This window comes from Clostridium beijerinckii HUN142 (assembly GCF_000621745.1).
Taxonomy (GTDB): domain Bacteria; phylum Bacillota; class Clostridia; order Clostridiales; family Clostridiaceae; genus Clostridium; species Clostridium beijerinckii_A.
In genome coordinates this window covers 5,876-63,546 of the sequence record NZ_KK211337.1, presented here as the reverse complement: position 1 = coordinate 63,546, position 57,671 = coordinate 5,876, and the positions used below count along the sequence as shown (strand labels likewise).

General features: G+C 29.6%; 52 protein-coding genes, 1 pseudogene and 1 riboswitch (1 of these 54 cut by a window edge). Of the genes and pseudogenes, 2 read left to right on the top strand and 51 right to left on the bottom strand.

Translation table 11 applies throughout. The annotated features are described in order from the left end of the window. The 5 genes from T483_RS0123950 to T483_RS0123930 form a co-directional block, all read right to left on the bottom strand. Positions 1–1,288 carry the 5' portion of a UDP-glucose dehydrogenase family protein gene (locus tag T483_RS0123950; protein WP_026889096.1) on the bottom strand. Its footprint begins 62 nt before the window's first position, so only the first 1,288 of its 1,350 coding nucleotides appear in the window; its start codon is at positions 1,286–1,288; the stop codon falls past the left edge of the window. 10 nt (positions 1,289–1,298) lie between these two features. After that, a complete protein-coding gene (locus T483_RS0123945) occupies positions 1,299–1,970 on the bottom strand; it encodes a sugar transferase (RefSeq protein ID WP_026889095.1) in 672 nt (223 codons plus the stop codon). Positions 1,971–2,049: 79 nt separating this feature from the next. Then, positions 2,050–2,132: riboswitch (cyclic di-GMP riboswitch) on the bottom strand. A gap of 89 nt (positions 2,133–2,221) precedes the next feature. Beyond that, positions 2,222–2,986, bottom strand: coding sequence for a tyrosine-protein phosphatase (locus tag T483_RS0123940; protein ID WP_080697139.1), 765 nt, complete (start codon positions 2,984–2,986; stop codon positions 2,222–2,224). A 597-nt stretch (positions 2,987–3,583) separates the two neighbouring features. Beyond that, positions 3,584–4,300 carry a CpsD/CapB family tyrosine-protein kinase gene (locus T483_RS0123935; RefSeq protein ID WP_026889093.1) on the bottom strand — a complete coding sequence of 239 codons (717 nt, stop codon included), beginning with the start codon at positions 4,298–4,300 and terminating at the stop codon, positions 3,584–3,586. 11 nt (positions 4,301–4,311) lie between these two features. Beyond that, complete coding sequence (locus tag T483_RS0123930; protein ID WP_026889092.1) at positions 4,312–5,010, bottom strand: YveK family protein; 699 nt, start codon at positions 5,008–5,010, stop codon at positions 4,312–4,314. A gap of 539 nt (positions 5,011–5,549) precedes the next feature. Between T483_RS0123930 and T483_RS0123925 the strand changes: the two genes are divergently transcribed. Beyond that, complete coding sequence (locus tag T483_RS0123925; RefSeq protein ID WP_026889091.1) at positions 5,550–7,259, top strand: ABC transporter ATP-binding protein; 1,710 nt, start codon at positions 5,550–5,552, stop codon at positions 7,257–7,259. Positions 7,260–7,342: 83 nt separating this feature from the next. Here the strand turns inward: T483_RS0123925 and T483_RS0123920 are convergent, their stop codons facing one another. The 42 genes and pseudogenes from T483_RS0123920 to T483_RS0123715 form a co-directional block, all read right to left on the bottom strand. Further along, positions 7,343–9,283, bottom strand: coding sequence for a S8 family serine peptidase (locus T483_RS0123920; RefSeq protein WP_026889090.1), 1,941 nt, complete (start codon positions 9,281–9,283; stop codon positions 7,343–7,345). Positions 9,284–10,058: 775 nt separating this feature from the next. Next, positions 10,059–10,211 carry a hypothetical protein gene (locus tag T483_RS31320; protein WP_155268540.1) on the bottom strand — a complete coding sequence of 51 codons (153 nt, stop codon included), beginning with the start codon at positions 10,209–10,211 and terminating at the stop codon, positions 10,059–10,061. A gap of 84 nt (positions 10,212–10,295) precedes the next feature. Beyond that, complete coding sequence (locus T483_RS0123910; RefSeq protein ID WP_026889089.1) at positions 10,296–12,215, bottom strand: asparagine synthase-related protein; 1,920 nt, start codon at positions 12,213–12,215, stop codon at positions 10,296–10,298. A gap of 22 nt (positions 12,216–12,237) precedes the next feature. Continuing rightward, positions 12,238–13,146: a hypothetical protein gene (locus T483_RS0123905; RefSeq protein ID WP_026889088.1), complete on the bottom strand. Its 909-nt coding sequence runs from the start codon at positions 13,144–13,146 to the stop codon at positions 12,238–12,240. Between the two features lie 88 nt (positions 13,147–13,234). Continuing rightward, on the bottom strand, positions 13,235–13,765 hold the full coding sequence (locus tag T483_RS0123900) for a lasso peptide biosynthesis B2 protein (protein ID WP_051560551.1): 531 nt from the start codon (positions 13,763–13,765) through the stop codon (positions 13,235–13,237). Next, positions 13,740–14,012: a lasso peptide biosynthesis PqqD family chaperone gene (locus T483_RS0123895; RefSeq protein WP_026889086.1), complete on the bottom strand. Its 273-nt coding sequence runs from the start codon at positions 14,010–14,012 to the stop codon at positions 13,740–13,742. The genes T483_RS0123900 and T483_RS0123895 overlap by 26 nt, the downstream gene beginning before the upstream one ends. An 81-nt stretch (positions 14,013–14,093) precedes the next feature. After that, the gene (locus T483_RS0123890) at positions 14,094–15,311 is read right to left on the bottom strand and encodes a nucleotidyltransferase domain-containing protein (RefSeq protein ID WP_026889085.1); all 1,218 of its coding nucleotides are present in this window, start codon (positions 15,309–15,311) and stop codon (positions 14,094–14,096) included. A 176-nt stretch (positions 15,312–15,487) separates the two neighbouring features. Next, positions 15,488–16,357 (bottom strand): UTP--glucose-1-phosphate uridylyltransferase GalU, encoded by an 870-nt coding sequence (galU, locus tag T483_RS0123885; protein WP_026889084.1) that lies wholly within the window; start codon positions 16,355–16,357, stop codon positions 15,488–15,490. A gap of 107 nt (positions 16,358–16,464) precedes the next feature. Further along, entirely contained in the window at positions 16,465–17,565 is a 1,101-nt protein-coding gene (locus tag T483_RS0123880) for a glycoside hydrolase family 113 (RefSeq protein ID WP_026889083.1), read from the bottom strand. 119 nt (positions 17,566–17,684) lie between these two features. Next, positions 17,685–19,214: a lipopolysaccharide biosynthesis protein gene (locus tag T483_RS0123875; RefSeq protein ID WP_026889082.1), complete on the bottom strand. Its 1,530-nt coding sequence runs from the start codon at positions 19,212–19,214 to the stop codon at positions 17,685–17,687. 59 nt (positions 19,215–19,273) lie between these two features. Then, positions 19,274–19,429, bottom strand: a pseudogene (locus T483_RS32695) (DapH/DapD/GlmU-related protein); the annotation flags it as partial. Positions 19,430–19,800: 371 nt separating this feature from the next. Further along, the gene (locus T483_RS32545; protein ID WP_051560546.1) at positions 19,801–20,427 is read right to left on the bottom strand and encodes a serine O-acetyltransferase; all 627 of its coding nucleotides are present in this window, start codon (positions 20,425–20,427) and stop codon (positions 19,801–19,803) included. Positions 20,428–20,443: 16 nt separating this feature from the next. Continuing rightward, a complete protein-coding gene (locus T483_RS29785) occupies positions 20,444–21,466 on the bottom strand; it encodes a glycosyltransferase family 2 protein (protein WP_051560544.1) in 1,023 nt (340 codons plus the stop codon). 23 nt (positions 21,467–21,489) lie between these two features. Beyond that, the gene (locus T483_RS0123855) at positions 21,490–22,746 is read right to left on the bottom strand and encodes a hypothetical protein (RefSeq protein ID WP_155268539.1); all 1,257 of its coding nucleotides are present in this window, start codon (positions 22,744–22,746) and stop codon (positions 21,490–21,492) included. 11 nt (positions 22,747–22,757) lie between these two features. Next, positions 22,758–23,939, bottom strand: a complete 1,182-nt coding sequence (locus tag T483_RS0123850) for a glycosyltransferase family 4 protein (RefSeq protein WP_026889079.1) — start codon at positions 23,937–23,939, stop codon at positions 22,758–22,760. Positions 23,940–23,966: 27 nt separating this feature from the next. Next, positions 23,967–24,818 carry a glycosyltransferase family 2 protein gene (locus T483_RS29780; protein ID WP_023973425.1) on the bottom strand — a complete coding sequence of 284 codons (852 nt, stop codon included), beginning with the start codon at positions 24,816–24,818 and terminating at the stop codon, positions 23,967–23,969. A 31-nt stretch (positions 24,819–24,849) separates the two neighbouring features. After that, the gene (gene rfbB / locus T483_RS0123840; protein ID WP_026889078.1) at positions 24,850–25,899 is read right to left on the bottom strand and encodes a dTDP-glucose 4,6-dehydratase; all 1,050 of its coding nucleotides are present in this window, start codon (positions 25,897–25,899) and stop codon (positions 24,850–24,852) included. Next, a complete protein-coding gene (gene rfbD / locus T483_RS0123835; protein WP_026889077.1) occupies positions 25,899–26,807 on the bottom strand; it encodes a dTDP-4-dehydrorhamnose reductase in 909 nt (302 codons plus the stop codon). The genes rfbB and rfbD overlap by 1 nt, the downstream gene beginning before the upstream one ends. 82 nt (positions 26,808–26,889) lie before the next feature. Continuing rightward, positions 26,890–27,471, bottom strand: coding sequence for a dTDP-4-dehydrorhamnose 3,5-epimerase (gene rfbC, locus T483_RS0123830; RefSeq protein ID WP_026889076.1), 582 nt, complete (start codon positions 27,469–27,471; stop codon positions 26,890–26,892). Then, complete coding sequence (gene rfbA / locus T483_RS0123825) at positions 27,458–28,396, bottom strand: glucose-1-phosphate thymidylyltransferase RfbA (protein ID WP_026889075.1); 939 nt, start codon at positions 28,394–28,396, stop codon at positions 27,458–27,460. The genes rfbC and rfbA overlap by 14 nt, the downstream gene beginning before the upstream one ends. Before the next feature lie 12 nt (positions 28,397–28,408). Further along, on the bottom strand, positions 28,409–29,275 hold the full coding sequence (locus T483_RS0123820) for a glycosyltransferase family 2 protein (RefSeq protein WP_026889074.1): 867 nt from the start codon (positions 29,273–29,275) through the stop codon (positions 28,409–28,411). Positions 29,276–29,391: 116 nt separating this feature from the next. Further along, complete coding sequence (cps2T, locus tag T483_RS29775) at positions 29,392–30,600, bottom strand: beta 1-4 rhamnosyltransferase Cps2T (protein WP_051560542.1); 1,209 nt, start codon at positions 30,598–30,600, stop codon at positions 29,392–29,394. A gap of 17 nt (positions 30,601–30,617) precedes the next feature. Then, complete coding sequence (locus T483_RS0123810) at positions 30,618–31,967, bottom strand: UDP-glucose dehydrogenase family protein (RefSeq protein WP_026889073.1); 1,350 nt, start codon at positions 31,965–31,967, stop codon at positions 30,618–30,620. 18 nt (positions 31,968–31,985) lie between these two features. Next, positions 31,986–32,654, bottom strand: a complete 669-nt coding sequence (locus T483_RS0123805; RefSeq protein ID WP_026889072.1) for a sugar transferase — start codon at positions 32,652–32,654, stop codon at positions 31,986–31,988. A 294-nt stretch (positions 32,655–32,948) separates the two neighbouring features. After that, positions 32,949–35,426: a helix-turn-helix transcriptional regulator gene (locus T483_RS0123800; RefSeq protein ID WP_026889071.1), complete on the bottom strand. Its 2,478-nt coding sequence runs from the start codon at positions 35,424–35,426 to the stop codon at positions 32,949–32,951. Positions 35,427–35,981: 555 nt separating this feature from the next. Beyond that, positions 35,982–36,710, bottom strand: coding sequence for a CpsD/CapB family tyrosine-protein kinase (locus T483_RS0123795; protein ID WP_026889070.1), 729 nt, complete (start codon positions 36,708–36,710; stop codon positions 35,982–35,984). A gap of 15 nt (positions 36,711–36,725) precedes the next feature. Then, a complete protein-coding gene (locus tag T483_RS0123790; protein ID WP_236886726.1) occupies positions 36,726–37,412 on the bottom strand; it encodes a YveK family protein in 687 nt (228 codons plus the stop codon). A gap of 396 nt (positions 37,413–37,808) precedes the next feature. After that, positions 37,809–38,603, bottom strand: a complete 795-nt coding sequence (locus T483_RS0123785; RefSeq protein WP_026889068.1) for an ABC transporter ATP-binding protein — start codon at positions 38,601–38,603, stop codon at positions 37,809–37,811. Further along, positions 38,569–39,471, bottom strand: coding sequence for an ABC transporter permease (locus T483_RS0123780; RefSeq protein WP_026889067.1), 903 nt, complete (start codon positions 39,469–39,471; stop codon positions 38,569–38,571). Before T483_RS0123780 ends, T483_RS0123785 begins: the two co-directional genes overlap by 35 nt. Beyond that, complete coding sequence (locus T483_RS0123775) at positions 39,471–40,487, bottom strand: ABC transporter substrate-binding protein (RefSeq protein ID WP_026889066.1); 1,017 nt, start codon at positions 40,485–40,487, stop codon at positions 39,471–39,473. Before T483_RS0123775 ends, T483_RS0123780 begins: the two co-directional genes overlap by 1 nt. A 707-nt stretch (positions 40,488–41,194) precedes the next feature. After that, complete coding sequence (locus T483_RS0123770; RefSeq protein ID WP_026889065.1) at positions 41,195–41,608, bottom strand: HutP family protein; 414 nt, start codon at positions 41,606–41,608, stop codon at positions 41,195–41,197. Between the two features lie 207 nt (positions 41,609–41,815). Continuing rightward, complete coding sequence (locus T483_RS0123765) at positions 41,816–42,634, bottom strand: acetyl-CoA carboxylase carboxyltransferase subunit alpha (protein ID WP_026889064.1); 819 nt, start codon at positions 42,632–42,634, stop codon at positions 41,816–41,818. A 2-nt stretch (positions 42,635–42,636) separates the two neighbouring features. Then, the gene (gene accD, locus T483_RS0123760) at positions 42,637–43,500 is read right to left on the bottom strand and encodes an acetyl-CoA carboxylase, carboxyltransferase subunit beta (protein ID WP_026889063.1); all 864 of its coding nucleotides are present in this window, start codon (positions 43,498–43,500) and stop codon (positions 42,637–42,639) included. Further along, on the bottom strand, positions 43,493–44,845 hold the full coding sequence (locus tag T483_RS0123755; protein WP_026889062.1) for an acetyl-CoA carboxylase biotin carboxylase subunit: 1,353 nt from the start codon (positions 44,843–44,845) through the stop codon (positions 43,493–43,495). The genes accD and T483_RS0123755 overlap by 8 nt, the downstream gene beginning before the upstream one ends. Positions 44,846–44,859: 14 nt before the next feature. Further along, on the bottom strand, positions 44,860–45,288 hold the full coding sequence (fabZ, locus tag T483_RS0123750; protein WP_011968417.1) for a 3-hydroxyacyl-ACP dehydratase FabZ: 429 nt from the start codon (positions 45,286–45,288) through the stop codon (positions 44,860–44,862). A 3-nt stretch (positions 45,289–45,291) separates the two neighbouring features. Continuing rightward, a complete protein-coding gene (accB, locus tag T483_RS0123745; protein ID WP_026889061.1) occupies positions 45,292–45,798 on the bottom strand; it encodes an acetyl-CoA carboxylase biotin carboxyl carrier protein in 507 nt (168 codons plus the stop codon). Positions 45,799–45,934: 136 nt separating this feature from the next. Next, positions 45,935–47,170 carry a beta-ketoacyl-ACP synthase II gene (gene fabF / locus T483_RS0123740; RefSeq protein ID WP_026889060.1) on the bottom strand — a complete coding sequence of 412 codons (1,236 nt, stop codon included), beginning with the start codon at positions 47,168–47,170 and terminating at the stop codon, positions 45,935–45,937. Between the two features lie 17 nt (positions 47,171–47,187). Then, positions 47,188–47,928 (bottom strand): 3-oxoacyl-[acyl-carrier-protein] reductase, encoded by a 741-nt coding sequence (gene fabG / locus T483_RS0123735; protein ID WP_026889059.1) that lies wholly within the window; start codon positions 47,926–47,928, stop codon positions 47,188–47,190. 100 nt (positions 47,929–48,028) lie between these two features. Then, the gene (fabD, locus tag T483_RS0123730) at positions 48,029–48,973 is read right to left on the bottom strand and encodes an ACP S-malonyltransferase (protein ID WP_026889058.1); all 945 of its coding nucleotides are present in this window, start codon (positions 48,971–48,973) and stop codon (positions 48,029–48,031) included. Beyond that, complete coding sequence (gene fabK / locus T483_RS0123725) at positions 48,966–49,907, bottom strand: enoyl-[acyl-carrier-protein] reductase FabK (protein WP_026889057.1); 942 nt, start codon at positions 49,905–49,907, stop codon at positions 48,966–48,968. Before fabK ends, fabD begins: the two co-directional genes overlap by 8 nt. A 354-nt stretch (positions 49,908–50,261) precedes the next feature. Next, positions 50,262–51,233, bottom strand: coding sequence for a beta-ketoacyl-ACP synthase III (locus T483_RS0123720; RefSeq protein ID WP_026889056.1), 972 nt, complete (start codon positions 51,231–51,233; stop codon positions 50,262–50,264). 14 nt (positions 51,234–51,247) lie between these two features. Then, complete coding sequence (locus T483_RS0123715) at positions 51,248–51,697, bottom strand: MarR family winged helix-turn-helix transcriptional regulator (protein ID WP_026889055.1); 450 nt, start codon at positions 51,695–51,697, stop codon at positions 51,248–51,250. A 652-nt stretch (positions 51,698–52,349) separates the two neighbouring features. Here T483_RS0123715 and T483_RS0123710 point away from each other — a divergent pair. After that, a complete protein-coding gene (locus T483_RS0123710) occupies positions 52,350–52,961 on the top strand; it encodes a hypothetical protein (RefSeq protein WP_026889054.1) in 612 nt (203 codons plus the stop codon). Between the two features lie 266 nt (positions 52,962–53,227). Here T483_RS0123710 and T483_RS0123705 read toward each other — a convergent pair whose 3' ends face one another. The 4 genes from T483_RS0123705 to T483_RS31790 form a co-directional block, all read right to left on the bottom strand. Then, positions 53,228–53,761 (bottom strand): hypothetical protein, encoded by a 534-nt coding sequence (locus T483_RS0123705; RefSeq protein WP_026889053.1) that lies wholly within the window; start codon positions 53,759–53,761, stop codon positions 53,228–53,230. 325 nt (positions 53,762–54,086) lie between these two features. After that, complete coding sequence (locus T483_RS0123700; protein ID WP_026889052.1) at positions 54,087–55,022, bottom strand: tetratricopeptide repeat protein; 936 nt, start codon at positions 55,020–55,022, stop codon at positions 54,087–54,089. A 363-nt stretch (positions 55,023–55,385) separates the two neighbouring features. Then, positions 55,386–55,535, bottom strand: a complete 150-nt coding sequence (locus T483_RS30700; RefSeq protein ID WP_242841925.1) for a nucleotidyltransferase domain-containing protein — start codon at positions 55,533–55,535, stop codon at positions 55,386–55,388. A gap of 309 nt (positions 55,536–55,844) precedes the next feature. Beyond that, positions 55,845–57,671 (bottom strand): Ig-like domain-containing protein (locus T483_RS31790; RefSeq protein ID WP_026889051.1); only part of this gene is annotated, 1,827 nt, incomplete at its 5' end.

The window sequence follows — 57,671 nt, the reverse complement described above, 5'->3', positions numbered from 1 at the left end:
TTCCAACAGAATGGTATTCTACTCCAAATTTCTCTACCTCATTTATTGCATAACAATTTCTCCCATCAAACACAACAGGAGTCTTCATTAACTCTACATATACATTTAAATCTACTTCTTTTATTTCATCCCATTCTGTAAATATAAATGCAACATCTGCATCTTTTAATGTTTCTTCTGGTGTATTTACGTATTCTATTTGATTTGGATAAACTTTCTTAAAATTATCAATTCCTACTGGGTCATAGGCCACTATTTCTGCGCCTTCATCTAATAATCTTCTAACATTAGGAATTGATGGAGCTTCTCTTAAATCATCAGTTCCCGGTTTAAATGTCAAGCCTAAGACTGCTACTTTTAATCCTTTTAGAGAACCAAATCTTTGTTTTGCCGCTCTAAATAATTTATATTTCTGATTCTGGTTCACTTCAATTGTAGCTTTTATTGTTTTTAGTTCGTATCCATTGTCATTGGCTAACCAATGAAGTGCCTTTGTATCTTTAGGAAAACATGAGCCACCATATCCTATTCCTGCTTTTAAGAATTTATCTCCTATTCTTGGATCAAAACTCATTCCTTTAGCTACATCTTCTACATCCGCTCCAACTATTTCACAGAAGTTAGCTATTTCGTTCATAAAAGAAATCTTAAGTGCCAGAAAATCATTTGAAGCATACTTTATCATTTCTGCACTTCTTCTATTTGTCACTACTATTGGCTGATTATATCTTTCATAAACTTCTCTTAAAATATTTTCTGCTTTTTTTGATTCAACACCAATTACTATTCTTTTAGCATGTAACGTATCTACAACTGCTGTCCCTTGAGCTAAAAATTCTGGGTTTGATGCCACTTCCACATGAACACTATTCTTCGCATTTTCTTTTAAAAACACCTCAACCTTATCATTAGTACCTATTGGCACTGTTGATTTAACTACTACTAAGCAATCTTTTTCTACATTATCTGCTATTTGCTTGCAAACGTTAAACACATAATCTAAGTTAGCTGAACCATCTTCTCTTTCTGGAGTACCGACTCCTATAAATACTAAATCAGCATCCTTATATGCATTGATGTAATCTGTTGTGAAATCTAATCTTCCTTCATCATGGTTTCTTTTTAAAAGTTCATCTAATCCTGGCTCATATATAGGTGAAATTCCTTGTTTCATCTTTTCAACCTTTGTCTCATCAATATCTACACAAGTCACACTGTGCCCAACTTCCGAAAGACATGCTCCTGTAACCAATCCTACATATCCTGTCCCTGCTACTACTATTTTCATATTACTTCCCCTATCTTGCATGTTCATCACCAAAAAACACCCCAAATGTTTTTAAAACTAACTTTATGTCAACTAGAGTATTTCTCTCTCTAACATACTTAACATCTAATCTCATCCAGTCTTCAAATCCAATATCGCTTCTTCCAGACACCTGCCAATAACAAGTAAGACCCGGCTTAACAGTTAATCTTTCCATCATCCAGCCCTCAAATTTCACTACTTCTTTGGGCAGTGATGGCCTCGGCCCAACTAAACTCATTTCACCCTTTAAAACATTAACTAATTGAGGCAGTTCATCTATACTTGTTTTTCTTATGAATCTCCCTACCTTAGTTACCCTTGGATCTTCTTTCATTTTAAACATTGGTCCAGTCATTTCATTTTTAGCTCTTAGCTTGTCCTTTAGTTCTTCTGCATTGACCACCATAGATCTAAATTTATACATCCTGAATTTTTTGCCATTTCTTCCGACTCTCTCTTGTGAAAAGATAGAGTTTCCTTCAGATTCTAATCTGATTAAAATGGCCACAACTAAAAATATTGGGCTTAAAATTATAAGTCCAATAGATGAACAAACCACATCCATAGTTCTCTTTAAAAAACAATATCCTATTCTGACGTCTTCTGTTTCTAGTTGTTCTTTAAACAAAACTTCCTCACTGTTAAATTCTAACTGCTGCATACTACTCCCCCCTAAAACTCATTATCACCAAACGAACAATTTTTCCCCTTATTATTCACAAAAAGCAACCAACCTTAACACAAATTAAAGCCGGTTGCACTAATAACTCACCATATATAAAGTGCCCAGATAAACATATGGATCAGCGTTTCTCTGTCTCAGATTATACCACATAATTAATAATTTGTTAATATATATTCGACAATCCATACTATGAAATTTATTCCATTCTTAGACATGAAATAATGGTTTTATCTCTTTAAAAACCAAAATATCGATTTTTTTTCTTTAATTTTCTCTCCTAGAAACTTCGCTTCTCCATTATTCAGGATTTTTTCAGAGCTTTCTTTAAATATATTCTTAATGGTGCTTTTATTTATTAAATCCAAAGCCGTACTAAGACCAGTATTTCTTCTATTAATATTATGAGCATCTGAACCTATAAAGTTATATATACCATTATCTAGAAGTATATTAGCTGTCTTTTGAATCTTTTCTCCGAATCTCCCATCTATACTCCCTGCATTTACCTGAAACAAATAACCTTCATTAATAAACTTATTAATATTTTTAGGATCTTCTATAATAGGAATGTACCTTTCTGGATGCGCAATTACTGGAACTATATTTCTTACTTGAAGCTCATAAAGTGTATCAAATATACTTTCATCAAACTTTCTCATCGGAAATTCAACAAGCATATATCTAGAATCATTTAGAGTTCCAATATTTCCTTGCATATAGTATTCTATTATCTTTTCAGTATAATAGACTTCCTGACCACTATATATCTTTATATCTATGTTCTCTTTTCCTAAAATATTATTAATTTCTTTCACATAATTCTTAACTTCATCAATTGTAGCTTCTCCATACTCAAGTAAATAATGAGGAGTAGCTACAATTTCTTTAACGCCATCTTTTTCCGCATTTCTAAGCATTTCCAAAGTCATTTCCATATCCTTAGATCCATCATCAATCCCAGGTATTATATGCGAATGAATATCTACTATCATAACTATCCCTCTCCTCTAAAATAAAAAAATCAATCATCAAAAAAAGACATCTATTAACACTCAATTCCAAATCATATAACAACTATTCGCTCCCAGTAGATATCTATATTCTAAGCTCGCTCATATCGGAAGTATTCCAATAGAGATAAAATCACTATTCTTCACTTAATTCTAGATTATATACAATTTATTCACAAGATATCTAACTTCCCAAACTATACCTATTAATGAAATATACTCTATACCAGAAATAAAGATCTTGCTTTTGTGGAAGCGTTACATTAGAGGCTAAACTGTAATTATATATCCAATTTAAACCTCTGACTTATTAGATAAACAAATCTGCTAGAACTTTAAATTCATGTCTTTACTAGAAATTATAAATATATTTGTGGAGAAAATATTTGAAAATGAGCTGTTAAAGGTTCTTAGCTGTAGGTTGTTCCATTTTAGCTTGTCACACTAAAAGTGGGAACATGCTAAATTGGATACAACCTGCTGCTTAGAACCTTCAGCGATATTTTCATAGTTTTTCGGAATCAAAATATTTATAATTTCGGTAAGTTATGACATAAATCTAAGTTCAAATTTGGATATCTACTTACCTTCTTCACTGCTTCCGTAATAGTAGTAGTATTTACCTCTAGTATTTTCTACTGCATGAAGTACAGTCCCTAATATATTAGCTCCAACTTTAGTTAATAAATTCTTTGCCTCAATTACTGATTCTCTACTTGTTCTTTGTGCTCTTACAACAAGTATGGTTCCATCTGCTTTTGTAGAAAGTATTTGAGCATCTGTAACTGCTTGAAGTGGTGCACTATCTAAAATTACTATATCGTATTTTTCTCCTAACTTTTGTATTAAATTAGTCATAGCAGTTGAAGATAACATTTCTGATGGATTAGGTGGAATCTTACCAGATGTTAATATATCAAGGTTTTCGTTACGATTTTGTATCACCTTATATAAATCTTCTTTTCCTATAAGAACTTCTGACAAACCGCTTAAGTTTGATAGTTTAAAATTCTTATGAACTGAAGGCTTTCTCAGATCACAATCAACTATTATAACTCTCTTTTCATTTTGAGCAAAAGATAATGCAAGATTCCCTGACACGGTAGACTTTCCTTCTGCTGCTTCCGCACTAGTAATTACAATAGTTTTAATTGTTTTATCAAAGGATGAATACTGAATGTTTGTCCTTAATGTTCTATACGCTTCTGATACTATTGATTTTGGCTTTTTCTCAACTACAAAACCTTTATATTCTTGATTTTCTACTGCTTTATGTAATCTCTTTGCTGAAAACATCTTTTATCCCCCTATTCCAAATCATCAGGAATTGCACCGATAACAGGAACTCCTAATATTTGTTCTAATTGTTCTTTGCTCTTAAATGTATTATCTAAAAATTCTAATAAAAATGCTAACCCAACGCTTATCATAAGTCCAAGTAAAAATGCAATAGCAATATTTAATTTCTTATTAGGGCTAGCTGGATTTTCAGGCAATTCTGCTGGCTCTACTATTTTTACATTACCATTTGGTATAAGATCTGTAGATGTTTTTATAAACTGGTTTGTTACAGAATCTAATACTTCTTTACTTAAATTTCTATCCTTGCTTATGTATTTTATTTCTAAAATCTGAGTATTTGCTGCTGGTGTAACAGTTAAGTCTTCAAGAACATCTTTAGAAATCAAATGAAATCCTTCAGCATCAATAGCTTTTTCAACTAGAGCATTAGTTTTTATAACTTCTGCATAAGTTTTTAATAATTGCTGATACATCTGAATATCACTATTATTATAATTTTGATCCTTACTATCTGTCTTTTCTTTACCTATAAATACCTTTGTGCTTGCTTCATACTTTGGTGCAATCACAAAAAAACTAATAATTCCGGCTGTTAATGTTGCAAGTAAAGTTATTGAAAGTATCATCTTCCATCTTTTTAATAATATATTTATTATTTCTTCAATCCTAATGGACTCTTCAATTCTTATGTTTTCTTCGTTCATTTGTCAAACTCCCTATAATTTCTATTTTTAAATGCATGTCCTAAAAGTTTTTTCTAAGTTTTAATCATTATTTTAAATAATAATCAGCAAATGTTTAATCTAAAATTACACACATCATTAATTTCATTAATCTTCTCAACAAAATCTTCCCCCTAAATAGTTAATTAAATTTAATAACATCACTATTTAACATTATATCATAATTTTTTCTTATATTATACTTAGTATTTAAATTAGACAAAATAAAACAAAATATGTAACTAATTTACTTTATTATAACGGTCTAACTATCAATATTCGCATTTTAGTAAAAATTATCAACTACAATTTCAATCACCACTTTAAATATAGAATATTTCACTTGAATGAGATTATCTATATGCCCTTTTACTGTTTACATATTTTACTATATATGATAAAATTATTAAATACCCCTTTACTCTTGCTTATAAAATATTTATTTGTATTATCCTAAATTCTAAATAACTTACCTGTAAAAAAGGAGGGACAAGTTGTTATTCTATAGCAACTAATATTTAATGAAAAAGATTTTTAGAAACATTTGCTGGATCTATGATAAATGTAAATCTTCATTTTTATGGATTTCACTTATAATCTTAATTGGCTCTATTCTTTCAGTCCTTACTGTAGGTAGATCATTAGTAGTAAAATCCCTAATTGACTCTTCAACTCAAAACATTAAAGCCGAAACTGTAAAATGGGTAATAATTCTTGGGATATTACTATTATCTAATATAATTTTAAATTCTATTAATACAATTGTATCTTCCTATGTCTGTGAAAGTGTAAGAAATAAGCTGCAAGGCAAACTATATAATCACATAATTTATAGTAAATGGATGGAACATAATAAATATCATAGCGTTGAATTGCTTACCCGCATAACTAATGATGTTAATACTATAACAAGCACGATCACAAGTACTATTCCTTCAATTATTTCCCTACTAGTAATGCTATTCTCGTCATTCATTGCTCTCCTATCAATATCCCCAATAATGTCTGTAATTTCTATTGGTATATTCCCCATCTTAATATTACTAAGTAAAGTATACGGTAAGAAACTAAGCTACTTCTATACAGAAATTCAAAAAAAGGAAACTCTTTATAATCGCTTTTTGCAAGAAAGCTTTAATAATATCCTCATCGTAAAAAGTTTTTGCTTGGAAAACAATAGATCTAAGGATTTAGCTAAGATTCAATCTGAAAAATTAAATCTTTCAATAAAGAAAAGCTATTTTTCAGCCATATCTAATGGCTTTTTAGCATTGAGCTCTATGTTAGGATATTTTGTTGTTTTTATTTGGGGAACAGTTAGCCTTTCAATTAGTGGTGTATCAGCTTTTGGAGACTTAACCGCTATGCTTCAGTTATTTTCAAATATACAAATTCCTATCTATGGTTTATCTAGTTCTTTTCCTCAACTTGTATCAGCATTATCAGCAGCAGACAGATTGATTGAGCTAGAAAATATGACTTTAGAAATTCCTAATAACGAAGCAATAAAGAATGATATACATATAACTCCTTATATTGAGAATGACTATACTAAATCTACTGCTTATTTAAATACTAAAATTTATTTTGAAAATGTAGACTTTGGTTATGTTTCGACTTCTACTATTTTAGAAAACATCTCCGTTTCAATAAACTATGGTGAAACAATTGCTCTTATAGGCCCTTCTGGCGAAGGTAAAACTACATTAATAAGGCTTTTATTATGTTTGATTTACCCAAGCAAAGGAAATATATATATTAATGAAGAAATTTTAAATACAAATCATAGAAATTTGATTTCTTATGTTCCTCAAGGGAATACTTTATTCTCTGGTAGTATTTTAGAAAATTTAAAATTTGGTAATCCTGAGGCAACTAAAAATCAGATTCTCGAAGCATTAAATATGTCTTCTTCATTAGATTTCGTTAATTCATTACCAAACAAATTGAATACCCTTATAGGAGAAAGAGGAATTGGATTATCAGAAGGACAAGCGCAGCGTTTAGCTATTGCTAGAGCATTTTTAAGAAAAAGACCAATTCTTATCCTAGACGAAGCGACTTCCTCATTGGATTCAGAGACTGAATTAAACATATTAAATCAAGTTAAAAACCTAATTCCTAAACCTATATGTATAATAATTACTCATAGACCATCTGCACTTTCAATTTGCGATAAGATATATAAATTAGAAAATTCCACCCTTACTCTGTGCACTTCTTATCGATAGATTACAACTATTTATATAAATAAGGAATTAATTATAATTGTACCTCAATAAATTATAATCAATTCCTTATTTTAAATATCATATTATTGCAAAATATCAGCTTTTAATAATCCATAACCAGTATTATCGTTCTTTCCTCCATATAATGGTTCACATAATTTTGGAAGCAGTTCCCTAACCTTAACTGCATTATTTATTGCTGGGTTTTGTTGTTTTAATAATGCTAATAAGCCCATTACCTGCATTACAGCTACATCGCATAAAAATATTTTATTTGGATTTGTTCCTATTTCATATACATCATATTCATTCTTCGAATTTACGCAAGTAACTCCATAACCATAGGATACACAATCCACAAAACTTCCTGTAAATGGTGTCTTATTTTCATCTCCGCTAATGAACTTTTTATCAGGAGTTACATAATTTACTGTAATAGAGTAAATAGATTTATGCTGAGGACCTATAGCCCATCCCCCTCCATTAGTTACACAAATAATATTCGCATCATAACATTGTTTTAATAAACTATCAGCTACCGTGTCCTGAACACCATTATCAAAATTGATTATGTCAATTTTATTATCAATGCACCACTTAACTGCATTCTGACAATTTGTATATGATCTAGCTGAATAATCTACCGATTCCTTTATTACATACATCTCACATTCCGGTGCTACTCCAATCAATTTTCCTGATATCAAGCTTGTATATATAGTTCCGTACCCATTTGAATCTACAAAGTTACTTTTCTCCTTTGTAACATCAACATATTTACTAACATTAATCTTATCAGTTGATATACATCCATATCCTAGATAAGCAATTTTAATCCCTTTTCCTTTTATTCCTGAATTATGCATTTTATATACATTTAAATATTTTAAATTAAATAAATCCGTAGTAGGAATATCTGGTGGTGGATTATTATTATCAGTACTAACGACATTCACTTCACAAACTGTAGCTTTATTATTATAAATTGCTATCAAATTAGTAGTGCCAACCTTTCTACCTGTGACAATTCCTTGTTCACTTACTGTTGCTATGCTGCTATCTGTCACGAAAAACTTAACATATCCCATCTCATTTGGTAGAAAAACTATATTAGAATTTACTTGATTGGATTCTTGAACTTGTAATTTTAATTGTGGAAAATATATGTTTTTGGGTATATCTCCTAGTATTAATTCGTATTCTTTCTTGTAAGTGATAGGTAGTATAATTGCCTGAATTAATCCATATCCGTAGTATAAATCTTTACCTTTATCACCTAAATCTATGCAATTATCCTTTAAGATTTCATACATTTCTCTACACGTTACATCTTGGTTTTGTTGTCTTAACAAAGCTATGATCCCCGTAGCCATTGCTGATGAAAACGAGGTCCCAGATACAATTACACTCTCTCCATTTTTATCTAACGCTGCTACTTTTTCTCCATAACAACAGAAATCTATTCCAAAAGAATAAGAAGATGTTTCTGATATAACATTATTTTTATCTACATTAGAAATTGAAATTGTAGAATCATATCTTGCTGGAATTGGCAAATATGCATTAATTGATGTATTACCTGCAGCACATACTAAAATAATTCCTTTTTTCTTTGCTTCAAGGCATATAGCCTCTAATTCATCACTTTCATAACCAGGAAATCCAAACGACATATTGACAATATCCATATTATTATCAATACACCATCTCATACCTTCAACAACTTGATTTATTACTACCTCATTTGCAAGTGATAAGTCCACTTTTACTGAATATACATCGCTTTCTGTAGCCACTCCATAATCAACACTTGATATAATACTAGCAACAGAAGTGCCATGTCCATCATCATCATGATAATCATTATTTTTACCTATACAATTATATCCACCTTTTATAAATAACTTTCCATCAAAACTGTTTGCACCTGAATCTATTACTGCAATTTTAATTCCTTTTCCTTTAATATTTTTTTCTCTTATGGATGTTATATTTAATGCATTAAAAAAATCACTATTATCCATCTTAGCACACAACTCCTAATTTTTTTACATACAATACGGGATATTTAAGCATAGTATCATCTCTTATCATTAATATTTTTATTACATTATATTATACTTATCTACATATGCTACTGTAACTTTCTAATGAATGACAAAGGACTGTTGCATTCTACAACAGTCCTTCATTCTAATTTTTCATTAATAACCCATATAAATTATCTCTTAAGTTTTCTTTTTATCTTATGATTTTCCTTTTGGTTCTTGCCAATTACCATTGGAATCTTGCCATGGTGCTCCATCTGCAGCATCATAGCCGCCAGATCCTAACTTAGTATCTTTTACTGATAATTTGACAATATCAGGTTTACTCCATTTTAACTTTGTTTTATTAATTTTAGCCTTCCTCCTTAACTTCTAGATATTTAAACTTATAGATAAACAATTTAAGAATTAAACTTATTGGATGAACATATTTACAAAGTTGCTAAAACTTTAAGTTCATATCTTCACTAGAAATCATAAATATATTTGTTGAGAAAACATTTGAAAACGAGCTGTTAAAGGGTCTTATCTGTAGGTTGTTCCATTTTAGCTTGTCAAACTGAAAGTTGGAGCATGCTAAAGTAGATACAACCTGCTGATTAGAACCTTCAGCGATATTTTCATAGCTTTTCGGAATCAAAATATTTATGATTTCGGTAAGTTATCACATAAGTCTAGTTTTAAAGTTGGTTTATCTATATTATAATTAATGATTTATCTTTTGAGTCTTTGAGCTACGATATTTTTTATCTTATGATTTTCCATGTGGTTCTTGCCAATTACCATTTGAGTCCTGCCATGGTGCTCCATCTGGGGAACTAGAGTAATGCCCCCCTAATTGAGTATCTTTTACGGATAAATCCATAACCTCTGGTTCACTCCATTTTAATTTTGTCTCATTCATCTCAATACCTCCTAAATTTTATATATATTAAACTTAATGCCTATAAACTAATAATAATGGCATTAAATTTATAACAAATTAAATTCATGTGGCTTTATCATTTAAATATTTATATAATGCTAATGATGTTATAATCATTTTCATATCCATAGAGCGATTATGCGTTGAGTTATATTTTAAACATTTTAATTGTTTCTTTAACTTTTCAGTATCTAAGTACTTATTACTCTTCTTATCCTTAATAGCCGCTTCTAGTTCATTACATATATAATTATACCTAGGCTGCAATCTTTGAAGCCAATCCGCACTCTGTAATCCTTTAGTAAGAAAATTAAACCTTATTTTATCTGGCAATATTCCTTTCATCGCTCTCTTTATTAATATCCTTTCTTGACCATTTCTTACAAACTGCTCTGCAGGTAAACTTAAACAAAACTCAACTACCCTTTTGTCTTTAGTAGGATCCCTTTGCACTATTCCATGTGATAATGATAACTTACTTTCTATATTCCCAATTTGAGTTAACATTACCGGATCCAAAAAGTCCTGCCTGTATTCCTTAATATTTTTACACTTTAAATTTATTGACCCATATCTACTTTTTTCTATTCTGTTATCTATATCCCATTTATCAATTAAATCTAACTTTAATGGAGAGTGTTCGTATTTCTTTTTTATAGATGAAATTTTTCTTATATTCTTATACTCTCTAAAAGCTCTTATAATGCACTTCGAGGTAGTTAGTATAGATTGATTATATACTTTGCTACATTCATATATTTCCTTAATAACTTTATAGAAATGTTTGCTTTCAAGTAGTGTTTTTATATGAACTAAAAAATCTCCATATGAAATTGAAAAATTACCATACTGTCCCGTAAGCAGAACCTTGGAATTTCTTTTCTCTACTTTGTCCATTATTTCATCAACCCAAAATATATTCTGAAAAGTTTTATATGGTTGCTCCAATATACGAGTGAATCTCTTTATATCACTAACTGAATCCTTTTTTTCGCTTTTACAATAATTTATTTCTAAATTATCTATAACATCTTTTAGACTATCAACATATTCACTTTCATTTGCAAATCTATATTTAGAAGTATTATCCTTATATCCCTCCATAGGGATTGATGTGTATGATACTAATTTTTGTCCCTTATTTTTTAATTTTCTTCCCGCAATGCAAGCTACTGAAGTAGAATCCAATCCTCCACTAAGCATAATTGATATTTCTTTATCACTATCTAATCTACAATTTACAGCTTCAAAAAATATTTTTTTAAATTCACTTATATATTCATCATCTGACTTTAATTTTAAGACATTTTCATTTATTAATGGATTCCAATATTTATATTTAGTAATCTTATTATCCCTAATAACGATAGCCGTAGCAGGCATAACTTGATATATATTGCTATAAATAGTTTCTTCAGGTTCAAATTGATGCACAACACTTTTCATCGCTAAAAAATCACATATCCATCGTTCATTTAACTTCTTACCACTTTTCAATGGCTCAATAACGGTTGAAAAAGAAAATATCCCATTCTCATATGAATAATATAAACTGCGGCTCCCCATATGATCCTTTACACAAAACACTTTGTCCTCTTTCTCGTCATAAATAACAAAAGCAAAATCTCCAATTAAATACTTAGGACATTCTTCATTCCATTTTTCATAAGCTAATAAAATGATTTGCCCATCAGTTATACCGCTTTTCTTAATATCTAACAAAGCACATAATTCTTTTTTATTATATATGCATGCATCTGCAACAATTAACAAACCTTTAGCCTTATCCCAAAACGGCAGTACTTCATTTTTTGAGTCCTGTTCAATTTCTAATAATCCACATCCCATGAATATATTATTTTTATTTATAGTCCTTATGTTATCCAATTTATATATCTTAAGACTATCAATCATATTATTTTCACTAAATCTATGGATTGACTTTTCATCAGTATTTATTATTCCGCATATTGCTCCACTCATTCTACTCCCCCATGGTATAAGATTATAAATTTACTAAGGTATTTTCTAATACTTTAATCTCATCATCAACTGTATATTTATTTTGTGGTCTATACATACGATAAAATTTAATACTTTGAGCAATTTTTAGACATTTCTTAAAATATTCTGGCTGAATTCCTCTTTTTTTAATCAATTCTATCCTATATATATTATTAATTAGAGTTATCAATTTTTCTTTTCCCTTAATTTCTTCAATTTCTATTTTTTCATTATTTCCTATCTTTATTTCACAAATCGCTCCCATTTTTACAGGTTCAGATATAAATTCCTCTCTAACAACAGGTATCTTATACTTTTCTCTATCATCATCAATTCTTTTGAATTCGCTTAACTTATATCCTAACTTTAGCATTGTGTCTTTACATAACTTCTGCTGAGGATAAGATGAATTAATCATGAGATTATCACTAATAACAGAAACATCGTCTGCCATGAATAAATACTTATGTAATCTTAGCGCAGTTGTTAGTGTAGATTTCCCTGTACCTGAATCTCCAACTATAGTTAATGTTCTATTATTAATAACAACAGTTCCTCCATGAATAGCTAAGGTATTTCTTTGAAATAAAATTAATCCTAAAGCACTACCTAATAAATATGCTTTTACATCCTCTATATCTGAATTTATATATTTATCAATCACAATAGTATTTCCATCATATATTAAATATGTTCCAACAGACTTTATGTTAAACCAAATTTCCTTATAATCTAAATATAAATTTCTTCCTTGCTCTATACTTTTTAACACATCAATTGGAGTATTTCCTATACAAATATTTATTTCATAATCTAATCCATTGCTCTGTGTTAACTCTGGCAGTTCAATATCTGATTTTATTTTTAAGCCATAAACTTCATAATAGTATTCAATATCTTTTGAAATCATCTTTCCTCCCCTTAGTCCACTATTATCTGTTTGAATAAAATTATTTAAATACTAATAATATATTCAAATAATTTTATTCAAACTTGTTCTATTTTTCATATCTTGTAAATTTGGCCACTACCTTAAAACCAGTCCCATTTCCACCTGTAACATAATAACTTCCACACCTGATCCACGAATGAGCTACCAAATTAGATTTTCCTACATCTTTATCGCTATTATCTTTCTTATTTTCTATATTTATATAGTTTTCTTTCGAAACACCTAAATATAGAGTGCTTTCTATATGAGAATGTGATAATAAATATTGTGCTGTTAATGCTTGAACTAAGCACTTACTTTCCCACGGAGTATATTTAGCAACTTTACTTATGCTCCATGATATTTTTCTTGCTATTTTATACTCTTCATCACTCAGATTGAAAGATGATTCTTCATTTATTTTCCCAATATATTTCCGTAGCTTTTTAAATGGAATAAATAATATCGCACTCCTTGCTATGGCTGTAAGTGCAAATACTCTAACTATTAAAACTTTATCCTTAAGCTTTAATCTACTAAAAGTTTTTAACATATTAAAAGTTATTGTCCGTTTATTTAACTGTAATAAGTTCCTCATTCTCTAATACTCCTAAGTAATCAAGTACGTTTCTTTCACAAGTTGCCTTATCCACATCATATTCTTCTAATAATATGTTTATTATGTCCTTAATATAAATCTCTTCCTGAATTACCTCCCAAATACGACTTCCAACTAAGTTTAAAGCAAAGTATTTACCTTTATCTAGGTTCATCATTACTTTTTCTCCATTTAAATCTGCACTATCTATTTCTCTAGATTGACATACTTTTGTGTTGGCATCCATTATTCTCCCCCTAATTTCATATACTTTATTGTTTTAAATTTACAGATATCTGTTATAGCATTATCAAATCATTTTCATTTCTTATAATTCAAATGATTTTATTAATTTATTTCTTTGTTTTCCTAAATTAACAGCTTTCTTTGAGTTTCTAAAAATATTTATAACCCCATATTTTATACATATACCTATAAAAGCACGATGTATCCATGCTACTGGCAATAAAAAATAAGACTTTTTTGCATAAGAATATCTTGACATTATTTCACTTTTTCCAGGAAAAAGAAATTTTATAATTCTTAATAAATTGCTTTCTATATGATACTCATTTGTTCCATATCTATATAAAATCTTAAAATCATCTATCTCTTCTTTTTTCCCATGAACGCCGGATCTTAAAATACTTTCTAATAACAAATCCAGCTCTCTATCATTTACTGCTTTATTATCAAATATTTCGTTTGGAATTTTTATTTCAAATAATTTATTACAAATTAAAATAAGTCCTTGTGTAAATTTTAATATTTTATATTCATCTGCTTTTTTAATAATATCGTTCCAATTTAATTCATTATATTTATTTACTATAAATGTTGATAAATCATATAGCTGCCTCAATCCAAATCCACTAACTTTTGCATGAACTGCCATATGAAGAAGCATATGAAGAAGGAAATCGTTGAAAGATAACATTCTGGTTTTACTCTCGTTTATACTTAGCTCTATAGAATTATTCCATAAGTTATTTTCAAATGCTTCAATATTACCATTAAAATATTTATTGTTTATCAAATTCCAATGAACTTCTACTTCTAATTTTCCTTTAGATGTAAATCCTTGGTGCACTTCATTTTTTCCTTCATCTATACACTCATAGCCTTTACTAACTAAATAGCTTCTAACTTTATCATAATCATTCTTTTTTATTAATATATCCCCATCTCCCATCGTTCTAAACTCCGGTCTTGGGTAAAATTCTCTAAGTACTATTCCTTTTAAGACTATAATTTCAATTCCATATTTTTTTAAATCATCAATTATACCTAAAATATCGTTTATATTATTTCTTTGAATTAAATTCACTATAAATATTTCTTTTTTCCATTGCTCTAATATCTGCCTATCTATATTTTCTAAATATCTTCTATCTAATGAATAGTATATTAACGAACTTATGTTATGTTCCTTAGCTTCCATTATTAATAACGGCCAATCAATAATAATGTTCTTATCATATCTAAACTTCTGTTTCCATATAGACGCCTTTAAAATATTTATTATTATTTTTTGGTAAGCTTCCAACGTTTTTTCCTCCTATATTTTCAACTTAAATTGTTATAATAATGTATCAGAGCTTACTTAATTATAGACATCAAGTCTGTATATACGAATCATCTTATTTCATTCCAAGTATCTATGCGTTTATAAAAGGGGTAAGAAAACTAAGATACTTGGAAATATATATTTAATGAAGTTTTTTATATCAAACTTCTTAAATATCCTATAAACTCATCTTTAAGTTGAGGCTTTCTTAAAGCATATTCTACTGTTGCTTCTAAGAATCCCAATTTATCTCCGACATCATATCTTCTGCCTTCAAAGTTATAAGCATATATAGCTTCAGTTTTTAGAAGTTCCAGCAGTGCATCGGTGAGTTGAATTTCATTGCCTTTTCCAGGTTTTACATTCTTTAATATTTTAAATATTTCAGGTGTTACTATGTATCTACCAAGTATTGCAGTGTTCGAAGGTGCATCTTCTTTATTTGGCTTCTCAATTAGATCTTTCACCTTACACACCCTATCTTCAATTTCAACTCCATCAACAATACCATATTTTGATACATTTTCAACATCCACACTTTGAACACCTAAAATTGTTGTTTTGTACTCATCATAACAGTCAATAAGCTGCTTCAAACAAGGTTTTTCTTCATTATATACAATATCATCACCTAAAAGAATTGCAAACGGCTCATCACCAACAAAACTTTTGGCACAATAAATGGCGTGACCTAAGCCTTTAGGCTCCTTTTGCCTTATATAATGAATATCCACCATATCTGAAATATTTCTGACTAACTCTAATAATTGATCCTTATGATTTTTTTCAAGCTCCATTTCGAGCTCAACAGACTTATCAAAATGATCTTCAATACACTTTTTATTTCTACCAGTAACAATAAGAATTTCTTCAATGCCCGACGCAACAGCTTCTTCTATAATATATTGTATTGTTGGCTTATCCACTATTGGAAGCATCTCCTTTGGCTGCGCCTTAGTTGCAGGTAAAAATCTTGTTCCAAGGCCTGCTGCCGGAATTATTGCTTTTCTTATTTTATTATTCATTAATATTCCTCCTGACTTTGTTAATATTTATTAAAACAAAAACCCTGCTAAATATGAATCTAGTTAAGTTATTGTGATTGATAATTTTATGAGAACAACTTAAGCTCCTATATCAAACCATTTTTTATATAATCGTGCATGGTCTGTTCTGCACTCGTTACTTCATTATCATTAAAATAATTAAATGGAGAGCTTGCATGCCACCATGAGAATCCTACTATATTGCTATTTTGGCATAAACCATCGCATACTGCTCTAATCGCCAAGGAAATGCCATCGTAAGTTGTAGGTTCATTTATACTTGATTCATCATACGCTTTTGACAACCCAATATCTTTAGGCATTAGTCCCGTTTCTGTTATAAAAACTTTCTTATTAAAAGTATTTGCATGCATATTTATTAGATCAATCATAGACTTTCCATTAAAAACAGATGCATAATAAGATTGGATTAATTCATCTAATGTTGGATTTTCGCTAACTAATTTATCAGTATAATGAAAGTACATGTTAAATCCTATAAAATCAAGTAATCCCCAGAACTTTAGCGGAGTATCTACTTTATACTCACTACTATTAGCTGCATAAGTCAATAAAAGATTAGGATATTGATTGCGTATTGTTGAAACAATACTTTCCCAATAACTATAATTTGCATCAACTGTTTGTTGAGACTGTTCACAGCCAATACATAATATAGGAATATTGTTATCACTACACATTTGAGCATAATGAAGACATATTGACTTCCAATTCTTAAAAAATATTCTCTCATTAGGATGATAAGCTGATCTATTATATGAATCACAATAATCCATACCTAAATGGAGTTTTAACATTGTTGTTTTTACATTTGCTTTATTAGCATTTGAAAGTGCTTGTTTAATTATGTTATCTGGAAGCATACCCGGATTAGGATCTGTATCATATTTAATATTTAGCATTACTACAAGTGTATTATCTACACCTTGAAATGCTAAATGTTTATATACATTAACGGTTGGAATATGTGTCCCTCCTATGCCCCACACTGTTGTTGATGTGCTTTTAAACTTTAAATGGTTTCTAGCTATTCTTGAATCTGCACTTTGAACATTTGATCCTTGAGAATGTAGTGCTTTCTGATAAATTATTTTTACGCTTCCTGTTTGAGCAACACTTATTGAAGTTATTAGTATAACAAGAAAAATTCTTTTGAATATATTCATATATCTCCTTCCTTTACATATCCTATTTATATACTTCTTCCATTAATTATACGTAATGCTCAATAAGCGTATTAACAAAAAGCAAATTTTTATAATATCAGTTTCAATATTGTGATTAATTATCTAATTACTTCAATTTTCTTTGTCATAATGCTTAAGATTAAGTTTTTAGCATAGTTAAATTCCTTCATTTTTAAGCAGCCTAATACAAATACCATATTAGGAACAACTAAACAATCTATTAACCTAAATACAAAATTCAAATATGTATTTTCCACAAATAATGAAGATATATATTGAGTTAACCCTCCACCAATTATAGTAATACATGTGTATATAAAATATTTTGAAAAGTATTTTGATAGTTTCTCATTAAATCCATGCTTATATAATACGTATGAATCTACCCATAATGATGTAGCTACTGTACTTATAAAGGTTCCTAAAAATACACCAACTATTCCAAACCTGCGTAATAAAAAAATTGATGCCACAAGATTTATAGTTGCCTCTACCCATGGTTTAAATCTATTGTTCCAAAACAATCCTAGTGTTGAGTTATAGGTTGTAGTGGCTTGTCTCATCCCCCCCATATAAAAATTAATTACTATTATCAAAACTATATTAGTTGACATAATATACTTACTTCCTACCCATAATTCAATAAATGGATTAAACAGAACTATTAAACATATCGAACAAAAGCCAAATATCCAGAAGTTTACAAAAAACACTTTTTTATATATATCATATGACTTTTCCTTATTTTCTTGTGCGTTTAAGTTTCCAATACTAGCAGTAATTGCAGTAAACATTTGTCCTATAATTTTAGTTAACATAGTTATAATCATTACATAGTTTGAGTACAAACCAACCCAATATACTCCTACAAATGATGAAATAAGTATATTATCTGTTCCATTGACAACAACCGCTCCAATTTTATGGGACATCATAGCAGTTACATGTTTGAAAATAATCTTCTTATTTTCTCTCCCTAGTGGCTTTATATCCCGAGACTTAAGAAATGGATATAATAAATTAGCTTTTCTAGATATAGATAAGTTCAATAAAAATGTAAATATCATCTGAATAGATAAATATAACATATAATTTTTAGTTAACAATAAAATTACCGATTGTATTATTATTTGAATCATCAAATATTCTTGTTGCTTTATTGCAATGATATAACTTTTTTGATCTGCTGTAATTATTGAAGTCTTATATGCAAAAAAATAACTAACAACTGAATTAGCCAAAAATAATAAATATATTATCGTCAAGTGCTCTACATTAGGTTTATCTTTGATTATCGTCCCTAAAAATGGAACAATACTTAATCCTACTATAGCTACTATAAGTCCTATGTACCTATATGCTTTTGCATACAAATGCATTAATGACTTTAATTTTTCTTCATCTTTATTAGCTAATGGCTTATACATATGATAAATTATGGCACTACCAATCCCAAGTTCAGCTAAAGATAACATGGATAAAATATTTGTAAATAAACCATTTACACCAAGATAGTTAGCACCCAATATAAAAATAAATATAGTTCTACTAACAAAATTTAAAATTATATTAAATACTTGTCCAAAAATTCCAATTACACTATTTTTAATAGAGTTTTCTGTTCTCATATAATTTCCCTTCTGCTGTTTTTTATAGTTTTGCAAAATCAATTAAAACGCTTCTACTCCCTATACTTTAATACCCTAGCTGGGCTTCCCCCGACTATAGCATATTCTTCAACATCTTTAGTAATTATTGCTCCCGCTCCTAAAACAGCTCCTTTACCAATAGTTACATTAGGTAAAATAATAACATTATGCCCTATCCATACGTCATCTCCTATTTTTACTGGTCTATGTACAGATGGCTGAAGCCTCATAATTTTATCTTTAATAGTACCATGGTTCGTAGTATATATTTTAACTTCTGGCCCCATCATAACATCATCGCCAATAGTAATTTGTGCTCCATCTTGTAAATAGCACCTATATCCTATACTTGAATTATTTCCTATACTTATATTTCGTCCTAATATAAATCTAATATTAGGTCTAATATTTGCATTATTCCCAACCTTAATAAATACTTTTCTTAATAGAAACCTTTTTATACAATTAAGAAAATTGGTAAATGCCACTTTTCCCTCTCTGCATGGTATTTTATTTATGATTAAAAATATTATTTTACATATTCTCCTAATAATCTTCTTTTTAATCATTTAAGCTTCCCCTTTCCCCCTTTGATATATTCATTTCTTGATTTATAGTCTCCATAAATAACAATTGAATCTTTGTTTGATATTACTTTAGCAGGATTTCCAGCTACAACAACTCCATTTGGTATATCCTTTGTAACTACCGAATTCGCTCCTATTGTAACATTATTGCCAATTGTTACGGGTCCTATTATCTTAGCTCCTGTTCCTATAAAAACATTATCACCTATTGTGGCAGCCTTAAATCTATGTCTAAATAAATTAGAACCTATTGAAACTCCATTAAGAATAGTGCAATTCTTACCTATAACTGTATTTCCAGCCATAACAATCCCCCCTATGTGAGGTATCGCCAACCCTTCATTAATTTTAGTTATTGGACTAATTTCAATCCCCAATTTTACTTGTAATCTTCTAAGATAAAACCCTACTAATTTTCCTAATATATTTTTAAATTTGCTATTGCTATTTTTTAAATATTTGCACACTCGTAATACCACTATATATTTTGAGGTAGGTAATGTCTTTAATGCTAAAAGTACTTTTATTAATAACCACTTACTATAATATCCATAAGCTCTATATAAATCACAATAAACAGAATATTTCAATTCTTCGTACATCATCCTATCCCTCTTTCCTTTAAATATCAATCTTATTGGAGATTCTTGACTTTAAATTATAATAAATAGTTACTAGTCTATATAATGCTTTATTCTTATTAAAGGTTAGTATCTCTAACTTTTGTTGCTTTGTTAAAAATGTTTTTCTTAACATATCATTAGTTATACTTTTCTCTTCTATACATTCCATCACATTATGTATAACTTGCTTTTCATGCTCCTTAAAATTCCAAAAGTATACCTGCTTTTGCATTAAATATAGATGAAACAAACAAAAGTGAGTATATATCTTTTTGTATTTATCAAATTCATTATTTTTTACCAAAAAGTCCTTTACTAATTTTAAAGCTTTTAATCTGTGATATATACAATTTATATTTGGCGTTCTAGTGCTGCTTTTTTCACTCTGCAGGTAATAATAGCAGTTATCATTTATAAATGTTATTTTATTTGCATAGTAAAAGGTTTGTATTATTACTGCTAGATCTTCATATAACATTCTAGGTGGAAAATCTACTTTATTCTTTATAAATATATCCTTCTTATATAATTTCCCCCATGTATAGCTATTTACACTTTTATCTAACAATAGCTCGTTTATTGCTTCTTCTGATGTTAAAGTACTGAAATTAAATCCTTTAAATGATATAATTTCATTAGACTTCTCCATAACCCATGCAACATTGCATACCGAAATATCTGCATTATTATCCTTTAGTGAATTATACAACTTTTCTAAATAATCCTCCGAAACCCAATCATCACTATCTACAAAAGTTAGGTATTCACCTTTTGCTTGTTTTATCCCCTCACTTCTTGCCTTTCCCTGTCCTTGATTTTTTTGAGTTATTACACTTACGTTATTATTATCCTCTTCTATTTTTTTAATTATTTCATATGAGGAATCGGTAGAGCCATCATTTACAAGTATAATCTCATAATTTTTAAAGGTTTGCTTTAATAGTGATTTTACACATTTCTCTACATATTTTTCTACATTGTAAACAGGTACAATAATACTTATTTGATATTTATTATACATTTTTACTCCTTTACAATCATAACTTAAACGCTATGTCCTGATCTTTCTTTTCTCTTTAAAGCATAATTAGATATATTTAGTATTGTTAAAATAAATAAACATAAAATTATCATATTATCACTTTGCAATGACAATCCATTATAGGTATTTACATCTGCAAATATTATGCTATATGCAATTGCCAGGGAATACTGCCTACGCCTTATTAATTTTAAAATCGGATATAATAAACAACTAAAAATTAATACTGAAGGTACCATTCCAATTTCAAAAGAGAACATTCTAACCGGATATTCAAATGCAGATGATGCATTTTTAATAATGTCATTATATCTAAAAGTAGCACCTAGACCATATCCTGAAAATACCTTTATGGGATACATATTTGACTGCTGGATTAGGTCCCACATTTCATTTCTGCCACTCGTTAAACTTCCATCAAATCTCTCAATTGTAGTATTAAAAATTCCAGCGAAAAATAGAAATATTATTGCTAAAAATGATATAATAAAATTTCTGATTTTTATTTTTTTTGCATGTTGTACTAATAAACATATTACTAATAAAATCATCCCTGATTTACTTTTAGTTAATACTATTCCTAAAATAGTAATAAAAGTTACAATTCTTGTATCCAATATTTTATTAATGTATCTAGTATAATTTATATTAATTGTATAAAACATTAAATATAATTGTGTATTAAATAACGGATGCCCCATAAGAGAATACATTCTATAATTTGCTATACTAGCATCTATCTGTGTACTAATTAGCTCTTGTGTTTTTGAAGTCATAAATTTAGATACAAATACCATCAAACGTTGATTAGTAGCTATATCTAAAACCCCCATTACAGTTATAATTATCATAAGTATATTTAATACTTTTATATATTTATTTGTGAACTCTATGAATAAGTTTTTCTTTAAATTTATACCTATTAATATTAATGGAATTGTAAAATATCCACATACAACAAAACCTTTATATATGCTTTTATTAGAATAAATAGCACTGATAAACACACACATATTCACTATATATACTAAAATCATGTATTTCTTATCTATATTGTTGAAATATAATAAAAATAATAATATTATTAATGCTAAGACTGTAATATTTAAACCACCTATTTTGTCACCTAATAGTCCACACCTTAATTGGTAGGAAAAGATAAAAGTAAAAAATATTATAAAACTCATTAACTTATAAACAATACTACTTTTTATATTTATCAGATTTAATTCTATTCCATTAGTACTTTCTATTTTCATAAATAAATCTCCTATAAAAGTTCTAAAACTCTTTTCCATTTTTCAACTACGCTCTTAACATTAAAATCTTGAGCTCTTTCAATGGCCTTTATAGACATATCTTTTCTTTTATTATAATTTTCAATTAAATTTATTATTTGTAGTGCTAATTCTTTTACATTTTTAGTTGGAACCAATACTCCATTAATTCCATCTTTATTTATTATTTCTTTAGGACCACTATTAGCAAATGCTACTACTGGTAGTCCACATTCCATAGCCTCTGTTATTACTAATCCAAATCCTTCCCATCTAGATGATGATACAAAAATAGATGAATTTAAATAATAATAATTGACATTAGTGGTAAAAGGCCTAATTTCCACATTGTTCACTAACTGAAGTTCCAATATCTTATTTTCTAATTTTTCCTTATCAGGTCCATCACCCACTATAATTAATTTCCAATTTGGATGCTTTTTTGAAACTATTTTATATGCATCTAACAATAAATCAAATCCTTTTTGTTCTTGTACTAATCTACCAACCGATAGTATATTTCTATTATTACAGTTAGATTTTTGTTCTGATGTAAAACTCAATGGATTATATATGCATATACTTTTGATTCCCATTTTTTCTTTAATTTTATTTTTGTCATGTTCTGTTAAAACTACACACTTATCTAACATTGATATATTTCTTTTAAACATTTTATCTATATTCCAACAATACTTGTCCTTAGTTTGAAAATATGCTTCATAAGAATTATGTTGCCAACCTATAGTTTTAGCATTTAACTCATTTGCTATTGAACCTATTAACATGCTATATAACGCTTCTACTGCAATTATCACATCATATTTTTTTGTATTTAAGTATTCCAGAAAGTTTTTTTGTATTTTTCCTGGAAAATACACTTTATTTAATATGTTTATACATTTATTTTTATTAAATATACCTGTTTTATTATTCAATATCATCAAACTTTTACAAACTAACTTTGAAATCAGCCTCTTTTTATGCATAATACCATTTATTTCTACGTTAATACTTTTATTTAAATTATATAATTCGTAATTTGGTTTATATTTATCTGAAGCGCATAGTATATCCACTTCGTTATATTTAACTAACTCGTTGGCTAATACAGTGGTAACTCTCTGCACCCCACCTGAACTGAATATATTACTTGTTACAAAACAAATCTTCATAAATACACCCTTACTTTTAATTGTCTATCATTTTAGTTTTTGACTTATTCTTTTTATATAATAAATACAAATTCTTATATAAGTTTTATAATTTAACTTGTTATACTTTAATGATTTAATATAATAACAATGCTTAAAATCATTCATACTTAAGTATATATCTCCTAAAAGATTGTAAAAACCAGCTTTTGCTACATGATCATTGTCGAATAACTCCTTATGCTTACTCATAATTATCTTTAATGCTTCTATAGCCTTAAGTGGTTTCTTTGTAATACTATCATCTTGAACATATACATTAGCTAATGGTCTATTTATAAAATGAATTTTATATTTGCGTGTTAGTCTTATCATTAGTTCCCAATCTTGAAATCTGGGCAATTTTTTATCAAACTCGTTATTTTTAAAACATTCTGCTTTTCCTAATACCGTTTGGGTACTAATATAATTCTTACGTAATAGCCTTATGGCTGCACAATTATCTTTTATTTTTTCCTTAGGAAGAAGTGTTTTTCTCTTTCCCATATATCTAATAAATGAGCTAGCTACTATATCAGCATTACTATTTTTTAGCTCTCTAAGCTGAATCTCTAACTTATTATTCACCCATTCATCATCGCTATCCTGAAATGCAATAAACTCACCAACTGCATATTTTATCCCTGTATTTCTAGCTGCATTAGCTCCCAAATTTTTTTCATGCTTAATATATTTTATTCTTGAATCACATATATTTTTTATTATTGCTTCAGAGTTATCAGTTGACCTATCATCAACTATAATTATTTCAAAGTCCGAATATGTTTGATTTAATAGGCTTTTAATACATCTCACTAATGTATTTGCTCTATTATATGTTGGTATAATGATAGATACCATATCTTTCTCCTTATGCTACTTAACTAAATTTTTATTTATACATCCTCTCATAATATTTTTGATAATCTCCAGAAGTAACATTTATCATCCACTCTGCATTATCTAAATACCACTTGATAGTCTTCTTTATTCCAACTTCAAAAGTAGTTTCAGGATACCATCCAAGTTCTTTTTTTATTTTATCTGGTGCTATTCCATATCTTCTATCATGACCTTTTCTATCGGTAACATATTTAATTAAGCTTTCATTTACTTCTTTATCCACATTTTCATGTATATATGATATAACTGTTTTAACTATTTGTATGTTTGCTCTCTCATTATGCCCGCCAACATTATAAACCTGTCCAGGTCTACCATTATTAACAACCATATCAATTGCCTTTGCATGATCTTCTACAAATAACCAATCGCGTATGTTCATTCCATCTCCATATATAGGTAATTCCTTATGTTTTAAACAGTTATTTATTAACAATGGAATTAACTTCTCTGGAAATTGGAATGGGCCATAATTATTTGAACATCTTGTTATGTTAATTGGCATTTTATATGTATCATAATATGCCTTAACCATAAAATCTGAACTTGCTTTACTCGATGAATATGGGCTATGAGGATCTAATGGAGTTGTTTCCATAAAATATCCTTCCTCTCCTAATGATCCATATACTTCATCCGTTGATACATGAAGAAATTTCACACCCTCTTTAAATCCATTTTCTGTTTCCCATGCATTTTTTGCACAATTAAGCATGTTAACTGTTCCAAGTACATTTGTTTTAACAAATACCTCAGGCTGTTTTATACTTCTATCAACATGAGATTCTGCTGCAAAATGAGTTACATAATCTATCTCATATTTTTCAAATAAACTTGATACTAATTCTTTATCACAAATATCACCCTGAACAAATGTATATCTTTCATCATTTTCTATTGATTTAAGATTTTCTAAATTTCCTGCATAAGTTAATTTATCTAAATTTATTATCTTAATATCTTTATATTTATTTAACATGTATAAAACAAAGTTTGAGCCTATAAATCCAGCTCCACCTGTAACTAAATATGTCTTCATCATTCTACCCCTTCCTGATGACTGTCACCTTTCATAACTTTCTCAATAAATGATTTTATTGCTTCTTTCCAATCTCTCATTTCATCACCAACAGTAGATCTTAACATCATATTATCAAGTGATGAGTATTCTGGTCTTTTTGCTGGAGTTATATACTCTTCTGAAGTACAAGGTTTAACTTCACATTTTTCGCCACATAATTCAATTATTATTTTAGCAAACTCATACCATGTGCATTCTCCCTTACCTGTACAGTGATATATTCCATATTCTTCTGTTTCAATGAGCTTTAAAATGTGATAAGCTAGATCATTGGCATGAGTTGGGCTTCCTCTTTGATCATCTACAACTTTAATTATGTCCTTTTCTTTGCCAAGTCTCATCATGGTATAAACGAAGTTCTTACCTATATACCCATATAACCAGGCTGTTCTAACAATAAAATACTTTGAACAAAATTGCTGCACATATTGTTCACCTAGAAGCTTAGTTTTTCCATAAACACTATAAGGCGCTGTTAAATCATATTCTGTTAATGGTCTATTAGAAGCTCCACTAAACACATAATCAGTTGAAACTTGAACCAATTTAGCTCCTATTTCTTCACAAATTATAGCTAAATTTCTAGGCCCTATAGAATTAACTCTAAATGAAAAATCATTATTGCCTTCACATCCATCAACATTTGTCGCTGCTGCACAATTTATTACAACATCTGGTTTAACATCATTTAATATTTCTTTTACTTGAGTTAAATTTGTTATATCAAGCTTATCTACATCTAATGCTATAACTTCTGATTTTCTTATACTTCCTGAAACTTCATCAATCTCTGCTTTTCCAGATTTTATTATACTTTGAAGTTCGTTGCCTAGTTGGCCATTGCATCCTGTTATTAATATCTTCATATATCTCTCACACCCTATCTCTAATAAAAAATTAATATCTTATATTTTAATAATAGTTTTTTTAAATATAATCCATATTTTTTTACTTCTTATATACAAAATCTTTATATTCTCTCAAGTCTAGTTTCTTTAAATTTGGATAAGTCTTATCTTTTTCAGATAAAATTATATTTTTTATTAAATCTAAAGGCCATTCTATATTAATTTCCGGATCATTCCACATGACCCCGCCATCATATTCTGGTGAGTAAAAATCTGTACATTTATAATTAAATACAGCTTCATCTGATAAAACTAAAAAACCATGTGCAAAGCCTTCCGGAATATAGAATTGCTTTTTATTCTTATCACTTAAAATAACGCCTTCCCATTGCCCATAAGTAGGAGATCCAGTTCTTAAATCAACTGCTACATCAAAAACTTCACCTTTAGTTACTCTAACAAGCTTTCCTTGACTATGTTTTTTTTGAAAATGAAGACCTCTTAAAACTCCTTTGCTCGATTTTGATTCATTATCTTGAACAAAATTCATACTAAGTCCAGCTTCACAAAATTGTTCTTTACTATAAGTTTCCATAAAGTAGCCTCTACTATCTCCAAAAGTTTTAGGCTCTATTATGTATACTCCATCGATCCTTGTAAGATTAAAATTAAAATTTTTCATAACTACCACCTATACTATAATTTGCTGCTGCAATTTCTTCACTTGCTTTTTCTGATTCAATTTCTTGTACTATATCTACCAGATATTTACCATATCCAGTTTTCATTAACGATTTTGATAATTCAATAACTTTTTGTGAACTAATCCATCCTTGCCTATAAGCTATTTCCTCAAGACATGCTATATATGTTCCTTGCGTATGCTGGATTGCCTCAACAAAATTTGATGCTTGAAGCATGGACACATGGTTTCCAGTATCAAGCCATGCCATTCCTCTGCCTAGTAATTGTACTTTTAATGCTCCATCTTTCATATAAGCTTTATTCAAATCTGTTATTTCAAGTTCTCCTCTTTGGGAAGGTTTCAACTTCTTGGCTTTTTCAATTACTGAATTGTCATAGAAATACAGCCCTGGTATTGCATATTTTGATTTTGGATTCTCAGGTTTTTCTTCTAACGAAATAACTTTTCCACTTCTATCAAATTCAACCACCCCAAACTCTTTAGGATTTTGAACATAATATCCAAACACACATGCTCCGCCCTTTAAACTAGCTGCTTTCTTAAGATGTTTTGAGAAACCTTGTCCATAAAATATATTATCTCCAAGAACCATTGCTACGTTGTCGTCCCCAATGAATTCTTCACCAATAATAAAAGCCTCGGCGAGTCCATTAGGTTTTTCCTGAACCGCATATTCGATATTCAAACCCAAATCTTCCCCAGTTCTAAAAAGTTCATTAAAATTAACTATATCTCTTGGTGTAGATATAATTAAAATATCTCTTATCCCTGCAAGCATTAAAACTGACAATGGGTAATATATCATTGGTTTATCATAAATTGGTACCATTTGTTTTGACATTGCTTTTGTTACCGGATAAAGTCTTGTTCCTGATCCACCAGCTAAAATTATTCCTTTCATACCATCACACTCCTATTTCGGTATTATTTCTAATTTTCCATATTTATTTAAAATTCCATCATGAATTCCTTTTAAGAAATAAAAAAGTCTTTCTTTTCTCTTTTTATCAAATAATGTTATAAAAATAAAATCTTTAACAATTCTCTTTATATAAATCACGTTATATGTTTTACACATATAGATTGTATTTCTAGTTATATAATAAATTGCTGAAGAACTATAATTATTGTAAAATACTTTTTTCCAAAGAAACCTCTTTGCTACTTTATATCCTTCCTCATGATATAGCGTTACGTTATTGCATTGAACTATATCATAATTTGCTTTTAATAATCTTTGGCAGAAATCAAAATCTACATGATATATAAATAAGTCTTCATTAAAATATCCTATCTTATCAAAAACTTTCAGGTTGATAAGTGCTCCTGATTGAATGCAATCTTTAACTTTAATATATTTACGCTCTTGATGACTACTTTTTGATATAAAGTTTTGTTTATGTATTTCAAATATTTTAGGTGTTAATATTCCAATATTATCTTTATCACCATAATCATTTAAACAGGATAGCATATTTTTTATCATATCCTTTTCGCATACACTATCATGATCTAATGTTAAAATCCACTCATACTTATTTTCTTTCGTAAAATTAATTCCTTGATTTAAAGCTTTTGCTATTCCACAATTTTCCTTATTAAATATTACTTTAATCTTTAGATTTTTATTTAATCTTTCTAGTAACTTTATAGTTTGTGGCTTAGATGAATTATCTACAATTACCAAAAGTTCTACCTGATTAACAATTGAGCTTGCTACTTCTATTATTTTTTCATCTATGTTATAAGTTATTATCAATGCACAAACCTTATTATTCATATAATTTCAATCCTTTTTCACTTAATTATATAAAAATATATTATTAAACCCGAATTGTTCATAAATATAGTTTATATCAATAAATTTTTTCACTTAAAATTGTAGTGAGTGTTGGATCATATCTGAATTATCGCTGACTGGTTACTATCCACTTCACCGTATACAGTTTTATTTTCATGAAACATATTTTCATATTTATCAATGATGTAGCTCCATGTATATCCCTTCTTAATTCTGTCCTTAGCTTTAGATCCTAAAGATTTTATATAAATCTCATCAACATTCTCTAATCTATTTATAAGATTAGCTAAATTATTATTTTCTTTGTTAAAATATACAGCTCCATCTTCTCCCACTTCCTTGTTAAATCCAACATCTAACAAAAGATTCAGATCAGTTATTGCTAATGCCTCTAATAAAGAGGGATTTGTTCCTCCTACTTCATGACCATGTAAATACCCATATGCATTTTCTCTAATCTTTTTCAATATTTCTTGGTTATACACGGTTCCAACAAATTTAATTCTTTTATCTTTATAAAATTCAGTCTTATTTCTTAATTCATCATAGAATTTATTTTTTTCTACATTTGTTATTAATACAAAATCTTTATTGGTTTTTGATTTCATAAACTCAGCTATCATAGTTTCATAATTATTTTCTGGAACAAATCTCCCTACAACTAGGTAATATTCTTTCTTCTTGATATCTTTGTCTTTATACCACTGACGTAAAATAATATCATCATCAGATAATTTTGATTTTTTAATATCAGCTCCATATGCTATAAAGGTGGTTTTAGGACTGTATTTTTTATAATCTTCTTTTATATATTTTTCAATGTTTTTAGAATCACATACTAGTAAGTCTGCATGTTTAACCATATATCTTTCCGACACTTTCCAATATCTTCTTATAAATTTATTCCATTTTGCTCTCTTCCACTCATGACCATCTGGATTAACAATTAGACTTCCCCCTAATTTATTTAATTGTTTTTTATAGTGACCCACAAAAGGTCCTATTCTACATGCTAAAATATATACTATTGGCATTTTAATGCTATTTTTTTTTATATATTTAATGCATTCTTTTAATGCTGCTATATCATAATAAACTGCTTTTGCAGGTCCAATATCAGGTACTTTTACATTAAAACATCTGGCTCCATGATGTTCAAAAGTCTTTGTATTATTTGCTAAGCAAGAAACATGATATTTTATTTCTCTACTTTTTTTTCCTTCTGTTAATTTTTCAACGAAGGTTTCAAATCCTCCATATTTTGCTGGTATGCCTTTTGACCCTATAATAAATACATGTTTCATTGTCTGTTCTCCTTATATTACATTATTGTTGCTGCGACTTCTTTATTTGATTTATTTTTTAAATTCAGAACAGCTTTTCTACCAACAGAATAATAGTCAATTCCAAAATTTCTCATATCGTTAATTTTATAACAATTTCTACCATCAAATAGAATTGGATTATTCATCAATTCAATATATTGGGTTGGACTTATTTTCTTAATTTCATCCCATTCTGTGAAGATAAATGCCATATGGGCTCCTTCTAAAGTTTCTTCTGGAGTTTCTACATATTTAATATTAGGGTAAATTCTCTTAAAATTATCTTCTCCTACTGGATCATACGCCACTACTTCTGCTCCCTCATCTAGTAATCTTCTTACATTAGGTATTGATGGCGCTTCCCTTAAATCATCTGTTCCTGGTTTAAAGGTTAATCCAAGAACGGCTACTTTCAGTCCCTTTAAACTTCCAACTCTTTGTTTTGCTGCTCTAAATAATTTGTATTTTTGATTTTGATTTACTTCTATTGTTGCTTTTATTGTTTTTAGTTCATATCCATTATCATTTGCTAACCAGTGAAGTGCCTTTGTATCCTTAGGGAAACATGATCCACCATATCCAATCCCCGCTTTTAAAAATTTATCTCCTATTCTTGGGTCAAAGCTCATCCCTTTTGCTACATCTTCAATATCTGCTCCAACCATTTCACAGAAATTTGCTATTTCATTTATAAAGGAAATCTTAAGAGCTAAAAAATCATTTGAGGCGTATTTTATCATTTCTGCGCTTCTTCTATTAGTTACAACTATTGGTTGATTATATGGTTTATAAATTTCTTTCATAATATTTTCTGCTTTTTCTGATTCAACGCCAATTACTATTCTTTTAGCATATAAGGTATCGATGACGGCAGTCCCTTGTGCTAAAAACTCTGGATTTGATGCTACTTCAACATGAATGTCATTATTTTTAAGGTTTTCTCTCAAGAATTCCTCTACCTTATCATTAGTTCCTATTGGTACCGTTGATTTAACCACTACCAAACAATCTTTTTCTATGTTATCCGAAATTTGTTTGCATACATTAAATACGTAATCCAAGTTAGCTGAACCATCTTCTCTTTCTGGCGTTCCAACACCTATAAATACCAAATCAGCATCTTTATATGCATTTTTGTAGTCTGTTGTGAAATTTAATTTCCCATTATCATTGTTTTTCTTTAACAATTCACCTAATCCCGGCTCATATATTGGTGAAATTCCTTGTTTCATCTTTTGAATCTTCTTTTCATCAATATCTACACAAGTCACGCTATGTCCTACTTCTGAAAGGCACGCCCCTGTAACTAACCCAACATACCCGGTTCCTGCAACCACTATTTTCATCTTATTTTCTCCCTCTTTCTATCTAGCATGTTCATCTCCAAAAAGTATAAAAAATGTTTTAAATATTAACTTTATGTCAATTAAAGTATTTCTTTCTTTTACATACTTAACGTCCAACTTCATCCAGTCCTCGAAGTCAATATCATTTCTACCAGATACTTGCCAGTAGCAAGTTAATCCAGGTTTCACCTCTAACCTTTCTAGCATCCAATCGTCAAAATTCATAACTTCTTTTGGTAGTGAAGGTCTTGGTCCTACTAAACTCATTTCTCCCTTTAAAATATTGAATAACTGTGGAAATTCATCAATGCTTGTCTTTCTTATAAACTTTCCAACCTTAGTAACTCTTGGATCTTCCTTCATTTTAAACATCGGCCCACTCATTTCGTTCTTGCCACTTAGTTTTTCCTTCAGCTCTTCTGCATTAACTACCATTGACCTAAACTTATATATCTTGAACCTTTTGCCTCCTTTTCCGATCCTTTCTTGAGAAAAAATAGTCGGTCCTTTTGATTCAAGTTTGATTGCAATCGCAACCGCTAATAATATCGGGCTTAATACTACTAGTCCAATTAATGAACAAAATATATCCATAGTTCTTTTAAGAAAAGAATATCCTCTTCTACTAGCGCCTTCTATTCTTTCCCTAATTAAAATTTCCTCTCCATTAAACTCCAATTGCTGCATTTTATCATCCCCTTTATAAAATTGCTGCTTTACAAAAACTAATAACTTTATACCAAAATCTATTTGCTATCATTTCTAGGATAATATGGAATGAAATTTGATAAAAAAATATATTCCTAATCTAACATCATTTCTTCCTAAATTTATTGAAATATTTAGTGCATTAATATGATATCAATAGTTATGATATATTGAGCTCTTATCATGTATTTAGTATAAAATATAATATATTTCATGTAACCTACCCACCATGGGTAAAATTATGCAATTTTTGAATTTTATTAAAGTTATGATTTAAAAATACACTTTCAATTGAGATCTAGATGTAATTGATAGTTTGCTAAAGATTGATTTTAAGTAAAATTTAACAGTATTTTGTGAAATATATAATTGTTCCCCAATCTCTCTATTAGTTAAATTTTGAGCTGCAAGCATTGCAACTTCCAATTCTCGTTCAGTCATTTGTGGTACTTTATTGAATATGTCCGAATTTCTTATTTTATCCAAACCGCTTTTATACTCTCCATATAGTTTTAATACATCGCTTATACTGCTTTTGTATAAGTTATTCTGCTTTAATTCATCGAATATTTCTAGTATATACTCTCCATTTTCCACAAAAGGCATATAAATTTTATCTGGTACCGCTATCTCCAAGGCGACTTTAATAAATTCAACTGCTCTACCTCTTTCATTAAGTTTTAAATTCGCTAATGCCATATGTATGTGAATATATATATACGAATAGACACTTTCAAAAGCACTTGCAACCTCTAAAAATTGCTGACTAATTCCCAGAAGCTTTAGATACTCTCCTTTCAAAAATAATGCTTTTCCATAAATTATGTTTGAATATGAAACAGTCAGAAACGAAATTCCCTCTTTTTCAATTTTACCTAAACGAAGCCGTTCAGGTATTAATTCTGCCTGTCCAATGCTACTGAATATGAATCCTTCACATAAATCTATAACTCGAGTAAGATCGCATTCTTTTATCTTTTCTTTTAACTTTTTTAATGAATTGTTTAGTTGGCGCACATTTCCATATACTATAGAAAGACGTAGCATAATAAATACAGCACACAAATATATACTGTATTGTTTTTTATTTTCAGACACATAGTCTGACATATAAATTGCTTTATAGCATAGCATTTCTGCTCCTTTAAAATCACCTCTGTTAAAACGTATCTCTGCTTCCATTACTGCTTCAACGCCATAATCATGATTGTCTGTTAAGCCATAATAATATTGTACGCATTCATTCATGCTTTTGAGTTCCTTATCTAATTCTCCACTTTTTCTATGAAATATGTATAATATAGATGGTAATCCCCATGTCCATGTTTTTCTAAGATTTATAAACTTTGTTTGATGCCCTCCAAGAACGTTATAAGCTTTTTTAATCTCCTCATTAATTACTTTAATATCTTTGCATGTTGTAAAAGCTAAAAAGAAGGACAACGCTGCTTTAATATTTCTTTTTTCACTTAATGATAATGTTCTATTATTTTCTATACTATTCTCGATTTCTTTTTCTAGTAGCCCAAGATAATTCCACTCCTTATATTGAGACAATATCAAAGCAAATCCTAAAAGACTTTTAGGATACTTCTCTTTAATTTCTTTAGGACATGTTTGCACGATTTCCAATATTGTATCTTCATCTTTTATATTCATATCTTTTGTAATGCTATCAACTTCAACATTCATGCTAAAAATAGATTGAAAATCCTTTATTTTATAAAAAGTAAATATTGCCTTCAAGTATTTTTTATCATTTTGGAGCCACTTTCCAAGCATTGATAAGACCTTATTTTGAAAATTTGTATCAAGCTTCTCAAATTTCTTTTGCCAATAATCTGTTAAGATTTTTTGAATATAATACACTTTTTTATCTGCATTATATTCCACAAAAATATTTGCTTTACGTATTTCTTCAATGAAGCTTGATACGTCAGTGCTTTCCAATATAAACTTTAACTTTTCTATTGTAAAATCTTCACATACAGAAATTTTCAAAAAATTAGTCTTTGCTTCTTCTGAAAACTTATCATTTATAATTTTTTCTATAAAAAAGTAGGCTTTGTCTGATAATTGAAAACTTTTATTTTCAATATAGTCAATCATTTGAAAGTACAGAATACTTATCCAACCTCCACAATATTTATAAAGTTTCAATGCTTCATTTTCATTTATATCAATTCCACAAAAATCATAATATTTCTGAATATCACACGCATCGAGCTCAAAATATGATTTAGTTATGTAATTTAGCTGCTTTTTTAAAATAACATCAAGAACATTTTCCAAAATGCTATTCTGAGTAAGAATTACTATGCGAATTTTCTTTAATATTTCAGAAATCCTTATTATAAAATTAATAATAATATCATTTTGAATTAATTGAAAATTATCAATTACTAAAATAACTTCTTCAGATATATGGACATTTTCAAATAAAATGAAAACTTCTTTAAATGAGCTTATATCTTTATTAATACTAATTTTTTTCATCTTTAAAGCTGTATTTTCATCTATCCCTGAAAAGCAATCACAAAACTTTATCCAAAAATCCTTTATCGAATTGCTATCCAATACCATCCATGATACTCTTTTCTCTTGTTTATTTAAAAGTTCTTTTGCTGCAGTTGTTTTACCATATCCACAAGGTGCTTCCATTATTGTTAGTGGATAAAACTTTATATCTGATAGTTTATTCCTAAGCTTGTCCGTAAAGTATAGAGTTTCAGTATTATATTTTCTAGACATATTATATCCTCCCCAAATCAATATCTATCTTACGCATTTTAGAAGGTAAAATACATTAATAGTAAACATTACATTAAATATCAATTTTGAACTCACTAATCATTTACTATATTTATAATGTTTTTAAGTATTCCCCTTCTCCACTCATTTCTTTACTCATATTCCTTTATATTACATTTTCGACTTTTTGTAACCTACCCATATAAGGTAGTTTTTATATTTTAAGTATTTTTTTCACATTAATATGTACATTTTTTTGAGCATAGTATTAATAATATAAAAAAAATATGGTAAAATATACTTTTATTATATTTTACCACTGATTGTTAATTATCAAAGCTATTTACCCATTCCCTCTGATACTAATGCTTTATAGAATTCGCTCTTATCTTTCAAATTTCATCTTATATTAATAAATTTTTAAAATTATATTCTGCAATGAATAAAAAGCTATAAATATTGAACACTTTGTTTCCAATATTTATAGCTTTCTATAATTTAGATATTAACTTTCTATTTTATTTTTTAACTACATAATGCATTAATTCTAACCTATTATTCAGTTACCTGCCTAAGCTCTTCGCTAGTTTCATAATAGTAATAATTCTTCTCTTTAATAGTTTCCACTGAATTTAGCACGACCCCTATTATATTGGCTCCTACTTTGCTCAAAAAATTTTTAGCTTCAATAACTGATTCCTTATTAGTTCTTTGAGCCTTTATAACAAGTATAGTACCATCAACCTTTGCTGAAAGAATTTGAGCATCTGCAACAGCTCCAAGTGGCGCACTGTCCAAAATAACTATATCGTACTTATCTCTTAAATTTTCTATCAATTCAGCCATTGCACTTGATGATAACATTTCGGATGGGTTTGGTGGAATTTTACCTGAAGGCAGTATATAAAGATTATCATTATATTTCTGAACTGTATCTCCTAAATTCACTTGTCCTGTAATTACTTCTGAAAGCCCTACTAAATTAGAAATTTTGAAGTTTTTATGTACAGAAGGTTTTCTCAAATCACAATCTACTATTACTACTTTTTTATCAATTTGAGCAAATGATAATGCAAGATTTCCTGATACAGTAGATTTTCCCTCTGATGCTTGCGCACTTGTAACTACTATTGTTTTTATTTCCTTATCAAAGGATGAATATTGTATATTAGTTCTTAACTTCTTATAAGCTTCTGATACCATTGATCTTGGTTTTTTTTCAACTATAAATCCATTATATTGTTGACTAGCTATTCCTTTACGTAATCCTCTTACCATAAGCATATTAACATCTCCTTACTAATTCCACTCATCAGGAATCGCTCCAATAACAGGTATTCCTAGCATTTTTTCTAATTGTTCCTTTGTATTAACTGTATTATCCAAAAATTCTAGTAGAAATGATAATCCTATGCTAATCGCTAATCCAAATAAGAATGCAATAGCTATATACATATTCTTATTAGGGCTTACCGGAGCATCAGGCACTTTTATATCTTCTAATATCTTTACATTTCCATTTGGTATTAGTTCAATAGATGATTCTACAAATTCATTTGTGATAGAATCCAACACATCTTTAGCTAACTCCCTATCTTTACTAATATATTTAATTTCTAATATTTGAGTATCATTCCTTGGAGTAACAACTAATCCTTTAAGAACTTCTTCTGATGTCGTATTTAATCCATCTTTCTCAATAGCCTTTTCCACCAAATTATTAGTTTTTATCACTTCTGCATATGTCTTTAATAACTTTTGATACATGCTAATATCATTATCATTATAATTTGTATTTTTATCATTTTCTTTTCCTATAAATAACTTTGTGCTCGCTTCATATTTAGGTGAAATTATATAAAAGCTCACAATTGTTGAAAATATAGTTGAAATAATCGTTATTGATAATATCATTTTCCATCTTTTCTTTAGTATCTTTATTACATCTCTAATTTTTATAACTTCCTCGTCAATATCTTCATTCATAACATCGTTCACCCTTCTTTATACTGATTTTATTAACTTTTTTACCAGTATAAAGTAAATTTATTTTTTTGTAACCTACCCACTTAAGGTAGTTCTACTAATACATAATATGGATTTATTCATAACTTATCTAAATTATAAATAAGTATCTTTGATTTTTAGAGTTCAACTCAATGCAATTTCTTCAATTCTTCAAGAGAAATAAAATTAATCATCTTAAATACTATTTGTCATTAAATTTAAATCGGTATTTAATTTACTTAACCTATCAAAAAAATACCTCGCCAAATAGATACTATACTAGCTTTTTATGCCGTATCTATTTGACCAGGTATAAGTTGATTTTCTTTTATTATTGTTAAACATACTTTGCTGAATTTTGGCGACTTAAGCGTCCTACCCAAACAATGTCCTATCACTTAGGGCTTCTGCTCCATTAGCTTTCTCAAAAAGTCCAAGAAGTTTATTATTATCTAACTTTTCTTTTTCTTCCCCTTTGATATCAACTAAAATCTTGCCTCTATGCATCATGAAAAGTCTGTTGCCATTTTCAAGCGCATGTTTAAGATTGTGTGTAACCATAAGAGTTGTTATTCCGCTATCTTTTACGATGTTTCTTGTTATATCCATTATTATTTCTGAGGTTTTAGGATCTAGTGCCGCTGTATGCTCATCTAGTAATAATAACTTTGGTTTAGACATTACCGACATAAGCAGAGTTAAAGCCTGTCTCTGTCCACCTGATAAAAGCTGAACTTTATTATAAAGCTTATCTTCCAGCCCTAAATTGAGTTCTTTTACCATCTCTTTGTAATAATCTATTCTCTTCTTATTTATCCCAAAACTAAGTCCAAAAGACTTTCCTTTATTATCTGCAAGAGCAATATTTTCTAATATTGTCATATTAGGTGCTACACCCATTGATGGATTTTGAAAAACTCTCCCAATGGACTTTGATCTTGCGTATTCAGCTTTATTAATAACTTCGTCCCCATCTAATAATATTGATCCTGAATCTGCCTCAAGAGTTCCAGATATCATATTTAATAATGTTGATTTTCCTGCTCCATTTGAACCTATTATACTTATGAAGTCACCTTGTTTAACATCTAATGATAATCTATCAAAAACCCTATTTTCATTTATTGTATTTTGATTAAACACTTTGGATAGTTGTTTCACTTTTAACATCTTTAGCACTACCTCCTATAACAGATTTTCTTTTCTTGAATTTGAAGGCACCGCTATTAGAACATAATGCTATAACTACAATTATGGCTGTCATTAATTTTAAGTCATTAGCATTTAATCCAAGTTTTAATACAATTGCTATTGCCGCCTTATATATAATTGCCCCTAGTATTGATAAAGTAGTCACTTTAATAAAAGACAACCTCTCAAATAATGATGTTCCGATAATTACTGCCGCAAGCCCCATTACAACAGTACCAGTTCCCATTCCAACATCACTAAATCCTTGGTATTGTGCAGTTAGTGCACCTGCAAGTGCAACTAATGCATTACTTATCATAAGTCCTAGCACTTTAACTAAATCTTTATTTACCCCAAGAGATGAAACTACTTGTTCATTATCTCCAACAGCTATAAGCAAGAATCCTGATTTAGTTTTTAAATATAAATCTAATAGTATTTTTACTACAATAACCATTATTAAAATCACTACTATAGCCGGAATTGATGACTTAAATAAATTAGGAGTATTAAATAATGGAACGTTTGCTTTTCCCATTATTCTTAAGTTAATAGAATATAAGCCTATCATTACTAATATTCCGGCCATTAAATTTGTTATTTTAAGCTTAACATGCAAAAATGCTGTTATTCCTCCAGCTATCGCTCCACCTAAGGTTGCTATTATTATACTAATCCATGGATTAACCCCATTTACCAAAAGAGCTGCTGAAATTGCAGCCCCAAGTGGGAATGTAGAGTCCACTGATAAATCAGGAAAATCTAAAATTTTGTAAGTTATATATACTCCGATTGAAACTAATGAAAATAGCAGCCCTTGTTCTAAAATATTTATTAAAACACCCACTACTCAACGCCTCCAGTTACCTTTTTACAATTTGCTTCTATATCTGCTGGAAGTGTTATATTTAATTTCTTAACTACATCAGTATTTATAGTAAATGACATATCACTTAATGTGCTTATTTCAACATCTGATGGCTTCTTTCCATCTAAAACTTCGGCAGCCTTATAGCCAGCTTCTTTTCCTAATTTGTAGTAATCTATTCCTATAGATGCAAGTCCACCTTTAGTTACTACTGCTTCTTCTGCTCCTATTATTGGAACCTTTTTGTCTACACAAAGCTTACCTACTAATGCATATCCTGAAGCAACTGTGTTATCTGTAGGTGTGTATAATACATCTATTTTATCTAAAGCACTTGCTAAGTTTTGATTTATTTCATTAACGTTTGTAACGCCAATTTCTTTTACTGCTAAGCCTTGTTTTTCTGCAGCAGCTTTAAGTTCATCAACTTGAACTACTGAATTTGTTTCTGAAGTGTTGTAAATTACTCCTACAGTCTTAGCATTTGGAAGTAATTTTTTTAGTAATTCCATTTGCTTGTCCACAGGAACTTTATCTGATGTACCAGTGACATTTGTACCTGAGCTTTTCCAATCCTTTGCTACTTCTGCCTTCACTGGATCTGTTACTGCTGTAAATATTATCGGAATATCTTTAGTTGAATTATAAGCTGCTTGAACTGCTGGTGTTGCAATTGCAAAAATCAAGTCTTTCTTTGCATCTGTAAATTGCTTAGCAATTGTTTGTGCATTAGCTTGTTCACCTTGAGCATTTTGCTGTTCAATTTTAATATTCTTACCTTCTTCATATCCCTTATCTTTTAATCCATCAACAAATCCCTTGTTAGATGCATCTAACGCATCATGTTGAACTAATTGAATTACTCCAATATTCTTCACTGCTGATGATGCAGTCCCTCCATTATTAGAATCCGTTGAACTTTTTCCGCATCCTGCAAGAATTCCTCCAACTAAAACTGTACATAGCAGCATGGCTGCTTTCTTTTTTCCTACCATATTTCTATCCTCCTACTATATTCTTATTATCAATTTCCTACTATACTCCAAAATGCCAACTACCTTCTCAATAAATACAATCATAAATATATATCTATATTTATGATAAATATTTAAATAAATTGATAATAATTTATAAATCTTTTAAGTTATGATATCATATTTTAAAATACTTGTAAAGTTGCTCTCTATACTTTGCAAGCTTTTTTAGTTTTTTATTGTAAAAATTATAATTATGTGATTGTAATCCTTACCAACAATAATCTTTATTATAAATTATAAATATTTTATGACTACAAAGATTATAGTATACATATATATTGCAATAAATTTCTACATTTTTATCTTAATTAAGCAATTAGCTTATTAGAATTTCAAATGCAATTTTATTATTACAATATATATAAATTTCAAATACTATAATTCATTCTTTATAAAATTATTTGATGTATTACCTGATAGTTTGAGAGAAGCTTTTATAAATCAAACTTTGTAGACCCTATATATGCACAAAACATTTGAAAACAAAAAAAGGTCCTTAGCATGAAGGCTTTTCCATTTTAGTTTATCGCACTGATAACACGACTTTTTAAAACAGATGCAACCTTGCAGCCTAGAACCTTTTTTGTTTTATATCTTTAAATATTCAATATACCGAAAAGTACAATAACCAAAATAAAAAAGAACTATTTTCCGCCTATGAAATTTTATAAAGGTAATGACCTATGCCCTATTCCTATAGCTACTTCATCTAAGTGCAGAAGTCCAATACTTAAGAATATGCATACTGAAATATGTTCTCCACCTCTAGCTATTCCGATTTTCCCACCAACATTTTGGCCATTTGCTCTATTTGCAACTTGAATAACCGCATCTCTAGTTGCACCTATAACAGCACCTTCATGCAAATGCTCTTCTCTTATTAACTCGTTTCTTTTTGCAGCAACTAATGCACTTTCAAGTATTTTGGCTATTGATGAGTTTATATTTCCACCCACATTTACTGCGGTAACTTTAATTCCCTTCTCTGCATATACTTTCTTTAAATGCTCTTCTTCATGTCTATCACATATAGCCATTTTAGTAGCTATCTTTGCAACTCTTGTACTATTGCTTTCCATAACTTGATACCTCCAACGTATTCTCTAGGCACATTATAACACATTAACTTTTCTTATACTTCAAAATAATCTGATAATTTATAGATAAACAAAAAAATAGGACTAAAGAGTTCTTCTACTCTTTAGCCCCTATATTATACCTAATTAATAATCTTTAATCTTGTTATATCATCTCATTTTTAGATGTGGCTTCTTCAAAAAATATAATTAATAAAAATTCCCCATAGCTCTGAATTTATTATATCTATTATCTATTAGTTCATTTAAATCTTTTTCTTTTAATTCTAACAAGCTATCTACAATTGTTTTCTTAAGAACCTCTGCTGTTTTAACAGGGTTTTTATGTGCACCACCCCTAGGTTCTTTTACGATACCGTCAATTATATCAAAACCCTTTAAATCTTTAGCAGTAATTTTCGCAACTGCCGCTGCTTCTTTAACTCTGCTTGGATCTTTCCATAGAATCGAAGCAAATCCTTCTGGTGAAAGAACTGAATATATAGAATGTTCTAACATAAAGATTTTATCTGCAACTGCTAAAGCTAAAGCTCCTCCACTTTCGCCCTCACCTGTTATAATTGAAATTATTGGTGTCTTTAATCTACTTAATTCAAAAAGATTATTTGCTATAGCCTGCCCTTGACCTCTTTCTTCTGCTCCCATACCTGGAAATGCTCCCATAGTATCTATAAAACAAATTATTGGCCTTTTAAATTTTTCGGCCTGCTTCATAAGTCTTAATGCTTTTCTATATCCTTCTGGATTAGGCATTCCAAAATTTCTTTTTATATACTCACTAGTATTTGATCCTTTAGTTATTGCTATAACTGTAACATTTATATCATTAATAGATGCGATTCCACCAATTATAGCTTGATCATCACCAAAGTTTCTGTCTCCATGAAATTCGATGAAATCTTTAAACATAGTTTCTATATAATATTGCCCAGATGGTCTGTCTTTATGCCTTGCTATTTCAACACTTTCCCATGGTGTTACATTAATTTTCATAAAATCTTTATCCATAATTAATTCCTCACTCCATGCAAAATAAGAATTTTATATATACATGCCCTCATATTCTTTCTTTCAACAATGGCATCAACAAAACCTTTTTCAAGTAAAAATTCTGCTTTTTGAAAATTATCTGGAAGAGTTTCTTTAATTGTGTTTTCAATAACTCTTCTTCCTGCAAATCCTATTAATGCATTGGGCTCACTTAAAATGATATCACCTTCCATTGCAAAACTTGCAGTTACTCCTCCAGTTGTTGGATCTGTTAATATAGAAATATATAAAAGACCAGCTTCACTATGCTTTGCTAGAGCTGCACTTATCTTTGCCATTTGCATAAGTGAAAAAATGCCTTCCTGCATTCTAGCACCACCAGATGCTGTGAAAATCATTAATGGAAGTTTATTTTCTGTAGCATGCTCTATAAGTCTTGTAATCTTTTCACCAACTACAGTTCCCATGCTTCCCATCATAAAGAAACTATCCATAATAGCACATGCTACTTCTATACCATTTAGCTTTCCAACTCCAGTAACAACAGCTTCCGTACTATCAGTCTTAGTGCTTTTTAGTTTTTCTTCATATCCTTTAAAATCTAATGGATTAGTAGTTTTTAAGTCTTTCCAGAATTCCTTAAAAGTATCTTTATCAAAAAACACCTTTATTCTTTCTTTTGCATTAAGTCTAAAATGATGACCACAAGTTGAGCAAACGAACTTAGAATTTTCTAAGTCTTCTGCATAGATCATTGAATTACACTTATCGCATTTCTCCCACATACCTGATGGTATATTAGGTTTTTCTTCAGGAACACTCTTTTTTAACGTTGAGGATTTAACAGTTGCATATTGTCTTTTTACAAATAAATCCTTAAGCATTCTTCTTCACCATCTTTTCTGCTAAAAATGAAGTATCATAATCTCCTTCTAAAAATTCTTTAGTATGAAGTATTGACAGTTCAAAGTCAATATTAGTTTTTACCCCACCTACTGCAAACTCTGCTAATGCTCTATCCATTTTTACAATAGCTTCATTTCTATTATCACCAAAAGTAATTAATTTAGCTATCATAGAATCATAGCAATGAGGAATTTTATAACCACAGAATATAGCTGAATCAACTCTTACTCCCATACCACCTGGAACACAAAGTTCTTCAATTGTTCCTGGACATGGTCTAAAATCATGTTCTGGATCTTCAGCATTAACTCTACACTCTATTGCATGACCTTTAATCTTTATGTCATCTTGAGTATAAGCTAATTTTTCTCCTGAAGCTATCTTCAATTGTTCTTTTACTAAGTCTATGCCTGTAATCATTTCAGTAATTGGATGTTCTACTTGTATTCTTGTATTCATTTCCATAAAATAAAAATTATTATCTCTATCAAACAAGAATTCTATAGTTCCTGCATTCTTATAATCCACAGCTGAAGCTGCTCTCTTTGCAATTTCACCCATTTTAGCTCTTAATTCTTCTGTTAATACATTTGATGGTGCTTCTTCCAAAACCTTTTGGTTTTTTCTTTGCATTGAACATTCTCTTTCACATAAATGTATAACATGGCCATGTTCATCAGCTAATATTTGAAATTCAATATGCTTTGGCTTTTGAACAAATTTTTCTATATATAATGAATCATCTCCAAAACAAGCTTTTGCTTCTGTTTTAGCAGTTTTAAAGCCCATTAAGAATTCTTCATCATTTGTAGCAACTCTTATTCCTTTACCACCGCCGCCTGCTGATGCCTTTATCATTATTGGGTATCCAATACCTTTTGCAATTTCTAAAGCATGAGCTTCATCTCTTATTTCACCTTCATATCCAGGTACTACTGGGACACCAGAAGCTTTCATAATTTCTCTTGCTTTAGCCTTGTTTCCCATAAGCTCAATTGTCTCATAATCAGGACCTATAAATTTAATATTGCATTGTCTACACATCTTTGCAAATTTTGGATTTTCTGATAGAAATCCAAACCCTGGATGTATAGCGTCAGCTCCAGTTAAAACACATGCACTTAGAATGTTAGTTATATTTAAATAACTATCCTTAGGCATTGCAGAACCAATACATACAGCTTCATCTGCTAGTTGAGTATGAAGCGCTTCTTTATCTATTTCTGAATAAACAGCTACTGTACTTATTCCCATTTCTCTGCAAGCTCTAATTATTCTAACTGCGATTTCCCCTCTATTAGCAATTAGCACTTTCTTTAACATTTTTATCACCTATCCTACTGCAACGCAAAAAGTATTTCAGCTTCACAAACTGTTTTTCCATCTACTGAGGCAATTCCTTTTCCTATACCTATAGGTCCTTTGATCTTAATAATTTCACAGTATAAATCAAGCTTATCACCAGGCACAACTTTTCCTTTAAATCTAACTTTATTAATACCTGCAAACAATGGAGTTTTTCCTTTGAACCTTTCCATTGAAAGAATAGCTACTGTTCCTGTTTGAGCTAAAGCTTCAACTTGAAGCACTCCTGGCATAATTGGTTCTTCTGGATAATGCCCTTGAAAAAATGCTTCATTTGCAGAAACATTTTTATATCCTCTTACAAATTGTTTTTCTTCTATTTCCATTTCAGTTACTCTATCTATTAAAAGCATTGGGTATCTATGTGGTATAATTTTTTTTATTTCATTTATGTTAAGCATTAATTATTCCCCCTTAACCTTAAATAATGGCTGCCCATATTCTACCATGTCTCCGTCATTAGCTAAGCGTTCTACTATTACTCCATTATATTCGCTTTCGATTTCATTCATAAGTTTCATAGCTTCTATAATGCAAATAACCTTTCCCTTAGAAACTGTGCCTCCAACTTCTACGAAAGGTGAGCTTTCTGGTGATGCGGAAGAGTAAAATGTTCCAACCATAGGAGAAGTTATAATACTTACATCCTTATCATCTATAACTGCTTCTTTTTCAGTAGCCTTTACTTCTTCTTTCTCCACTATATGAGTTTCTGGTCTTTCTATTGAACTAGCAGCAGTGTTAACCTGACTATTTGCAGCGGTATTATAATTTCCCACACTACCATCAGCTAATCCTCTAGTTAATGATTTATCCATTTTTATATGATCATTTCCACTTTGAAGCTCAAAAAAGGCCAAACTTGAAGAGTCAACCAATTTAACAAGCTCTTTAATTTTTTCAAAGTCCATAAAAATATCCTCCTCTTATATAGACATCTTATATTAAAATATTGTTTACCTATTTTATGCCATACTAAGTTACTGCATTTAACTTTTCTGGCACAAAATATATGTAACATCTTTTATTTTACCAAAGATATCTCTATTATTTCCACTTTTTTAAAAGTAAAGTGGCATTATGTCCACCAAAGCCTAAAGAGTTAGTAAGTGCATATTCTAAATCTTGCTTTCTTCCAACGTTAGGCACATAATCTAAATCTAATTCTTCATCTTTTGTTTTATATCCGATTGTTGGCGGAATGAATCCTTCTTGAAGAGCCTTTGCACATATTATTGCTTCAATTGCTCCTGCCGCTCCTAAAAGATGACCTGTCATAGATTTTGTTGAAGATATTGGAACTTTGTATGCTTCTTCTCCAAACGCTTTTTTAATAGCTGCTGTTTCAAATTTATCATTTAATTCTGTTGAAGTTCCATGAGCATTTATATAAGAAACTTGTTCTGGTTTAATTCCTGCTTCCTCTATAGCATCAGCCATAGCTCTTGAAGCTCCTGCTCCTTCTGGATCTGGAGATGTGATATGATATGCGTCACAAGTTGATCCATATCCTACAACTTCAGCTATGATGTTTGCACCTCTAGCTTCAGCATGTTCTAAAGATTCAAGAATTACAACTCCTGCACCTTCTCCCATTACAAATCCACCTCTTTCCTTATCGAAAGGAATAGAAGCTCTTTCTGGATTATTTCCTGAATTTAATGCTTTCATACTATGGAATCCAGTAACTCCAAGTCTAGTTATAGGTGCTTCTGCTCCACCTGCAAGCATTACATCTGCATAACCATGTTTTATTGTTCTAAATGCATCACCAATATTGTTTGTTCCTGTTGCACAAGCAGTTACTGCTGATGTACATGGTCCTCTTAATCCATATTTAATAGCTACATTTCCTGCACCTAAATTTATTATTGTCATAGGAACGAAAAACGGAGATACTCTCTTAGATTTTCCAGTTGCAATTTTAGTACATTCAGTTTCAATAGTTTCAAATCCACCTATACCAGATCCAAGCATTACTCCAAATCTTTCTAGATTTTCTTTTTCTAAATCTATTCCTGAATTCTTTATTGCTTCATCTGATGCAACCAAAGCAAATTGCGCAAATCTATCTAATCTCTTTGCTTCTTTCTTTCCTATTAAAGTATCTGGATCAAAACCCTTAACTTCTGCTGCGATTTTTACATCTACTAAATCTTTATCAACTAAAGTTATATAATCTATTCCTAGCTTTCCGCTTTTTGCGTTATCCCAAAACGTACTTACATCATTTCCTATCGGAGTCAGAGCTCCCATCCCCGTAATTACTACTCTTCTTTCCATAAATCAAACTTCCTCCATTACATTAACATTCCACCGTCAACCTGGATAACTTGCCCTGTAACATAATCTGCACTTTCACTTGCAAGGAAAGCTACAACATTGGCTACATCACTTGCTTTTCCTAATCTCTTAAGCGGTATGTTCTTCTTCATCTCTTCTTTATATTTATCTGCTAGAGCTTCTGTCATATCTGTTTCGATATATCCTGGTGCTACTGCATTTACAGTAATTCCTCTTGAACCAATTTCTCTAGCTAGTGATTTTGTCATTCCAATTACCCCTGCTTTAGATGCAGAATAATTTACTTGACCTGCATTTCCAGTAATTCCAACAACTGATGAAAGATTTATTATCTTCCCATGTTTTTGCTTCATCATAATTGGAGTTATAGCTTTTAGACAGTTAAACACACCTTTTAGATTTACATCAATAACACTATCAAAGTCTTCTTCTTTCATTCTGATTATTAATCCATCTTTTGTAATTCCTGCATTATTTACCATAATATCTATAGTACCAAATTTTTCTTTGGCAGAATTGATAAGATTATCAACTTCTTCTGACTTAGATATATCACCTTTTACACATAAAGTTTCTACACCCATGCCTTTTATTTCAGTTTCAACTTCTAATGCTTCTTTTTCATTACTTCTATAATTTAAAACTATATTAGCGCCAAGAGATGCAAGCTTTAAAGCTATTGCCTTTCCAATTCCTCTTGATGCTCCTGTAACTATTGCACATTTTCCTTTTAGCATATATTAAATTACCTCCTATTGTTATAAACAATTAACCTATAACAGAGCTGCAAATAATTATTTATAATCTATCTATTAATTCAAAATAACTATTTATATATTAAAGATCATTTTTCATTTTATCAACTGTATTTTTTAATGAATCCATATCCTCAACATTTAAAAGATTTGCACTCTTATTTATTTTCTTAACAAATCCTCTAAGAGCCTTTCCTGGACCTACCTCTATAAATGTATCCACGCCACTATCTATCATATGATTTATAGTCTTTTCAAAAAGGACTGATGTTCTTATATGTTTCTTTAATAAGTCTTTAACATCATCTTCTTTTTCATAAGGAAGTCCTTTAACATTTGAATAAACTACTTTGTTAAGTTCTTTAATATCAACATTTTTTATAGTATTAAAGAATTCTTCACTTGCAGGCTCAAGAAGGGAACTATGAAATGGTCCACTAACCTTTAGTGGAATTCCAAGGCCACCTAATTCTTTTGCAATTTTTACGGCTTCATCGATTGCTTTATTTTCTCCTGAAATAACAACTTGACCCGGACAGTTAAAGTTAGCGCCTTCAACTATTCCAAATTCACCTGCTCTAGTTAATAATTCTTGTATCTTTTCATCATTTAATTTTAATACGGCAGCCATTTTTCCAAGGCCCTCTGGTAGAGCGCTACCCATTATTCTTCCTCTTTCTTTTATAAGAAGTAATCCCTCTTCTAAAGAAAGAGCTCCCCCGTATATTAATGCTGCATATTCTCCTAAACTAAGACCTGCTGCATAATCTGCCTTAATATCATTTATCTCTAGTGCTTTCAACGCAATTAGTGATGCAACAAGAATTGTTGGTTGTGCATTTTCTGTTGCTGTTAAAATTTCTTCTGGCCCTTCAAGCATCATTTTCTTAATAGGCATATTTAAAATTTCTTCACTACGATCTAATATTTCTTTACATTTTGGTATATTCTCGCAAAGTTCTTTTGCCATTCCAATAGTTTGAACTCCTTGCCCTGGAAAAAGAAATGCAGTTTTACTACTATTCATGATTTCCTCCAAAACGCTTAAATATTTCATTTGCTTCAGTAAATAATTCTTCGATCATTTCCTTACATGATTGTTCCTTACAGATAAGTCCTGCTATTTGACCTGACATAAGTGATCCATTATCAACATCACCGTCTACAACAGCCTTTTTAAGCGCACCAACTCCAAGTTTTTCTAACTCTTCAGCAGATGCTCCTTCTTTTTCTAATTTAAGATAAGTTCTTGCAAGCTTATTTCTTAGAACTCTAACTGGGTGACCTGTTGGTCTTCCTGTTACTTCTGTATCTATATCATTGGCTTTTAGTACTTTATCCTTGTAATTTTGATGTATTGTACATTCTTTTGCCACTAAGAATCTTGTTCCAACTTGAATTCCTTCAGCACCTAACATAAATGATGCAGCCACACCTCTGCCATCACCTATTCCCCCTGCTGCTATAACTGGTACGCTAACAGCATCAACAACTTGTGGTACTAATGTTATAGTAGTTAGCTGACCTACATGCCCACCTGATTCAGTACCTTCTGCAATAATTGCATCAGCTCCTGACTTTTCCATTCTCTTAGCTAATGCTACAGAAGCTACTACTGGTATAACCTTTATCCCATGAGCTTTCCACTTTTCCATATACTTTCCTGGGCTTCCTGCACCAGTTGTAACAACAGACACGCCTTCTTCACATACTAATTCTGCTATTTCCTCAGCATTTTCTGCCATTAACATTATATTTACACCGAAAGGTTTATTCGTTAATTCCTTTGTTTTCTTTATCTGTTCTCTTACCCACTCAGTTGGTGCTGCACCTGTTATTATTCCAAGTCCACCAGCTTCACTTACTGCTGAAGCTAAAGATGCATCTGCAATTCTTGCCATAGCACCTTGAAATATAGGATATTCTATTTTCAACAGGTCACATACTCTATTTTTTTCCACAACATATTCCTCCTACCATTACCAAATCACAAAATATCGCTTACTGTACTATCTCTTACTATAATAATGGAACTTCCTGTATTTTAATCTTGTCTATGTATAATAGCCACTTTGCCTATTATGATAAGTAATTGTACTATTATAGCATGTTTTTATCAATGAGATTACTAAAAAGTTAAAAATAAGTTCATATTCTCCAACGTCTATATATTGGTTTTTTTTAAGTATTTAATTGGATCTTGTATTGTTTTTAATCTCAAAGGACATGATCTCTATCTCCATAGACCTCCCATTTTTATAGATAAATATATTTTAAAGCTAAATAATAAAAGCTTATTTAACTATTATTTTCTATTACCACTCAAGCAATGTTGCTGCATATGTTAACCCGCCACCAAATGCAACTAAAATAATTTTATCGCCTTTATTTAATAAGCCTTTTTCGTACATTTCATTTAAGGCTATAGGCACTGTGGCTGCTGATGTATTTCCTACTTTTTCTAGATTTAAATAAAATTTATCTTCGCTTAATTTTAATTTTTCAGCTGCTAATTTTATAATTCTATAATTTGCTTGATGAGGTACTATATATTTAATATCATCAAATGAAACATTAGTATCTTTCATAACTTCAGTAACAGCTTCATCTATTACAGATACCGCAAATCTAAGTATTTCTCTACCATTCATATCGATAGTTCTTTTAGCTAATTTTTTTTCTTTTGAAAAAGGAGTATCAAAATCAGTAGCACCTATAGTAAGCGCTTCTCCCTTTTTTCCATCCGCTCTTAAATATGATTTAATTATTCCTGGCGCTTGATCTCGCTTAAGCACAGCAGCACCAGCACCATCTCCAAATAAAATACAAGTGCTTCTATCTGTCCAATCTGTTACTTTCGAAAGAACTTCAGCTCCAATTACTAATGCATTTTTATAGTTCATGGACATCATTAAAGCTTTAGCTGTCTCCAAGCCGTATACAAATCCTGAACAGGCAACACTTATATCAAAACAAGCTGCCTTATCTGCATCCAAATTACTTTGAACTAGACATGCAACTGATGGTATAAACATATCTGGGCTAATTGTCGCAACAATAATAAGTTCTAAATCTTTTGCATCAATACCAGCTCTTTCAAGCGCAAGTTTAGCTGCTTTTGTTGAGATATCAGATGTATTTTCTCCTTCTGAAATTCTTCTCTCTCTCATCCCTGTTCTTTGCACTATCCACTCATCACTTGTTTCAACAAATTCACTTATTCTATCATTAGTAACTACTAGAGATGGAAGATATGCTCCAATTCCAGCAATTTTAATATTACTCATATTTTTCTCCTTCATTATACTAATTCATATTTTTCCTTAAAAAAGTTATTTATTTTACTTAAAGAAGAAATTAAAACTTCTTCCTCTTCTAACGTTAATCCTTCTATTGCATTATTTATCATTTCTCCATGAAATCTCTGATGGATTCTGAATGCTAACTTTCCTTTTCTAGTTAATTTAATAAGGACAACTCTTCTGTCTGTTTCTATCCTGTTTCTTTCTACGTATCCTTTTTTAATTAATTTATTGATAGCAGTTGTTAAAGTACTTACTGTAATTTTTAATTTTTGCGCTACCTCTGACATTGTTCTTTCACTGTACATACCAATAGATTCTATAGTATGAATTTCTGTTATTGAAAGATCTGAAAGTACACCATTCTTTAAACTTTGTTCCTCAATTTGTAAGACGTCATTAAATAACTGCACCAAAAGTTCGTTAATCAGTTTTGTTGATTTATCCATTTATCTGCACTCTCCATTTTGGCATCCAAAAATATCTTCTAACAAAAACTATATTCAGTGTTTATAAAATGAAAAATTTGGTAATGAAAATTTTAAATATCATACCAAATAAACAATCTATTGACCAATTAGACATATGAAATAAAATAATAAGTAAAAGGCGTGATGATATTTTGTCCTAAGATTGGTTCATCAAAATCCATATGGAATGTAAAATACCACCTGAAAAGTTTTACCTTACTTGAGACAAATATATAGACAAACATATTTACTTTATATTTTCTTAATATGCCTTATCTTTAAGATACCTTAATTTTCTTTATAACAAAAAACTATTAAATATATATATGTTACAATAATAAACTTACACTTAAAATTCTAGTAAGCTAACCGCTCAATTAAGATAATTAATGTAGAAAATCAATGGCAACATAAATAATTATTTTATATAAAAAATAAATGGTGCGAAAAGTTTTAAAATCAAATAGTTTGATAATCAAAATATACTATACTCAAAATACATTGTCAAATTTTTTTCAATTTTTTCCAGCTATGCGCATGCTTTTAATTAGCAATTTCATATGATATAATTAATTAAATCAGTTAATATTATCTATAATATTAATTTTTAAACATAGGAGGTGTACATATCATGACTAGAAAGTTAATTATAGCTACAGTTTTAATGTTAAGTATTGTAATGGTTTCTTGTAGCACAAAGCCTAGTGATTCCCCTAAGCCTAGCGATAGTAATACTACTACTGTAGAACAAAATAAAGACGACAATAACTCTTCTAATACTGATAGTAAAAAAGCTAACGAAACTACTGCAGATGCAAAAAAAGTAAATAAAGTAAAACTTTCTATATATAGTGTGGATGAAAATTCTTTAGAACCAAATGAATCAGGTACCATAGAAGTAAATCAAAATTTGCCTCTACAGGACAAGCTAAAAGAATTAGCAAAAGCTGTATCAGAGAAAAGATTTGATAGTTTACCAATTGAAGTTAAATCTATAGATACAATTAACGGTAAAAAAGTTGCCACTATAAACTTGACTGACTCTAATAATAAAAAATGGGTTCCAAAATTTCAAGGCTCAACTGGTGGTTCAGTTACAGCTAGTACTCTAATTGAAAACTTCCTTCAATCTAATAACAAATCTAAAGGTGAATGGATTAACGGTGTAAAATTCCTATATAATAATGAAGCAATAGAATATGAACATGCATCAGCCTTATCTACTATTAAGTATGCAAATTAATTTCTTTAAGTTATACCAAAAAGAAGCCAAGCTTTAATATTTAAACTTGGCTTCTTTTGCTTTTTATTATATTTTCCATTATTTCAACAAAATCTCTTCTTATATAATAGTATCTATTCCAAAGTTCTTAAATTTTTTCTCACTAGAACATATATATGTTGCAAAAATAATTTATCATCATAATTCTAAAAATATCGAAAGAATTTTAGCCGTAATTGTGAACTGTGCATTGTGAATTCCAATATATAAATACATATTTAAATTTATTAAGAAATTACTGTATATGTTTGAGTATAAGCTATTTGTTCATCACCTAATGTAAGGTAATAATATATTGGTATCATATACGTTGAATAAAATAACGTTGAAGCTTCAGGCACATTGCTTTCTATTGCTCTTACTAAGAGTTGTTGGTGCTTTAAGCTTACAATATAGCAATTAGCTATAATTACAATTTGTTCTGCAAAAAACACGTCAGAAATTGAATTTGAATATTTATCAGCATGATTTACCAAATTTGTCCTAATAATTCTAAGTTGGTCAATATAACGCTGTATCTCAACATCAAACTTCTTTAAGTCATCAACTGGTGTATCTGATTTTATATTATATACAGTTAAATTTGCCCGTATAACTTTAATTTGATTTAAGCTGTTAATAATATCCTCCTTATTCTGCAAATTAGATATTTTAGGACCATAAGGCTGAGGTATACTTGGAATTTGTGCATATACTAAATTACTTGTGAATACTGTTATGAATATTATAAACGTTATCAAACGGATTATTCTTTTACGCATTATTATTCCTCCATATTATAATAAATCTACCTTATTTACAAAAAGCATTATTTAAGTTTATCCTTTGTTATTTTAAATATTTTATTCCTAAAAAAACAGATTATATTAATGAGGATATGCGTCGCTACTGAAATGACAGCCGTTCTATTGTTTCCAGTAATGTAATTATATTTAAATTGTCACGTTAATTACATGTGAATTTATATCTCAAAATATAAATAATGTGGTATGCTTTTACTAAATGCTGCCTTAGAATTATCTAGATAAATCTCGGGCAACCGAAGCAAATGCATACCACATTATTTCGCAGAATATACTCACAAACTTAATTTTCACATTGGATATCTATCCAAAGATTCTTATATTCTTCAAGTCTTCTTATTGGATCTAATTCTTTGTCTTTCTTCATATATTCTAAAAAGAATTCATTTAATTCTATACTTTTTTCTACATCTCTTAACGCCTTTAAATTTTCATTTATATTTACATAATAACAAGCTCTATTATAATATAAAAATCCTTCTTCATCATTTTCTTCTATTCCATTACTTATTACTTCAATAGCTTTTTCAAAATTACCTTCTTCTCTATATATGACCGATAAGTTCAAAAAGCTATAAGGGTAATTAGGATTTTCTTTAATAGATCTGTAATAATACTCTTTACTCTCTTCTACCTTGTTTAATTTATTTAAGATTACTGCTTTATTAAATAAGATCTTGTAATTTTTTTCTTCAATTTCTAAAGCCTTATTTATATAATTCAATGCATCAATATTTTCATTGTTTTCTTCTAAAATACAAGCTACATTTGCATATGCCCACATATAATTAGGATTTATTTCAATGGCCTTTTTATAATTGCTTATAGCTTTATCTTTTTCATCAAATTCATCGTATATATTTGCCAAAAAGAAATACGCTGAATCATAATTAGGATCTTTTTCTATAGCCTTCTTATAATATTTTTTAGCTTTTTCTAATTCACCATTTTCATCGTATATTATTGCCAATCCATAATATGCTACAGCATAATCCTCACCTAATTCAATTACTTCTTTATACTTTTTCTCTGCATCACCTGACAACCCAACTTCATCATAAGCTAATGCCATATCCATTAGTAATTCTATGTCTTGTTTTCCTGTATTCAATGCATATGCCTTTTGATAAAACGATAGAGCTTTTAATAAATTATTTTCTGATCTTGCATTCCTCGCCATATTTATATAATTATTGTATAAATAATTCTTGTTTTCCATATTGTTCTTCATCCATTCATTTGATTTATTAATTCTAATATAGATAAACAAGCAAAAAATCATACTTATGTGATATTAACCGAAAGAGCAGGTACTCATTGTTTCGGTTTCTAGAGAATTAGGTTGTGAATTTCTAACAGCAGAAGTTGTACCCATTACTTCATGCTCCCACTATTCAGTGTGACAAGCAGTGAATGGAACAACTTCTGCTGAAGAAATACCTACAACCCAATTCTCAATGAAACACTGCACAAAAGAGTACCAGTTCTTTCTGGTGTAGAATATATCTCGAAGTATAAATCTAGTTCAAAGTTTGTTTATCTATATAGATGTCCAACTTTGTAAATAGTATTTTTTTATAAATTAAGATGAAACTTTTGATTTTACTACAACAGCTAAGTCTATGTCACTTCTATCTTTGTTCCAATACTCTATTCTGTAGCTCCCAAATTCAGCAATACAAATAATACTTTCAATTTTCTTTAATCCATTTAAAAAATATGATTCCGCCAAAATTATCACCTCTTTAGAATTATATCACTAAAATAATAAAATACTCAATTTATATACAATTGAGTATTTTATCATATTGAACTTATATAAAAGGCACTTTATTTTTTATATACATCTATAACATTTTAAGTTTTATAATTGCCGTAATACAAAGTATTTGTATTAGAAGTTGATCTAAAATTCAAAGAATCAGCAAGTTTAGACCCCGTTATTTTTAAACAAAAACATAGTCACGCAACTATATAATCACGTGACTATGCTTATTTTGTACATTTACTATGTTTAAAAGTTAACTACCACATAGTTTTACTAAATTAAAGCTCCATTGCTGCCTAATTCATAGCCATCAACTACTGTGTTGCTTGCCATAGTTCCATTGCTATTAAAGTAATACCAACTTCCATCTATGTGCTGCCATCCAGTCTTCATAACTCCTAATGCACCGTATCGGCTTCCATCACATAGATAATACCAATTATTATCTATATCTTTAAGCCATCCTGTTGTTAACTTTCCATCAGAATCTAAGTGGAACCATTGTCCCTGAACATCTTGTCCATCATATTTCCAATCTCCGGTTTCCGATTTATACCATCCTGTCTTCATAGCTCCAGTATTATTATCAAAAAAGTACCATTTACTGTCAACTAACTTCCACCCTTTTGTCTTATCTCCGTTGTCCTTTTCTAAATACCAATTACCACTTGTATCTTGAGACCATGCTGTTTGGGTATTGCTATTATTAATTGGGTTGTTGTTAGTATCATCACCATTAGTTATTGTATTAGTTGCACTTGTAGAACTTGCGTCTGTACTTGTGTCTTTGCTTGTATCTGTACTTGAATTATGGTGATGACTTGATGAACTTGAGCTGCTACTTGCTGCTTTTACTATAACATTAACCTTTGTTGAGTAATCATATGGGTTGGTTACTCCCTCTGGTAATATCAATGTTCCTTTAAACACATATGTTCCTGCTTTATATCCATTATATATAGGATTTACATCTTCCCATCTTATGTGTGCACTTGTTGTTGTTGAATCGCTTAAAGTTACCCCAACTGTATTTGGTAAATTTATAGAATTTCTTGCTGTTCCATTATTTACAGTTATATTATCTAATGATTCTACACTTTCTACTGTTACTGACGCTGGCGTTGTTCCATTTTCAGCTGGTCTAACATTAATAGCCACACTTGCTTTTAAATTACCTGGATTAGTTATTCCATCTGGTAATTTTAACCTTCCTGTAAATACATATGTTCCTGCTGTATCTCCATCATATTCTGGATTTCCATTATTCCATGTAACTGCTGCACTTGTTGTTGTTGAATTACTTAAATTTACATCAATTGTATCTGGTAAGTCAATATCATCTCTTATCGTTCCATTGTCTACAGTTATGTTACCCAATGATTCTACACTTTCTACCGTTACTACTGATGGTGGTGCTTGATTTTCAGCTGATCTAACATTAACAGCCACACTTGCTTTTAAATCAGATGGATTAGTTACTCCATCTGGTAATCTTAATCTTCCTGTAAACATATATGTTCCTGCTGTATCTCCATCATATTCCGGATTTCCATTGTCCCATGTTACTGCTGCACTTGTTGTTGTTGAATTACTTAAATTTACATCAATTGTATCTGGTAGGTCAATATCCTCTCTTTCAGTTCCATTGTCTACAGTTATGTTATCTAATGATTCTACACTTTCTACTGTTACCTCTGATGGTGGTGTTTCATTTTCAGGAGCTTTAACATTAACAGATATACTCGCTTTTAAATCAGATGGATTAGTTACTCCATCTGGTAATCCCAATGTTCCTGTAAATACATATGCTCCTTCTGTATCTCCATCATATTCTGGAGTTCCATTGTCCCATGTTACTGCTGCACTTGTTGTTGTACCATCACTCAAATCCATGGTTGCTGTTTCTGGTAAATCTATATCACTTATAGCTGTTCCATTTTCAACAATTATATTATCTATTGAATGTACATTAACAAGGCTTATTTCTTCATTTTTTGCCCACTTCGCATATAATGTTACATTTCCACTACCTATAGTTAAACTGCTTCCAGCTGCGTAATTTGTTCCACTTCCATCTGCTGCTGTATTCCATCCTACAAA

Excerpts from the sequence above, each read along its gene's own strand:
- cps2T (WP_051560542.1), bottom strand. The coding sequence starts at position 30,600 with ATGAAACATGTATTTATTATAGGGTCAAAAGGCATACCAGCAAAATAT.
- T483_RS0123800 (WP_026889071.1), bottom strand. The coding sequence starts at position 35,426 with ATGTCTAGAAAATATAATACTGAAACTCTATACTTTACGGACAAGCTT.
- T483_RS0123715 (WP_026889055.1), bottom strand. The coding sequence starts at position 51,697 with ATGGATAAATCAACAAAACTGATTAACGAACTTTTGGTGCAGTTATTT.
- T483_RS0123940 (WP_080697139.1), bottom strand. The coding sequence starts at position 2,986 with ATGATAGTAGATATTCATTCGCATATAATACCTGGGATTGATGATGGA.
- T483_RS0123935 (WP_026889093.1), bottom strand. The coding sequence starts at position 4,300 with ATGTTTTCAGCAAAGAGATTACATAAAGCAGTAGAAAATCAAGAATAT.
- T483_RS0123770 (WP_026889065.1), bottom strand. The coding sequence starts at position 41,608 with ATGGAAAGCAATAGTACAAGAGTTGCAAAGATAGCTACTAAAATGGCT.
- T483_RS0123775 (WP_026889066.1), bottom strand. The coding sequence starts at position 40,487 with ATGGTAGGAAAAAAGAAAGCAGCCATGCTGCTATGTACAGTTTTAGTT.
- galU (WP_026889084.1), bottom strand. The coding sequence starts at position 16,357 with ATGAATAATAAAATAAGAAAAGCAATAATTCCGGCAGCAGGCCTTGGA.
- T483_RS0123850 (WP_026889079.1), bottom strand. The coding sequence starts at position 23,939 with ATGAAGATTTGTTTTGTAACAAGTAATATATTCAGTTCAGGTGGGGTG.
- T483_RS0123765 (WP_026889064.1), bottom strand. The coding sequence starts at position 42,634 with ATGGATAAAGATTTTATGAAAATTAATGTAACACCATGGGAAAGTGTT.
- T483_RS31320 (WP_155268540.1), bottom strand. The coding sequence starts at position 10,211 with ATGAATGAGACAAAATTAAAATGGAGTGAACCAGAGGTTATGGATTTA.
- T483_RS0123795 (WP_026889070.1), bottom strand. The coding sequence starts at position 36,710 with ATGCTTATGGTAAGAGGATTACGTAAAGGAATAGCTAGTCAACAATAT.
- T483_RS0123855 (WP_155268539.1), bottom strand. The coding sequence starts at position 22,746 with ATGAAAATAGAAAGTACTAATGGAATAGAATTAAATCTGATAAATATA.
- T483_RS0123710 (WP_026889054.1), top strand. The coding sequence starts at position 52,350 with ATGACTAGAAAGTTAATTATAGCTACAGTTTTAATGTTAAGTATTGTA.
- rfbC (WP_026889076.1), bottom strand. The coding sequence starts at position 27,471 with ATGAAAAATTTTAATTTTAATCTTACAAGGATCGATGGAGTATACATA.
- T483_RS0123790 (WP_236886726.1), bottom strand. The coding sequence starts at position 37,412 with ATGAATGAAGATATTGACGAGGAAGTTATAAAAATTAGAGATGTAATA.
- fabF (WP_026889060.1), bottom strand. The coding sequence starts at position 47,170 with ATGGAAAGAAGAGTAGTAATTACGGGGATGGGAGCTCTGACTCCGATA.
- T483_RS0123905 (WP_026889088.1), bottom strand. The coding sequence starts at position 13,146 with ATGATTTCAAAAGATATTGAATACTATTATGAAGTTTATGGCTTAAAA.
- rfbB (WP_026889078.1), bottom strand. The coding sequence starts at position 25,899 with ATGAAGACATATTTAGTTACAGGTGGAGCTGGATTTATAGGCTCAAAC.
- rfbD (WP_026889077.1), bottom strand. The coding sequence starts at position 26,807 with ATGAAGATATTAATAACAGGATGCAATGGCCAACTAGGCAACGAACTT.
- T483_RS29785 (WP_051560544.1), bottom strand. The coding sequence starts at position 21,466 with ATGTATAATAAATATCAAATAAGTATTATTGTACCTGTTTACAATGTA.
- T483_RS0123925 (WP_026889091.1), top strand. The coding sequence starts at position 5,550 with ATGAAAAAGATTTTTAGAAACATTTGCTGGATCTATGATAAATGTAAA.
- T483_RS0123705 (WP_026889053.1), bottom strand. The coding sequence starts at position 53,761 with ATGCGTAAAAGAATAATCCGTTTGATAACGTTTATAATATTCATAACA.
- T483_RS0123720 (WP_026889056.1), bottom strand. The coding sequence starts at position 51,233 with ATGAGTAATATTAAAATTGCTGGAATTGGAGCATATCTTCCATCTCTA.
- T483_RS0123920 (WP_026889090.1), bottom strand. The coding sequence starts at position 9,283 with ATGGATAATAGTGATTTTTTTAATGCATTAAATATAACATCCATAAGA.
- T483_RS0123900 (WP_051560551.1), bottom strand. The coding sequence starts at position 13,765 with ATGAGGAACTTATTACAGTTAAATAAACGGACAATAACTTTTAATATG.
- T483_RS32545 (WP_051560546.1), bottom strand. The coding sequence starts at position 20,427 with ATGATGTACGAAGAATTGAAATATTCTGTTTATTGTGATTTATATAGA.
- T483_RS0123875 (WP_026889082.1), bottom strand. The coding sequence starts at position 19,214 with ATGAGAACAGAAAACTCTATTAAAAATAGTGTAATTGGAATTTTTGGA.
- fabD (WP_026889058.1), bottom strand. The coding sequence starts at position 48,973 with ATGAATAGTAGTAAAACTGCATTTCTTTTTCCAGGGCAAGGAGTTCAA.
- accD (WP_026889063.1), bottom strand. The coding sequence starts at position 43,500 with ATGCTTAAGGATTTATTTGTAAAAAGACAATATGCAACTGTTAAATCC.
- T483_RS0123930 (WP_026889092.1), bottom strand. The coding sequence starts at position 5,010 with ATGAACGAAGAAAACATAAGAATTGAAGAGTCCATTAGGATTGAAGAA.
- rfbA (WP_026889075.1), bottom strand. The coding sequence starts at position 28,396 with ATGAAAGGAATAATTTTAGCTGGTGGATCAGGAACAAGACTTTATCCG.
- accB (WP_026889061.1), bottom strand. The coding sequence starts at position 45,798 with ATGGACTTTGAAAAAATTAAAGAGCTTGTTAAATTGGTTGACTCTTCA.
- fabG (WP_026889059.1), bottom strand. The coding sequence starts at position 47,928 with ATGCTAAAAGGAAAATGTGCAATAGTTACAGGAGCATCAAGAGGAATT.
- T483_RS0123910 (WP_026889089.1), bottom strand. The coding sequence starts at position 12,215 with ATGAGTGGAGCAATATGCGGAATAATAAATACTGATGAAAAGTCAATC.
- T483_RS29780 (WP_023973425.1), bottom strand. The coding sequence starts at position 24,818 with ATGGTATCTATCATTATACCAACATATAATAGAGCAAATACATTAGTG.
- T483_RS0123880 (WP_026889083.1), bottom strand. The coding sequence starts at position 17,565 with ATGAATATATTCAAAAGAATTTTTCTTGTTATACTAATAACTTCAATA.
- T483_RS0123895 (WP_026889086.1), bottom strand. The coding sequence starts at position 14,012 with ATGGATGCCAACACAAAAGTATGTCAATCTAGAGAAATAGATAGTGCA.
- T483_RS0123700 (WP_026889052.1), bottom strand. The coding sequence starts at position 55,022 with ATGGAAAACAAGAATTATTTATACAATAATTATATAAATATGGCGAGG.
- T483_RS0123785 (WP_026889068.1), bottom strand. The coding sequence starts at position 38,603 with ATGTTAAAAGTGAAACAACTATCCAAAGTGTTTAATCAAAATACAATA.
- T483_RS0123820 (WP_026889074.1), bottom strand. The coding sequence starts at position 29,275 with ATGAATAATAAGGTTTGTGCATTGATAATAACTTATAACATAGATGAA.
- T483_RS0123810 (WP_026889073.1), bottom strand. The coding sequence starts at position 31,967 with ATGAAAATAGTGGTTGCAGGAACCGGGTATGTTGGGTTAGTTACAGGG.
- fabZ (WP_011968417.1), bottom strand. The coding sequence starts at position 45,288 with ATGCTTAACATAAATGAAATAAAAAAAATTATACCACATAGATACCCA.
- T483_RS0123755 (WP_026889062.1), bottom strand. The coding sequence starts at position 44,845 with ATGTTAAAGAAAGTGCTAATTGCTAATAGAGGGGAAATCGCAGTTAGA.
- T483_RS0123945 (WP_026889095.1), bottom strand. The coding sequence starts at position 1,970 with ATGCAGCAGTTAGAATTTAACAGTGAGGAAGTTTTGTTTAAAGAACAA.
- T483_RS0123805 (WP_026889072.1), bottom strand. The coding sequence starts at position 32,654 with ATGCAGCAATTGGAGTTTAATGGAGAGGAAATTTTAATTAGGGAAAGA.